The sequence below is a fragment of the Bacteroidales bacterium genome (assembly GCA_013141385.1).
Taxonomy (GTDB): domain Bacteria; phylum Bacteroidota; class Bacteroidia; order Bacteroidales; family Tenuifilaceae; genus UBA8529.
In genome coordinates this window covers 1-53,075 of the sequence record JABFRB010000017.1, presented here as the reverse complement: position 1 = coordinate 53,075, position 53,075 = coordinate 1, and the positions used below count along the sequence as shown (strand labels likewise).

Sequence of the window (53,075 nt, the reverse complement as noted above, 5' to 3'; positions counted from 1 at the left end):
GTCAGTCTGAACCCATAAAATACTTCGACAAGGCTGCTGCTGACCTATTCTCTAAAGCCGTATCTAGGGTAAGGCAGCCCATTGAGTCTTTCTTCAACTGGCTTGAGGAGAAAACTGGCATTCAAAGAGCGTCTAAAGTTCGATCGACAAACGGCTTGCTGGTTCATGTATTTGGTAGGCTAGCCGTTGCATTTATGTGCCTTTTTTTCAACCCTTAATTCGCATTGTTAATTAAAAAGGATGACAGATTTTGTCACTAAACATTTCCTAGTTAAACATTTTTGAAAAATAATCCTTTATTGTAACATATGTTACATTCTATCGCATTGCGTTACCCTATGTTTGTATCGTAAATCAGATGTCAGATTTTAAACATCAGATTTCAGACGAGTACTAATAGTTTAATAACTCAATAACTGATAACTCAACAACTAAAATATGAAAAGAGACATTATTAAAATCGATCGTGACAAGTGTACAGGATGTGGACTTTGCGTTACTGGATGCCATGAAGGTGCTTTGCAAATTGTAGATAATAAAGCGGTAATGATCAGTGAGCTAATGTGCGATGGCCTTGGTGCTTGCATTGGCGAATGCCCCGAGGGTGCAATCACAATTGAAACTCGTGAAGCTGCTGCTTATGATGAGGTTTTAACCCTTTCGAAAATGGTGGAGAATGGTAAGAATACAGTAATTGCTCACCTGAAACATTTAAAGGATCACGCTCAGAAAGAGTACATGCGTCAAGGTGTTGAATGGATGCTTGCAAATCGCGATAAAATCAATTTTAATGTAGATGAGGTAATTCAAGCAGTTCATAGCCACAATCCTAGCGCAATGAAAAGTCAACAACCACAAAAACAAATATTTACAGCTATGCCAAATCATGGACACGAACATGGTAGCCCTTGCGGTTGCCCCGGTTCAGCAGAAAGAACTTTCGAGAAGGAAGGAAAAGGTAATACAATGGTATCGGCACAATCTGAACTATCACATTGGCCAATCCAAATGCACTTGATTAACCCTCATGCTCCTCATTTTAAAGGCTCAAACCTTTTACTTGCTGCCGATTGCGTAGCATTCTCACTCGGTGGCTTCCATAGTGAATACCTAAAGGGTAAAACCCTTGCAATTGCATGCCCAAAGCTCGATTCGAATAAGGAATCATACGTTGAGAAGATTACTGCACTTATTGAAGAGGGTGGAATAGATACGCTAACCATTATGCGTATGGAGGTTCCATGCTGCGGAGGATTGGTTCAACTTGCCAAAATGGCTGCCGATAAAGCAACCCGTAAAGTACCAATTAAGGTTACCACGGTGGGAATTCAAGGTAATATTCTTGAAAGTGCTTGGGTTTAATCCACTAATAATATAATAACGCCTTTATTAACTATGAGAATATTAATGTTTTATATAAAACAAATATCAACTAAAAACTAACAATAATCAACTAAAAAAATGAGTATGTTTTGTTATCAATGTCAAGAAGCAGCCAAAGGAACAGGCTGTACTGGTTCAAAGGGTGTATGCGGTATTACCGATGATGTTATACACCTCCAAGATTTATTCGTTCATTTACTTAAAGGCCTTTCGTATTACTCTTTAGAGGCTAAAAGGAATGGTGTCAATAATGGAAATGTCGATCATTTCATAACCGAAGGATTATTTACCACCATTACCAATGCCAATTTTTCGAAAGATGTTTTTGTAGAGAAAATCAAAGAAACGATTGCCCTTCGTGAATCCTTAAAGGATAAACTTCAGAAGGCAGGTGTGAAAGTTGAGGTAAAACCTTTAGATCTCTTCGTGTGGAGTGAATTGAGTGAGGATAAAATAATTGCTAAAGCGACTACAATCGATAGTAGAATTGATGCACCAAACGAGGATATTCGTTCGCTAAGAGCACTTACACTTTATGGTTTAAAAGGACTAGCAGCATATCTTCTCCATGCAAACAATCTTGGATTCGAGGATGAATCATGTAGTAAGTTTATACAAGAAATTTTGGTAAAACTCACGGATGATAATCTTTCTGTTCAGGATAATATCAACCTAGTAATGGAAACTGGTAAGTTTGGTGTTACTGCAATGGCTTTGCTTGATAAGGCGAACACTACATCATATGGTAATCCCGAGATAACCAAGGTGAATATTGGTGTTGGTACAAAGCCAGGAATTCTTATCAGTGGTCACGACCTAAAGGATATGGAAGAACTGCTTGCTCAAACCGATGGTACTGGGGTTGATGTGTACACTCATAGCGAGATGCTACCTGCAAACTACTATCCAGCATTTAAAAAGTATAAGCATTTTGTAGGAAATTATGGAAGCAGCTGGTGGCGTCAGAAAGAGGAATTCGAAAGTTTTAATGGTCCAATTCTTTTCACAACAAACTGTATCGTACCACCAAGTTCAACTGCAACCTATAAGGATCGTGTTTTCACAACTGGCGCAGCGGGTTACCCTGGTAGCAAGCATATTCCAGAACGTATTGCTGGCAAGCAAAAAAACTTTTCGGAGATAATCGAACTGGCAAAAAAATGCAAAGCACCAATTGAAATTGAGAAAGGTGAAATTGTTGGTGGATTTGCTCATGCACAGGTTTTGGCTTTAGCCGATAAGATTGTAGAGGCCGTTAAGAGCGGTGCAATTCGTAAGTTTATTGTAATGGCTGGTTGCGATGGTCGTATGAAGGGTCGTGAGTATTATACCGGTTTTGCTCAGAAGCTACCAAAAGATACGGTGATACTTACTGCAGGTTGTGCCAAATATCGATATAATAAACTTCAACTGGGTGATATCAATGGTATTCCAAGAATATTAGATGCTGGTCAGTGCAACGACTCCTACTCATTAGCAGTAATTGCTCTTAAGTTGAAGGAGGTTTTCCAGCTAAACGATATCAACGAATTACCAATTGCCTATAATATTGCTTGGTATGAGCAAAAAGCAGTAATTGTTCTACTTGCATTGCTTTATTTGGGTGTTAAGAATATTCATCTAGGCCCAACTCTTCCTGCGTTCCTATCTCCCAATGTGGCAAAGGTGCTTGTCGATAATTTTGGTATCGTAGGTATTACCACTGTTGACGAAGATATTAAACTTTTAGTAGGGTAGTTATTTAAACCAACTCTGAAAGGGTTCAAAACCCTTTCGGAGTTAAATATTTATAAAACCATGAACACAAATGAATTTCCAAAAGGTAAACAATTCCGCTTTACCAACGAGGTTGAGTATGCAAGCGGTGGAATAGTAAGCAAGAATGTGCTAAAACGCCCAACGGGCAACATCTCTGTATTTGCTTTTGATAAAGGCGAAGGCTTAAGCGAGCACACTGCACCATTCGATGCAATGGTTCAAGTACTTGAGGGCAAGTCAAGAATTACTATCGGTGGCGAGCCACACGATCTTGAATCTGGCGAATCAATCATTATGCCTGCGAATATAACACATGCAGTTTTTGCTACTGAAAGATTCAAAATGCTTTTAACGATGATTAAAGAGCCATCAATTTAAAAATTTGACAATTAGTTAATGAGCCAAATGCTAATAACACCATAACTAATAACCCTCAATGAGTAGTTTTTACAAAACCTTACAGAAATACCATAAGTGGTTAGCATTAGTATTTACTATATTCTTCATTCTATTTGCCTTTTCAGGGATACTGATGAATCATCGAAACCTAATTAGTAGTGTCGATATTAATCGCAAATGGTTACCCAAAAATTATAAGCTACAGAACTGGAATTTAGCGTCAGCAAAAGGGGGACAACAGGTTGGGGGTGATTCAGTATTCATATACGGTGGTGCTGGTATTTGGCTAACAAATAAAACTTTTACTTCATGGAAACCTTTTATGGAAGGTTTTCCAAAAGGATCTGATAGGAGGAAAATATTCGATTTTGCTAAATCAGCAAAAGGAGATTTTTTTGCAGCAACTCGATTCGGATTATTCGAATATTCAAAGGGATCAAATCAGTGGAAGATTTGTTCATTACCTAAAGATGACCAATTTGTAACAGGACTTGAGGTTGTAGATTCTACACTTTATCTACTAACAAGGGATCATTTGTATGTTGGAAATATTGACAATAAAGAACTATCATTCTGTAAAATCGAATTAATACCTCCAATCGGGAGCAAACCCAGCATCACTGTTTTTAGATTATTTTGGATTATTCATAGCGGAGAACTACTGGGTGTTTTTGGTCGCTTACTCGTCGATTTGGTAGGCTTAACCATGATCTTTCTTTGCATCACTGGCTTAATTTTCTTTTTCTTCCCAAAAATCATTAAAAGGGTTAAGGCAAAACGGAGGTTAAGTAGGATGAAACGGGTAACCAAGTTCTCGTATAATTGGCATTTGAAAATTGGAATTTACGCTTCCCTACTATTACTCATCGTAAGTTTTACAGGGATCTTTCTAAGGCCACCTTTCCTGCTGATGGTAGTTAATGGTCATGTAAATCAGTATGTATCTAGAAATATTAATAATGTTTACTGGCACGATAAGCTTAGGGATATCAAATACGATCATGGTAGGAAACTGTTTTTAGTTGCCACCTCCGATGGAATTTATTATAGCAAAGATTGTTTCTCATCAAGTTTAATGACATTTAACTCTGAACCTCCAATAAGTGTTATGGGGATTAATGTTTTCGAGGTGATTGATAATGGCGATTATCTTATTGGAAGTTTCAGTGGGGCATTTCGTTGGAATCCTTTTACTGGGACTGTGAGCAACTATTTTACCAAAGAACCTGTTATTCCTAAAGCAGGACTTTCTTCCCCTTTCGGGAGTTCAGCCATTGCTGGGTATGCAAAAATTGAGAATCAGGAATATTTCTTTGATTATGATAAAGGGGTAATCCAATCATCGGGTAGTAATCATTTAGAAATGCCAAGGATAATTAAGGATTCATTCTCATTTCCCTTATGGAACTTAGCACAGGAGATTCATACATGCCGAATATATTCACCTTTAATTAGCATTTTCTATATACTTATAGTACCCCTAGCCGGAATCGCAATGATTTTTATTACGATAACCGGTGCAATAATGTGGTTTATCAAAAAAAGAAGTCGGAAGACAGAAGCCGAAGTAGGAAGTCAGAATTAAATAACTGAATAACCCAATAACTCTATAACCTAACAATCTATGAAAATAACAACACTTGAAACCGCAGAAAAAGTTCCTTTCAATCTTGATGGGCGGAAGATGTTCACAAACAGTAAGGTTGAGTTGGTTCATTTAACATTGAAACCAAATGAAGAGATAGCCCCTCATTCCAATCCATTCGATGTCATTTTTTTCATCCTTGAAGGTCAAGGCAAAATATTCTTTGAAGGAGAGGAGATAATAGTAGAGAAAGACACATCAATTTATATTGAGAAAGATAAGCAGAGAGGGATGAAAAATATAAGCGAAAAACCTTTTCGAGTTCTCGTAATTAAGTCGTTTTAGTATATCAAAAACTACAAGTAATATAGATGTTATAAGAATTTCGAATACATTTTATTATTATTCAAGTAAATAATTGTTTAACTAATACCAATAAATATGAACACAAGAAAACTATGGATTGCATTTATTGCAGTTATGGTGGTATGTTTTTCGGTTCTGGGTATTTTTGGATATGAGATATACCTTCAGAAACCGCCTATCCCTGAGCGGGTAGTTAGCCAAAGTGGTGAGCAGATTTTTACATCACAAGAAATCAAAGATGGACAAAGCGTTTGGCAGTCCATTGGAGGTCAGGAAGTTGGAACTGTATGGGGACATGGCTCATATGTAGCCCCCGATTGGTCTGCCGATTGGCTTCATCGCGAAGCAGTTTTTATGCTGAATGAGCTTGCAAATAAGTATGATTCATCTACCTATGATAAGGTGAACCCTGAACGACAAGCTTATCTAAAAGCAGTTCTTCAAAAAGATTTGAGAGCCAATAGATATGATGAGGCTACAAAAACTCTAGTGGTTTCAGATTTGCGTGCTTTGGCAATTAAATCGAATGCTGAGTACTACAAAAAACTTTTCACCAATGGGAAAGAGTTAGTTAAGGAAAGGTTGGCATATGCAATTCCTGAAAATACCATTAAGAATGATGAAAGTATGCAAAAGATGAATGCATTCTTCTTTTGGACTTCTTGGGCTTGCGTAACTGAACGACCGGGTAAGGATATAACTTACACAAGTAATTGGCCTGGTGATGACTTAGTTGGTAATCACCCAACTGGAAAACACCTCTTTTGGACAATGTTTAGTATTGTTATGCTTTTGCTAGGGATTGGTTTGCTAGGTTTTTACTATGCGAAAAATCAAGATAATGAAACGGGTGTAGAAAAATACCCCGAGAATGATCCTCTCATCAATTTACAAGCAACGCCCTCGATGAAAGCAACCCTGAAATACTTCTGGATTGTTGCTGGGTTAATCCTACTTCAGGTAATAACAGGTATTGTTACTGCCCATTTTGGCGTTGAGGGAAATAGTTTTTACGGATTGAATTTAGATACAATACTTCCTTATACTATTTCTCGAACATGGCATGTTCAACTCGCTATTTTCTGGATTGCCACTGCTTGGTTGGCAACAGGTCTATTTATTGCCCCTGCAGTATCTGGAGTTGAACCTAAATATCAACGGCTAGGTGTTAATGTTTTATTTGGCGCATTGTTGATAGTTGTTCTAGGCTCTATGGCTGGTGAATGGCTAGGTATTATGCAGAAATTGGGTTTGGTACAAAACTTCTACTTTGGTCACTCGGGTTACGAATATATCGATTTAGGTAAGTTTTGGCAGGTTCTCTTATTTGGGGGTTTACTTATTTGGTTATTCTTAATGATTCGTGCCTTACTTCCTGTACTAAAAGTTAAATCAGAAAATAGGAACTTGCTGATTCTCTTTACGATTTCATCAATTGCCATTGCTGCTTTTTATGGAGCCGCTTTAATGATTGGTCGTCAAACCCACTTATCGGTGGCAGAATATTGGAGATGGTGGGTTGTTCATCTTTGGGTTGAGGGATTTTTCGAGGTGTTTGCAACTACAGTTATCGCTTTTGTTTTAGTAAAACTTGGGTTATTAAACATCAAGAGGGCAACTATAGGTTCTCTATTTGCAACAATTATCTATCTATTAGGCGGTATTATTGGAACATTCCACCATCTTTACTTTGCAGGTGTGCCAATGTCTATAATTGCTTTAGGTGCTTCGTTTAGCGCATTGGAAGTTGTTCCTCTTGTGCTTATGGGATTTGAGGCTTGGCACAACTATAAGTTAACCAAAACAACTCCATGGATGCTTAAGTATAAATGGGCAATCTACAGTTTCATCGCTGTTGCGTTTTGGAACTTAGTAGGAGCAGGAGTATTTGGTTTCTTAATTAATCCTCCACTTGCTTTGTATTACATGCAAGGGTTGAATTTAACACCTGTTCACGCACATACTGCTCTATTCGGTGTTTATGGAATGTTAGGTATTGGATTGATGCTTTTCTCTTTAAGAGGTATGACAATAAATGAGGAGTGGAACGATAAAATCTTAAAGTATTCATTCTGGTGCTTCCAAATAGGTTTGATATTAATGGTTACAATAAGCATCTTACCTGTTGGCGTCAAACAAACTATTGCATCAGTTGACCATGGAATATGGTATGCACGTTCAATGGAGTTTATGCAACAACCTTCGATGATAACTTTACGTTGGTTGAGAGTTATTGGTGATACTATCTTCGCTTTAGGAAGCGTTGGGCTTGTTTACTTTGTAGTTGGCTTAAAAACAGGTTGGTCTATCAAAAAGTAATAATCTAGTTGTTAAAAAATTTAGAACCCCGTCTAGATTCTATGAATCAGTGCGGGGTTCTTTATTAGGTAGTCTAAAAGGTTATGTGCCTCAAGTGCTTTTTCAAAATTTATAAACAAATGCGTTAATACTCATACCGGCACCAACCGATGCGAAAATTAGGATATCCCTCTTATTTATTTTATGTTCAGGTAATTGACCCTTAAGAATCATATCATAAAGTGTAGGTACGGTAGCTACTGAGCTGTTTCCTAGTTCGTGAATATTCATTGGCATTATCTTATCGGGGATTTCACGAATTTGATATAGTTTATAGAAGCGCTGGATTATTGCCTCATCCATCTTCTCATTTGCCTGATGAATTAATATCTTTTTAACTTGCTCAATAGGAATTCCTGATTTATCTAAGGCTGCTTTCATAGCCAAAGGAACATTTAAAAGCGAATACTCGTATATTTTACGACCAAGCATTTTAATATATCGTATTTTGGGATCACTTTCTGGAGCATTCGATTTACCAAGATATAGGTAGTACGCCTCTTCTTTTGAGTGTGAAACCATTGCAGACGAAAGTATTCCTGCCTTCTCCTCCGATTCCACTCCCTCAATTATTGTAGCACCTGCACCATCTGAGAAAATCATCGAATCCCTATCGTATTTGTCTACTACACGTGAAAGAGCATCCGCACCAATTACAAGACACCGTTTTGCAAGCCCCGATTTAATGTAACTATCCGCTTGGATTACTCCTTGTACCCATCCAGGACAACCAAAAATAATATCATACGGTATACATGATGGACTTGCTATATCTAAATTATGTTTAACCCTTGATGCGATACTTGGTAGTGTATCAGTTTGAATCGTATCTTTTATAACATCTCCAAAGTTCTGAGCAACAATAATTTGATCAATCGTTTCACGATCTATCCCAGCATCCTCTATAGCTCTTTCTGCAGCAATAGTAGCAATATCCGATGCAGTTTGATCTTTCTTAACCCAACGACGCTCTCTAATCCCAGTAATATCTCTGAATTTCTCGACAACCTCATGCCCCCCACCTATAGATGTTTCATCTTTTTCATAGAATTTGGTCCTACTGAAATGCAAATTCAAAACTTTTACTTCGGGTATATAACAACCCGTTCCAGTTATGATTGTATTGAGGTTTTTCATGATGTAAAAGATTAATCTTAAGGTTAAAATAGAAAAAAAACGTTGCAATATAACACAAAATATATCGAAAATGCAAATTGTTAACGTTATATATTGTTAATAATCCCCCCAAAGCGAGTTCGCATAGTTCTAAAAATTGAGTTAACTTTGCCCAGCCTAAATGAATAATCATAAATCAAATATATCATGAAATTTTTTATTGACACAGCAAATCTTGATCAAATTAGAGAAGCTAATGATCTAGGAGTTCTCGATGGAGTTACAACTAACCCATCTTTAATGGCCAAAGAGAATATTAAAGGAGAAGCAAATATTAAAAAGCATTACGTAGATATTTGTAATATCGTAAAGGGAGATGTAAGCGCCGAAGTAATTGCTCTTGACTATGAGGGAATGATTCGTGAAGGAAAAGAGTTAGCAGCATTACATCCTCAGATTGTTGTTAAGGTACCAATTACAAAGGATGGAATTAAGGCCATTAAATATTTCAGCGATCATGGCATTCGTACCAACTGTACTTTAGTTTTCTCAGTTGGACAAGCTTTGCTTGCTGCAAAAGCAGGAGCAACCTATGTTTCCCCATTTATTGGTCGTTTGGACGACGTTTCTACCGATGGAGTTGAACTTATTCGCCAGATTGTTAATGTTTACAACTATTACGAGTACGAAACTAAAGTTCTTGCAGCCTCAATTCGTCATACAATGCACATTATTCAGTGCCTTGAAGCAGGTGCTGATGTATCAACCTGCCCCTTGAGTGCAATCTTAGGTTTACTCAACCACCCGCTTACCGATATTGGTTTAAAAAAATTCCTTGAGGACTATAAAAAGGTAAATGGTTAATAACCTAACGAGTTAGTAAAATCCAAAACTTGCAGTTATTACCATTTTTCAAAACGGATGCTAATAAAAATTTACCCACAGAACCCTAACCCGCGTGAAATATCCCGTGTGGTTGGGGTTTTGCGTAATGGGGGAATTATTATTTACCCCACTGATACGGTTTATGGTTTAGGATGCGATATTACTAATCAAAAGGCTGTTGAAAAGATAATCAGACTTAAAGGTTTAAAAGCCAAAGAAGCCCACTTTTCTTTCATCTGTTCTGACCTTGGGCACATTGCTGATTTTGCAAAGGTTGATAATCCTACCTTTAAGTTGATGAAAAAAAATCTCCCAGGGCCTTTTACGTTTATTCTTCCCGGATTAAACAAAGTTCCTGACTACTTTATCAGCAAGAGAAAAACTGTAGGCATTAGAATTCCCAGTAATAACATACCAATTGAGATTGTAAGAGAGTTGGGTAATCCAATTCTAACCACTTCAATTAAGGACGATGATGATGTTGTAGAGTATACAACTGATCCTGAGTTAATTCATGAACGGTATCAGAATTTGGTTGATATTGTTATTGATGGCGGCTATGGCGATAATACCCCGTCTACAGTCGTCGACTGTACATCCGATGAGCCTGAAATAGTAAGAGAAGGTAAGGGTGAATTGTCGTTCTAAAGGCAAATTTCAAAGGGCAAAATATCAACTGTAAACGAATACAAATGCCCATATTTCCACATATCACGCTAGCAATACTTGCTGGAGGCAAGGCCTCAAGAATAGGCGGTAGGAATAAAGCTCTACTTGAGATCGATGGAATTACTTTTATTCAGAGAATACACCAAACTTTAAGCCCTGTCTATAGCAATACAATTATTATATCTAATGAGATTGTCGACTTTGATATTGACAATATAGTGGTTTACCCTGATATCATCATTGGAATAGGACCTCTTGGCGGAATACACAGCGCATTAGTAAACTCAATAGATCCTGCAATCTTTGTTGTTTCTTGCGATATGCCATTTGCGGATTTAGAACTTGCAGCGGATATGACAACCGAATTTCTTAAAAGTCAGCCAGACATCCTTGTTCCATTAATTGGCACTTATGAAGAACCCCTTTTTGCTTTGTACTCAAAATCATTAGTAGGACAAATAGAATCAATGGTGAGTTCGACCAATGGGCGACCAGTAACCGATTTATTTCTAATTTCAAAAACTAATTTCTACGAAATTCCCGAAAACCCTACAACCAAAAAATGTTTTACAAACATTAACTCATTTGATGATTTTAAGGATTTGTTATTTCATTTGTGAATTTGTAAGCCTTTTTATGATTATTTCAGAATATTTGTTGATTAAATTCCTCATTAAATTTCATTTTTTTCTAAATCAATCGATTGCATTAAAAAAGTTAACAAACTGGATTGTTAAATTTTATGGATCACCTTTTTTATTTACCTTTGGAGAGAATATAAAACAGTTACATTAATCATTAAAACTTTAGCTATGGCAAAAATAAAAGTAGCTATTAACGGATTTGGTCGCATAGGACGTAACGTTTTCAAGATTGCGCTTGAGAGACCTGAACTTGTTGTAGTGGGTATTAACGACCTAACAGATACCAAAACATTAGCACACCTTTTAAAGTACGATTCAACTCAAGGACGCTTTGACGGGAAGGTTGAATTTGATGCAGAAAATCTTATCGTTAACGGAATCAAATACCGTGTACATGCTGATAAATCACCGATCAATATCAAGTGGAATGAAACCCCGGATGTTGTGATTGAGTCAACAGGAGTCTTTACCAAACGCGAAAGCGAAAAGGGCGGATACGGTGATCACTTAAAGAACGGAGCTAAGAAGGTAATTCTTACCGTGCCATCGAAGGATGAGATCGATCGTATGATTGTTCTTGGAGTTAACGATGCCGATTTAAAACCTGAGGATAGATGCATTTCCAATGCAAGTTGCACAACAAATTGTCTTGCCCCTGTTGTAAAGGTATTACAGGATACTTTTGGTGTGGAGCGTGGATTTATGACTACAATTCACTCATACACAAATGATCAGCAAATTCTTGATGCACCTCATAGCGATTTACGTCGTGCACGTTCATGCGCTGTTTCACAGATTCCAACAACAACTGGTGCCGCAAAGGCAGTAGGTAAAATTATTCCTGCCCTAAAAGGTAAAATTGATGGGCTTGCAGTTCGCGTTCCAACGCCAACAGGTTCATTGGTTGACTTTGTGGCTATACTGAAGAAAGAGGCTACTAAGGAGGAGATTAATGCTGCTATGAAAAAAGCTGCTGAAGGTTCGATGAAAGGTATATTAGAGTATACCGAGGATCCAATTGTTTCAGTAGATATAATACACAATACCCATTCTTCTATCTTTGATGCTCAAAGCACAATGGTAAATGGTAATATGGTTAAAATACTTTCGTGGTATGATAACGAATGGGGATATTCCTGTCGTGTAGTCGATTTGATAAACAAACTTTTCTAGTATAATAGAAAACCCCGGAATTTTCCGGGGTTTTTTATATCCTAACACCAAGGATCATAACATCATCAGTTTGATCGTTAACACCTTTCCAATTTTCAAATGTCTTTAACAGGACGTCCTTTTGACTAGACATACCCTCAGGTGCTATTTTTATTAAAAGTTCCTGAAAATTTCTCATCAGGTATTTTTTCTTTGTTGAACCCCCGAATTGATCTGAAAATCCATCGGAAAATAGGTATAAACAATCATTCTTTTGAAGTTGGAAGTTCTTTTGGGTGAAAGTTCGATTTTCATTAATTGATTTACCAACAAGTATCTTATCCCCTTTGAGGTGAATGAGTTCACTCCCTCTTACTATAAATGCGGGATTATATGCTCCTGAAAACTGTAACTCTAGGGTTTTAAGATTAATTTTGCATAATGCAATATCCATCCCATCCTTTGCATCATATATATTGTCTTTTCTACTTAATGCAGAGATCACCTCTCTGCGCATATCGTTTAATATTGTGCTAGTACTATCAATATCATGGCGGTTTACAATTTCGGATAACAATGCAATTCCCAGCATGCTAAGTAATGCTCCTGGTATCCCATGTCCGGTACAATCCGCAGCAGCAATTATTATATGATTACCAATCTTCTGAACAAAATAAAAATCACCACCTATTATACTTCTGGGCAAGTAAAGAATAAAACAATCGCTGAAATTCTCTTTTAAAGAGTCATCTCCGTGTAAAAGAGCGTTTTGAATATAACTAGCATATAGTATACTGTCATCGATATTATGTTTGTATTGCATTAATAAATCACGCTGAAGAAGAATCTCATCGCTTTGGACTTCGAGCTTTATATTTTGCTTAGCGATCTTTTCATTTTGTTCCTGCAATTCAACATTTAATACTTTCAAATATTCCATTTGAGTGCTAATCTCTTCGGTAAGTTGCGAAAGTTCACTATTGTTTTTCTTTAGATTACTATTCTTCTCTGAGATAAGTTTTAGTAGTTTGATATTTTTATTTTGTGATGTTCTATAAGCATCAGAAGTTATGACACGAACCGATTCAAAGAAGAACGAGAAAAAGAATATTGCGCTAAATATGGATAGAAACCTAACTATAAATTCAAAATCATAATACTCATTTTGAAAACAACTAAATGAAAAATAGATTATTGATGTTCCAATTAAAAGTAAATTATATAACGATCCAATTTTGCGACCTAATAGAAAAATGCTAAAAGGTGGGAAGACATAATACCAGTAGATTCCAGGAAAAATATAGTGACTTTTTATATTTAGCATTGTTGAGCCATTGCGGACAAGAAATAGAACTTCAAGACAGTATAAACCGAATACTAGTACATGACTAACAGCAACAATTTTTTTTCTGAGGTTTAAAAAAAATTGCATTGATACTATAATAAGTATGCAGCATATATAAACATAAGAAAGTTTGTAATCGTGTAATTTGAACATCCTAAAACTATAAAATAGCAAATAAAAGATACCAATTATAGAAAATAGGTTGATGAGAGTAACCTTTCTAACATCTTCATATATTAAACTACCTCTTAAATTTGCAGAAAGGAAACCGTATGAAATTCTTTTAAATCTGTTCATTTAAATTGAATAATCTTATTTTGTTATACATTGAGTTTAATACAAAATTCGAATTAAAAGGTTGATAATTATATAAATATTGATACAAAACTATAAAAGATAAGAAAATTTACTAAAATAAAACGATAATAAAAAAATATGATTTCGAATCTGGGCCTCCTTGTAATTGATAATGATGACAAATCGTTCAACTTTGCAGTAATTAAAAGTTTAATTCTATATTTTGCCAGTTATTTGTTTTTAAACTTAGCAAATACTAAAATTAAATAGATTCAGAGTACAAATACACTGTCTTCAAATTATTAGCAATATTTGACCTCAATCCTTTACTCGTAACGTAATGCTTCAATAGGATCTAATCGAGAGGCTTTAACTGCGGGTATGTAACCTGAAGCTAATCCAACACCAAAACAGAGACTAAGTCCTACTAAAATCCATTTCCATGGTATCAAAAAAGGACTATCAGTAAGCATTGACATTATGTTACCGATTAGTATTCCAAGAATTACACCTAAAATACCACCTAGCTGGCAAATGGCAATAGCTTCGAATAGGAATTGCTGCTTAATAGTGGAAGATTTAGCACCAATTGCTTTCCGAGTGCCAATTTCGCGGGTTCGCTCAGCAACAGCCACTAGCATAATATTCATTAAACCAACCGCCGCACCTATCAAGGTGATAATACCAATTAGAGTTGCAACGTAGGTTACATTTTCTAAGTTCTCTAAAAGAATTTGAGCCAAACTATCACTTTTTTCAATGTTAAAATCTGATTCATCAGTGGCTTTTAAATTTCTAACAATTCTAAATATTCCTTCTGCTTCGCTTACAGCATATTCAAGAAATTTTGGATCGTTAGGCTTTATGCTAATTGTATAGTCCATATTTGGCCGAGAGAAATAGGTTGCAACATTACCATATGGAAGCATTACAGAACGATCTGGTCCACCATTAAAACCCGTTCCCTTTGTTTTTAGCACACCAACTACTCTGTATTTTCCTCCACCTACACTTATAAACTTATCAAGTGGATCTTCGTTTTTATCAAATATCTTTTTTGCAACCTCAAAACCAATAATGGCAACAGCCCTTCCAGCTTCTAACTCATGTGATGAAAAATTACGTCCAGTATTTATCTCCAGACCAGCAGTTGTAAGATAATTCTCATCAATTCCGTAAATAGAAATGTTTGGATTGGTCTTTTTTGATTTTTGTTTAATTGTGCTTGTACCCGATGCGTTAACAGAAATTGAAACAATAGATGGGAATTGGAATCTATCCTTAAACTCTTGAGCTTGTCTCATGCTCAAATATGGATGGTTTAAGGTACGATAGCGTTTGCCGGCAACATGCACTCGCATTCCTCTACTTGCTATACTGAATGTATTTGCCCCCATGCTTGAAAACTCGCTACTAATGCTCCCTCTAATAGAGTCAATAGCGGTTAAAATTCCCACTAAGGCCATTATTCCAAGTGCAATAATGAATATTGTTAGTATTGAACGCAAAGTATTTGATCGAATTGCGTTTAAGGAAATTTTTATATTCTCTTTTAAAAGGGCACCGAATCTCATAGTTTTAAATTTTGAGCCTACGAGTCAAAGTTAACAGATCTTTAGCAACCTATAAGCTAAAAAGCTATAAATAGTTGATAGTAATATTCTGAAAAGATTATTTTTATACGATTTTTATTATTTGAATAAATGTTTGGTCATATAATATGGCGTAGCAGTTAACTTTTCGCAAATAACTTTTATCTTTCAAATTATAACTTTTCTAGTATTTTTGTAAAAAAAGATTGATGAATATTGAAACTCGAATAGATGCTTTTGTTACACTTGGTGAAAGAATGCTCTCTGAGTCAATTCAGAATTGTGAGTCTAAATTTGAAAAAATTATTCAAGAAGCCAGTATTCATAACCCTTGGTTTACCTCTGAAAATGTATACTTCGCAATTGATTCTATTGCCAATTTGTGGTTAAAACGTGACGCTTTAAACACATTAATAGCAAAATATCCTAGAGCCCATTTCACACCCAAAGAGAGTAAAAAGGTTGTCGTAATAATGGCCGGAAACATTCCATTTGCGGGTCTTCACGACTTAATTTGTGTATTACTTACTGGGCATCGTTTTTTAGGAAAAATTTCGTCAAAAGATGGGCATTTAATGGCAGCTGTTATAAATATGTTATGTGAGATAAATCCAGAGTTTTCAGATTTAATTGAACTCTCTGAAGTTACCCTTCATGGCTTTGATGCGGTGATTGCTACTGGTAGCGATAATTCATCGCGATATTTTGATTACTATTTTCGAAATTACCCTACAATCATTCGTAAACATAGGAATAGCATTGCTGTTATTACAGGAAAGGAAACTGATGATGAGTTAACTCATCTTAGCGATGATATTTTCCTGTATTTTGGATTGGGTTGTAGGAATGTTTCTAAATTAATGGTTCCTAAGGGTTATTCTTTTTTTTCAATGTTACAGGCTTTTAAGACATGGCAAAACCTCGATACTCATAACAAGTATATGAATAATTATGAGTTTCAGAAAACGATGAATCTAATGAACCTAATCGATCACATCGATACAGATTTTATGCTTTTGAAACAGAATGAATCCATTGGTTCAACAGTGGGAGTTGTTCATTTTCAAGAATATGAAAAAATTGAAGATGTTCTGATTTATATCGATAATCATCGTAATGAATTGCAATGTATTGTTGGAAATAGTGAATTAATTCCAGGCGCTATCTCTTTTGGAACAAGCCAAAACCCAAAATTAGATGAGTTTGCTGATGGTATTGATACTATAGAATTCTTGGGCAAACTCTAACTAATAAATTCCAGTTTTATACAGCAAATAGTAAAATATTCAAATAAGGCAATCAAATATTACCGTATATGATCTATAAGTTTAGAATGATTTCTGGCGACGAAAGAGTTTTCCTACGGGATTATGAGGTCGACTCAAATCAAACATTTTTAGACCTTCATAAAATCATTCAGGATAACCTTCAATACGATTCATCTCAATTAGCATCATTCTTCCTTGCCGATGAGAACTGGAATAAAGGGTTAGAGTTAACTTTAATCGATATGGAGAATGACGGGGGACCAGCTGCTATTCCTATGGATTCGATCAAAATCAAAGAGGTAATGAAGGAAAAGAAAGAACGATTGCTCTATGTTTATGACATCTTAACTGAAAACTCTTTTTTTATTGAATTGATGGATATTTACACACCTGATTGTAAGAAGAAATATCCTATTTGTTCAGTGTCGGTTGGTGAACCTCCTTTGCAGTCAGAATTTCAAAATATATCGACAGATCCAGTGAATGATGATAATTTTATCAATGATATCTTAAATGAGTTTGATTCGCAAGAATCTGATTATGGTTCAGAAGGATTTGATGGTGATGATTCTTAGAACTGATATATAATTTAGTTTACTTGCAGTCAAATATCTTTGCTAATTATTGGCAATTAATCAGCCTTTGAAGCTGAGATACCTAAATCAAAGAAATGCCAACAGAGTCAAAGTTTCTTATAGTTTTACTTGGCCCAACAGGAGTTGGTAAAACCGATCTCAGTGTTACGCTTTCTTACCAATTCAATGCCCCAATTCTATCGGCAGATTCACGTCAGTTTTATAAGGAGATGAGAATTGGAACAGCAGCACCCGATCAAACTATTCTTAATAATGCACCACATTATTTTGTAGGTAATAAGTCAATCCTTGATAGGTATAGTTGCGGAATATTTGAACTTGAGGTACTTGATCTTTTAGAAAACCTATATAAGAGTCATAACTCAGCCCTACTTGTTGGTGGTTCGGGTTTGTACATTGATGCTGTTTGTACGGGAATTGATGATTTCCCTTCACCAGATAGCGAATTAAGGAGAGATCTGTATGCAAGACTTCAAAGTGAGGGAATTGACAGTTTGAAAAACCAACTCAAAGAAATCGATCCAGAATATTATAATCAGGTTGATCAAAGTAATACTCAGAGAATTTTGAAGGCTCTTGAAGTATGTTTGCAGACAGGAAGAACCTATTCTTCATTCTTAACAAATACTAATAAAACTCGTCCATTTACTTTAATCAAAATTGGGCTGAATCGCCCCAGAGAGGAGCTATATCAACGTATCAACAATCGGGTTGATAATATGCTTGCAGATGGCTTGGTTGCAGAGGTTAAAAGTTTATATGATTTTAAGCATTTAAACGCCTTAAATACTGTTGGCTATAAAGAGATTTTTGACTACCTTGATGGCAAGATATCATTAGAAAATGCAATAGAACTGATAAAACGAAATTCACGACGTTACGCTAAAAGACAGGTAACATGGTGGGCTCGCGATAAAGAGATTACTTGGTTTCACCCAGAACAGGTAGATAACATAGTTGAGTTGATTAATTATCGAATTTCAAATGGATGAATCATTTATAGGGAGAAGTTCAGTAAACCATACCCTACCCGAACCAATTGCTTTTAATTGTTGGAAGCATCATATGGGATATGTAAAGGAAACTCTGATTTCAAATGACTTATATAATTTTAGTCATTTAAAAATTCATGAAATCATAGAGTATATAGGTAACACCAATGTCGATTTTTATTATGGTAGTCTAGATCCTAATAACATTTCCAATCAGATAATCAGTAGGATGACTGCTGAAATTGATTTAAACATTGATAATTTTAAAGAATGGGTAAGGTCAAAAGATAGTGACTACAAAGAAATTATTTTATCAGATGGATCGAGTTGGACAATTAGGCTTGGTCAAATCGACAATCGTTTTATTCATATTCATCCAAGCAGATATTCAAAAAAAACTGTAAGAGTTAAAAGTTCTACTTTAAAAACTACCATCGCATTTTTTTACAATTATGGTTTTTCTGCTGAAAATTTTTCGATTGAAAATATAAATTACATTAGGCATAAAATTGTAAAACTCCCACCTTATAAATCAAACTCCTCCCTTGTTGCCCTCTCCAGAGTGGTAGGCATTTTTCCCTTGGATTAATAATATCTGTAGTGTTTTTTACTAAATAAGAATCAGATAATCAATAGATTAATATAATTATTAAAGACTGTTATAAATCACCTTTATTTCATTAAACGTACGAAACAAATCTAATTATATAGCGTTTATATAAATGAAAAGCAACTTCATAGATTAGGTTTTAGGGTTAATAGTTGGTTACTATTACTGTTGCTTTCTTAGGTTAATTTTTAGGGTGTAAAAACGGGATCTTAGGATCCCGTTTTTATTACTCTTAAAAGATCATAATAGCTCATCAAATTTTAAATACTTTTGTCTTTTAAATTTTTGGTTTGATGAGATTCCCCTTTTTTTTATATTTGATTTTGTTAGGTACTATCTTTTGTGCTTGTAATAATTCAAATAATAGTTATAAAAAACAGCAAGTATTTCGTTACAACGAAAGCAAAGGCATTTCAACCCTTGATCCTGCTTTTGCCAGAAATTTACCTCTCATTTGGCCTGCTCATCAACTTTATAATGGATTGGTTCAACTCGATGATTCCTTAAAGGTAAAACCATGTATTGCTAAAAAATGGGAAGTATCAAACGATGGAAAGATTTTTACATTCTTACTAAGAGGGGATGTATACTTTCATTGTTCTGAGGTTTTTCCTAATGGCATTGGTCGAAAGGTAATTGCATCAGATTTTGTTTATAGTTTTAATCGAATACTCAATCCCGAGATTGCATCGCCGGGGGCTTGGGTTCTATCTATTTTAGAAAAGGATAGAGTGGGTACTCATAATGGTTGCATTGCACTTAACGACTCTGTATTTCAAGTATATTTAAAAAAATCTTTTCCTGCTTTTTTGGGAATGTTGACAATGCCATATTGTTACGCTATTCCTCATGAAGCTATTGAGGTGTATGGTAAGGAGTTTCGAAATCACCCTGTTGGAACGGGTCCATTTTTCTTTAAGTATTGGAAGGAGGGAGAAAAGTTAGTCTTAAGGCGAAATTCAAAGTATTTTGAAAAAGATAGTAAAGGTTTAAAACTTCCTTATTTAGAGTCTATTAGCATTTCTTTTATTGCCGATAAACAATCGGAGTTTCTCGAATTTATAAAAGGGAATATCGATTTTATTTCTGGTGTAAACCCAGCATCAAAGGATGAGTTATTAACTAGAAATGGTAATTTAAACCCTCGATATATAGGCAAGATTAAAATACTAACAGGCCCTTACCTGAATACAGAGTATTTAGGGATTCTTGTTGATAGTGCAAATCAATCGTTTAAATCTAATCCTCTACTTTTACAAAAGGTACGAAAAGCAATTGGGTATGGTATTGACCGAAGTAAGATGATGATGTATTTGCGTAGCAATATTGGATATCCTGCTTTTAATGGTTTTGTTCCTAATGGGATGCCAGATTTCAAAGATGCAACAAAAGGATTTCATTATAATCCAGAATTATCCCAAGAACTTTTAAAGGAGGTCGGGTATAGTGCTTCAAAAACGCTACCTTCATTCTCCCTTGCAACAACTGATGATTATGTGGATATCTGTGAGTTTATTCAGCATCAGCTAAACGAGTTGGGATTCGACATTAAAGTTGAAGTATACCCAGGCGCTGCTTACCGCGAAATGCTAGCTAATTCAAAACTTAAATTTTTTAGAGCATCATGGGTTGCCGATTATGCAGATCCTGAAAACTATTTGGCTCTTTTTAATAGCATTAACTTTAGTCCGTCCGGGCCAAATTACACCCACTTTAAAAATGAAATATATGATAATCTATACGCAAACTCTTTATCTGAGATATCTCAACAAAAAAGATTGAAACTATATAAAGCGATGGACTCAATTATTATTGATAATGCAATAGTTATACCTTTATATTATGATAAGGTTATACGTTTTGTTCAAAATGATGTTGAAGGCATGAAATGTAATCCAATGAATCTACTTATTCTTAAAAATGTTAGAAAGCAAATAGAACAGTAATATGATAGTAGTTGCAGATAGTGGTTTGACTAAAACTGATTGGCGGATTGTGCTTCCCAATAAATCGATTATATCTTTTGAAACAAAGGGATTAAGTCCTTTTTTTAGCAGTAGTGAAGATTATTGTAATGCCTTAAGATCTGTATTTCCTTCATATTTGAACCCCTCAGAGGTTTCAAAAATATTTTTCTATGGATCTGGTTGTGCTGGGAATGAGAAAGGTGCCTTAGCTCAACAGTCACTTCAAACATTTTTTGTAAAAGCAGAAACGAATGCTTATTCTGATATACTTGCTGCCGCAAGGGCATTATTTGGTGATGGGAGAGGAGTAATTGCAATTTTAGGAACTGGATCAAATATAGCCTATTATGATGGAACGAAGGTTACTCATTACACTCCATCGCTCGGTTTTATTCTTGGTGATGAGGGTAGTGGTGCTTATATTGGTAGACAGCTTATTCAAGCATATTTTTATGGACTTTTACCTTCAGAATTATCAGAATCTTTGCATAATCGATATAACCTGAATTTAAGTGATATTCTTGATCGGATATATTGTCAGCAAAAGCCATCAACTTACCTTGCTTCATTTGTTCCTTTTGTAAAAGAGAATATTAGCAATGAATATATACATCAAATGGTTTATAATGTGTTTGAAAAACTTTACGAATTTCACCTAAAGCGGATACCCGAATTAAATACTTACGGACTTGGAGTAGTTGGCTCAGTTGGTTTTGTATTCAGCGATTTTTTGAATAAAATTGCTCAGGATAAAGGCTTTAAGGTGAACAGGATTATTCAATATCCTATTGAATCTTTAGTTAACTATCACATTCAAAAAGAAAATTAAAGATTACTAAAGTTAAAATTAGTTTTTCGAGTTAGATGTTCTGATAATTTACTGCATTCTAGCGATTTAGTTTTTTCTCCAAGTTGTAATAAAATTCTTGAAAGGTTCTTCATTAGTTTAACTTCTAATATTCTGTAACCAGCTATATTGCTCAATTCCGTAGAATTTCTGTAACAATCATAAGCTTTTGTCATTTCATTGCTATTTAAATAGTATGAAGCCTTTAGAAGTTGACCAAGAATTTGTAATGAGTAGTTGTACATAGGGTTGAGTAGGGATAGAATCAAATCGATTTCAATAAAATCTTTCAAATCTAATTTTGTACCTAATGTTAACTTACTATATAATCGATAAATTCTTAGCTCTTTACTTAAAGGAATTATTTTTTTAGATTCAGCAATTTCATCGGCTTTTGTTAGTTTCGCTAAAATACTGTGTTGGTTTGTTATAATAAGTGCGTTGTAAAAAGGCATTTCGAAGGTACCATATTCGTAATTACTATTTTTCTGAAGTTCATTTAAATACTCCAAAGCTTGATCTAGTATAAGTTTAGGATCTTCATTTCTTATAAGAATATGGTACATACATTTGCAGGCGAACCACATACCTATGATGGTCGGGTTAAGATTATTACCTTGTGGAAATTCTTCCACTTGCCTATAGAATCTTTCAATTCTTCCATCATCTAATGCAAAAAAACCAGCGTAAACATTATAAATATTTGAATAAAAAGTTTCCACAGGATCTGAACTGTTTTTTGAATAATGACTTAGATTGAAAGAAAATGATCCAGTAATATTATTTATATCTGGATAGTCTTCAAATAAATATTTTCGGGCAATTTTATTTTTTGTATATATTGGTATTAGAATTTTGCGTAAATATTCATCTTTTCTAAGGGTTATAGATATATTAGGTAATGCTAAAACTGCACTTAGAATGTTTATGTCCAATTCAAAAAAACTCTTTAAAGGTTCAACTATCCGATCCTTATATGCAAATTGATAAAGTCGTATAATCAGATTTGGTAGAATTTCGTGGGTAGCATATTTTTTTGCTATTTTTTTAAATAACGAGATAGAAATAGAATTCTCTTTTTCGAGATAGCTCTTTGTTAGTAAAATCTCAAAAAGATTTCTATTTGAAATTTTTATTATTTTGCTATAACCACCATATTTATTTTCAATATCCTCTTCAATAATAATTCCAAAAGATATCAAATCCTCATATGCTCTAAAATAGTTTCCTGCAAGTTTTAAATGTATTGGATAAATCTCTTTTAAAACGTTTTTCTTTACCTCATCAGGCATTAGTCCATAATCAGAGAGTTCTAGAATTTTGTTTAGTATATCAATTTTTTCTTCTGAATATTGGGCATTGTAAACTTGCTTATTAAGGAATTCTCTATAAATTTCAATCTGATCACTCAACAAATACTCATTCTCGGGGTGAAATACATCAATGAAAAGTTGTAGGAAAAAAGGGTATGATAAAGTTTCTTTTAGTTCCAATGAGAACTCTTCAACTAGTGTCCTTTTTGAAAATTTTGAATTAATAGTATTATCAAGAATTTTTTGAATCTCATCGGATGTAAGCAAAGGCATATTTGCCTCTTCCGCTGAAAAGGAGATGGGTTGAATGCAAAACCATTTTTCATTATTTTCGATAAATGGTTTAAACTTAGTCCATGTATAGTGTCTGGCAGAAATAATAATCTTAAGCCAACCTGCCGTTGAGAATTTAAGTGAGAAATCAGCTAATGAAGAATAAACTTTTTCCATTTTTGCACCATGAAGATTTGATTCGTCAAGTGCATCTATTATAAGGATAAATTTTCCTGGCGGGTTTACGCCACTACCCAGTATACCTCTTAAAAAATTATAATCGGGTGAAAGACCTAGTTGATGCAATAGCCAGTCTTCAAAATAGGCCTCAGAATTTGCAAATGAATAAAGGGAAATAGCCTGTAAAAAAAGGATGATGTTTGTTGAAAAATTTTTCTTTGTTGAATTTTTTTCATACCAATTTGCAAGTAATGTTGATTTACCAAATCCACCTGGCCCAATTAAAGCAGTTGAATTATACTCGCTTTTGATGAAAAAATTCATCCTTTCATCTGCAAATTGTCTGTGAATGGTTTTATTAAAACTTATACCACTCTTACGTTTTATATGGTCAAGTGTATTAATGCTTATTTTTTTCGATTTTTCTAAAACCCTATCCCAAGTATCAATCATATTGTTATGACCGGTACTCGATATCCTGTTGTTATCGATAAAATGCTCCCAATCTCTTAAACCAATGTAACGTGAAAGTATATCAAGCGTGACACGTGATGGATTAGAATTCGTAAGAAGAAGACCGAATATTCTTCTAAGAGTTGCTGGGCTTAAATACTCCCTAGTTGTTTCTAATATGTTGTTAGAAAGTAATTTACAATCTTTTTGACAAATTATTTTCTTGCCAAATGCCTTTTCTACGGAATTTCTAAGTTTTTCAACCATTTAGACTGATCAAAAGTTAAATATTAGCATAATCATCTGGTAATATTGTTGTTTGCAAATGTAGTAAGGATTATTATTTTTTAATAGACCTGAAAAAGAAAATTGACTACTTTGACCACTTGCTATAGATATTCGACAAAATACATTTGTGAAAAATATTCTAAATGCTGGTTAGAGATTTAACCGAATCGGAAAAAAAAGAACATTCAGAGCTTATTCAAGCTGGAAGAGCACAGATTATAGAGGAAATTAAAAACATAATCTCCAAAAAGTTTTGTTATAATAATTCGCTTTATTCAATTGGAAATTGTCGTTCAAAGATTGCCCTTATTACGTTTAATGCTCGAAAAGAATATCTGAATAACACTAATCAAACATTAGACTTTAGTTCTTATCAGGTCGAGCATCAAAATATAGATGATATATTTTTAGAAACCGATGGTGAAAAATATATAGAATCAAGACTTTCTGAAGAAATGCGTGTTTTTAATTATATCAAACCATTTCAAATAATTCGTTTTGATGGTGACTCGATTAACAAAGATTTGAAAAGGTTGAAAGATGAAAAGTTAGAACTTGATCTAGTCCCTTTTTTATCACCTAATTTTTCAGGGGATGATTTCATGTGTAATTACAAACTATGTAAACCATTAATTGAGCGTGTTTTAAATGATGTATTTGCATACCCTCGGCAGTATGCCATTTTTATTGGTGGGTGTTTTAATAAAATCTTAGCAGAATATACTGAAAAATCTGAAAATACATCATTCGTCTTAACTAGTCGAAATAAGCCTAATCAAAAATTTATTGCCCAATTTACTCGTATTACTCTTAATTTTAAGAATAAAAGGATTATTGCAGGTATTGCTGAATCGTTTTTTGATGAAAATCTCGATGAAATAATGATTGAAAAATATGGTAGAGAAACGGTTTCAATTATAAATCGAGGACTTCTTTTAGCAAATCCACAATGGAAATCATAGTTGAATTTTATTTAAAATTATTTGAAATGGTCATAGACAAAAATTTTTACAACAACCGAAAATAGTCGAGTATTATTAAACAAAAATGAACGAATGAAAAGGATAAGAATCTACCTAAGGGATTATTTTGAACCCATTGTAAAGATTGATTATGGTGTTTTCATCATTTTTTTCTTAATAACGATGCTGTTCTTACTAACAATCATAAAAAATATTTGACCTAATAATATAACCATAACCTAAAACCATACAAAATGCTTAGTCAAGTTTGGAAATCGTGTCATGGATCTGTTTGTAGTTTGAATTTTCAAAACGAACGGGGTATAAGTATTGATACTCTTTCAGGGTTCAAAGTGAATGAATCATTGGTTACTACGGATTTTGCTTTTTACATTCCAAAAGCAAAGAAAGTTGAAATTTCATTTGTAGGTGATGATGCAAATAGTGTAGTAGCATCAATGAAAATTCCTTATAAAGAGTTTATTAACGATCTTCGTATAGGGGTGTTTGACGACCATACTGGGTACTCAATTTTCAATCTCGATTTTCCGGATTTTAAAATAATTCCAAGTTTAAAGTTAAGCGAACGCAGGAAATTTCCAATAGGACAGCAAGTTGCCTTGCTTGCTTTTAGTTTGGGTTATTCGAATTTATCGTTACGGTCAGGAATTATCTCTTCCTTTTTTACAAACCATGATGGACTTCGTTTTTTTCAGTATGATGGAATATCATGCCTTGGAAATAGTGGGGGCCCAATAATTGATCCAGAAACCATGCAGGTTATGGGAATCGTTTCTCGGAGAAACACACCTGTATCGCGTTCATATAAGCAACTTGTTGACATAATTACCGCAAATATTGATGAACTAAGCAAAATTCAAGGAGTTGTTAAATATGGAGATATTGATCCTATTCAAGTATTAATTGCAAATCAAAGTCAGATCAAGCAACTTGCCAATAATATATATCGTTACTCAGCTTTTGGCACAACTCCGGTGGTGATGCTTGATAAAATTCTTTCGTACTTTAACCAAAATACAGTTATAGAATCTTGCAATGAGAGGATAAAGCAGGAATATGATTTAAATTTAAGTTAGGAATGGTTTTGATTCTTATGAACCTCGCTCAAAAAGCGAGGTTTTTTTATTGCTACGGTAAACATCCTATGTTCAATAATTGTTACTTAAATTTACCATGATGTAAAAATATTGAAACTAATGTTGGCGGAGGAGTAAAGATGGAACTAAACGAAACTCTTTTATTCTTGAAAAGAATAGAGCTTTTTAGGGATTTAAATGAGAATGAACTTAAAGAATTATCCAAAAGTGTAAAGGAAAAGAAGTATGTTCCTAATGATCTCCTTTTTCGTGAAAATGGGCCAAGAGAAGATATTTTTATAATCTACATTGGCGAGGTAGAACTTTTTAAGAGTAATACTTATGGGGTTGAAACAAGGCTAACTCTTTTTGGAAAGGGAGATTTTCTGGGCGAAGGTTCATGGGCAAATGATTCCCCTCATTCTACAACAGCAAGGGCATTACAGCCAACAACTGTTTTAGCAATTAATAGGGATTTTTTTAATAAAAGTGCCGATACTACCCTGAAAATTTTCTCAAATATTGCTAGGGTTATATCACGCAGAATGCGTAGTGTAAATAGCAGGATGGTTAACCCAGCAGCACAATATGAATCGGGAAGAACAAGAAGAGAACACGATCTACTAGGCGAAAGGGATGTTCCATTTGAGTACTACTATGGAATTCAAACTCTTAGAGCTATTGAAAATTTCAATATCTCTGGGGTTACATTAAATTTATTTCCTACGCTTATTGATGCACTATCAATGGTTAAAGAGGCTGCTGCAGAAGCAAATTACGATCTTGGATTAATTGATGAGAAGATTAAGGGTGCTTTAGTGCTTGCATGTCAGGAGATTAGAAATGGGAAGTATCATAATCACTTTGTTGTAGATATGATACAGGGTGGTGCTGGAACCTCTACAAACATGAATGCAAATGAGGTTATCGCAAATCGAGTTATTGAACTATTAGGACATGAAAAAGGTGAATATGATTATTGCCATCCTAATAATCATGTAAATCTATCCCAGTCAACAAATGATGCATATCCTACATCAGTAAAAATAGCGTTAATAAACTCAAATAAGAAGTTAGTTTTAGTGCTCGAAACGTTAGTTGAATCATTTAGGAATAAAGCAAAGGAGTTTTCTCATGTCATTAAAATGGGACGTACACAATTACAGGACGCTGTACCTATGACCTTAGGGCAAGAATTCGAAGCGTATGCTGTAACTTTGAAGGAGGAGGTTGAGCGCTTAAACCAGAATGTTAGGTTATTCCTAGAGGTTAACATGGGAGCAACTGCAATTGGAACGGGAATTAACTCAGAACCTGGTTATACCGATTTGGTCATTAAACACCTAAGAAGAATAACAAGTTTAGATATTGTTTTAGCATCTAACTTAGTAGAAGCAACACAGGATACAGGTGCATTTATTATGTACTCTTCGGCGGTTAAACGTTTAGCTGTAAAGTTATCGAAGATTTGTAATGATTTACGGTTACTCTCATCCGGACCAAGAACAGGTATCAATGAAATAAACTTGCCACCAATGCAGCCGGGATCATCAATTATGCCGGGAAAGGTAAACCCTGTAATACCCGAGGTGGTTAATCAAGTTGCTTTTAAGGTAATTGGAAACGATTTAACAGTAACAATAGCAGTCAACTGGAACTTAATGTTTTTGAGCCAGTTATTGTTCAAAGTATATTCGAATCCATTGAAATGCTTAAGAATGGGATGAACACTTTAAAGTATCGTTGTATTGATGGGATAACTGCAAATGAAGAACGTTGCCGTATGATGGTATACAATAGTATTGGGCTCGTAACAGCGTTAAACCCTTTCTTAGGATACGAAACTTCAACCCGTTTGGCAAAAGAAGCTTTATTGAATAATAGAAGTGTATATGAGTTAGTACTTGAGAAAAAACTTCTAACAAAAGAGCAGTTAGATCAAATATTGGAACCGGAGAATATGATCAAACCTAGAAAAATGAAGTTGGATTAGATAAATAGCAATAGAAGGTATTAGTATTAACTGAAATGATACATGTATTTGCCGAATGCTACATTCATTGAAATAAAATTATAATATTGTATAGAAATATTCTATTATTTATTAAAGGAATAGAGCTTATAAAATATTTAGCATTTTGTTTTAAAAAACATATATTTGAGTTATAAATTCCTTAAAATCAAAAAGCATGAAAAAAACTGTATGCAAGAAAAATTTTGAAAGCATCAGGGATGCTAAAAAATTTGGAAAAAAAGAATTAAAGAAAATTCAAGGCGGGCTTGCCCGAACTCTGACCTTATGCGACGGACAATATGACGGAGGAGGAGATCCAACCTCCATCGATCCTGTTTAATGTCAAAGAATCATTTTAAGAGGCGTGTTTATTCTTTAGAGCACGCCTCTTAAAATTTAAAAAGGGATCTTGTTTCTAAAATGATATTGATAATATCAAAAGAAAAAGCAGAACTTTCCACAGAGGAAGTAATTGATTGGATTGTTTTTTTTGGAAAATTTTTTATTCGAATTAATGGTGATGAATTTTCCCAAAAAGGCAATGTTGAAATCTCTCTGGATAATTCAGAACTATTGATTAAATATAAGGATATCGAAATTCCTTTTGGCAAAATAAGTTTTGTTTGGTTTAGAAGATGGTTGGATAGAGATTTTTACGATCTGTATAACAATAGTGAAATAGATTATTCTATTATGGATCAGTTAATCTTTTATCAATCAAGTAACATAATATCTCTAAGAGAATTATTATTTAAGTATTTGAATAAGAAAAAATGGTTATCTCATCCTTCAAAAATAGCATTAAACAAAATTCATGTATTAGTTGAAGCAAGCAAAGTGGGACTTAATATACCAGAAACTAAAATATGTTCCACAAGGAAGGACCTGATCAAATTTTTTAATACTCATAAAAAAATTATTTCTAAAGACCTTAATGACCCATTATTCTTTTTTGATGAGCGAAATTATTATACCTCTATTACAAATGTTATATCTAAGAGGAAGATATTAGGTCTTCCGGATGAATTTCCCCCTTCATTTTTTCAAAAATTAGTTGAAAAAAGGTATGAAATTAGAATTTTTTATTTGAATAAAAAATGCTATTCCATGGCAATATTTTCTCAGAGTGATAAACGAACGAAAATTGATTTTCGCAACTACAACGAGGATAAACCAAATAGATTTGTTCCGTATAAACTACCCAGAGATATTGAGAAAAAGATAATTCTATTGATGCAAAACCTTCATTTGACAACTGGTTCCATAGACATGATTAAAAATAAAGTTGGGAATTATATTTTTTTAGAAATCAACCCAGCAGGGCAGTTTGGAATGGTTTCTGAGCCATGTAACTATTATTTGGAAAAGGAAATAGCTAAACATTTAATTTCTCAGGATAATGGATAAGAATGTTAAGAGATTATTGGTGAAAGAATTACCTGTTAATGCTCATTCACTATTAAAGAGAATAAAACTACAAAATAGTAGCCCTAATAGATTTGTCAAGAGCGATTTCTATCAAACAAATTATTCAGTTTGTAAGTATCCACAAAAACCGATTTCTAAAATATTTTGAAGGATAGAAAATGGATATTTTTAAATTATTTGCTTGCTGCATACCTGTTAAAGGTTTTACCAATTATATAATTTGTGATCTACAAAGAGCAGAGTTCATTAATATTCCGGAAGTTTTATATGAAATACTAACTGTTTATAAAAACAAAGGAATTTCAGAGATTAAGCGCAATTACGACAAAGAAAACCATCGGTTTATAGATGAGTACTTTGAATTTTTAGAAAATAACGAATGCGGATTTTGGTGCGATATATCTGAAATTAAAAATTTCCCTGATTTAAACCTAAAATTTGAATGTCCTGAATTGATAAATAATGCAATAGTAGATATTGATAAGAACTCAAAGCACGACTATGGCAAGATATTCAATGAATTAGATGAATTAAAATGTAAGTTTATTGAGATACGATCATTTGATATTTTACGTATTTGTGATTTATGTGAAATTCTTCATCATACTAACAATAAGATATTTAGAAATATTGATATCATTATAAAGTATTATAAGAATATTGAGAATGATATAAACGAAAACAAATTATTTTCTGAATTTACAAATATTGGTGTAGTTTCAATTCATTCAAGTCCCAAGAATGAAAAATCATTTAATGATAAAATTGTTTATTCAAAAAAAGTAATCAAAACATGTAACGATTGTGGAGAAATAGATATTGATAAGTTTACTCTAAATATTGATACATTTACTGAAGCACAGCACTTTAATACATGCTTAAATAAAAAGGTATCTATCGATTCCAATGGAAACATAAAGAACTGTCCAGCATTCAATTATAGTTATGGAAATGTAAATAACGGTGATAGTATTGGGAAAATAATAAAAACACAAGAATTTTCTAAGTATTGGTCAATCACAAAAGATCACATACATATATGTAAGGATTGTGAGTATAGATACATATGTAGTGATTGCAGAGCATTTGTGGATGATATATTTGATAAACCTAGAAAATGTAATTATAATCCTTACGCTGGCAAGTGGGAATAATTTAACTCAGCAAGATTTTATTTATCGTCAAATTCTTTGAGAATTTTTTGCACCTCTTCTTCAGTATTCTTTAGTTTTAATTTGCAGAAGTTCAGAAGTTCTGCTACACGTTTGACATTAGCTGATAGTTCGTCAATATCAAGTTCTTGATTCTCAATTTTACTAATAATTGACTCAATTTCAGCTATAGCCTCACTATAAGTAAGTTGTTTCTTCGACATACAAATTAGTTTTTGATTGGATGATTTGGTAAAGTAATAATGAAAGATGTTCCAACGTTCAACTCACTTTCAACCCTTATACTTCCTTTATTTTTTTCAATAAATTCTTTGCAAATAATTAATCCTAACCCAGTTCCAGATTCTTGATTAGTTCCTTTTGTTGAAATATTTTTATCTACCTGAAATAGTCTTGTTTGATTCTCGCGACTTATGCCAACACCTGTGTCGGTAACGTAAATTTCAATCACCTCATTTTTACTATTAGCCCAGATTGTTACCTCCCCGTTTTTTGTGGTAAATTTTACTGCATTCGATAGGAGATTTCTTATTACTGTTGTAATTGTTTCCTTATCGGCAAAAGCTACATCCGTATTGTTTAATCGCGATTTTATAGTGATGTTTTTTTCCTTTGCAGATAATGAAATTACCTCAAGGCACAAATCGGCAACTTCCTTTATGTTAATGGTTTCAGGGATTAATTTTATTTTACCAGATTGACTCCTTGACCAGTTAAGTAGACTATCGATAAGCGTTAGAACTTTGTTCGAGGATTTATTGATATGTAGGCTGTATTCCTTTATTTCATCTGGATTTAAACTACCTGCTTTTTGATTTAGTATTTCGGTTAAACCAACAAGGGCATTAAAGGGACTTTTCAAATCGTGGGCGATAATTGAAAATAGTTTATCTTTTGTTTGAACATTTAGTTTTAAGGCTTCCTCTGATTGATATAGTCTGTCGTTGGTTTCGCGAATTGTAATAATCTTTTCTTCAAGTACTTTATTGTGTTTTTTCTTTTGCCAATACCCAAGGTAGGATAAACTTGCGAGGCTTAATATTAGAATACCAAATGCTATAAGAATATATTGCGACACCCTTTTCTTCTCAAGTTCAAGTTCTTTTAAAAGCGCCTCTTGCCTAAGGTATTGAACTTCTCCCTCCATCGATTTTATCTCTTCTTTCTTTTTGTCGAGTTCCAGATCGAGCTGGGCTTCAAGATTCTTCTCATTCTTTCGGGCGTTGTCTATACTATCACGAATTTTGATATGTTTTGAAAAGTAATCTAGTGCTAATTTATAGTTGTTAGTTGCTTTATAGAATTCATGCTTAGCCAAGTAACCATATTCGATCAAAACCATATTGCCAATTTCTTTACCAATGGCAATTGATCTATCAATATTTTTTTCAGCAACATCAAGTGTTCCCAACTTAATTTGAATTTCACCAATTTTTCTTAGACATAGCCCTTTACCATCAAAATTGGCAGACTCATCATAAATCTTAATTGCATTCTCGAAGTATTTAATTGCTACTTGAAAATTACCAGATTGACGTTCAAGATTTCCTAGGTCATTATAGGTGTCTGCAATGGCCTTACCATTATTGATTTTTTGGGAGATACTAAGTGCGAGATTAAGGTTGTCCTTGGCTCGATCTATTTGCCCAACTTGCATTTGAACCTGCGCTATATTCCTAATTGTTCTGGCAGTACTTGCAACATCACCTGTCTTTTTTCTCATTGAGAGGGCTTCTTGAAAAATCTTTAAAGCAATATCATATTGTTTTTGGTCGATATATAGATTTCCTAGGTTGACTAGAACATATGCAGCTTCTGATGGGTTTTTCCCTTCGGAAATTAATCTTCTTGCTTGCTCTAAATAAATGGTTGCATTTTTTGTTAGGCCTAACTTTCTGTAGGTTATCCCAATGTTTGTTAATGATTTAGCAATATCCTGATCTTTCCCGATTTTTTGCCTAATTTTAAGTGACATCAAGTATCTTCTAAGCGCTTCGGCAATATTTCCTCTTTGATTATAGAGATTCCCCATCTCATTGAGCGTTGAGGCGATTGCGAGTTGATCCTGAAGTCTTTCCCTGATTTTAAGAGCCTCATCAAGCGATTCTGAAGCTTCATCAAACATTGATTTTTGCGAATAGACTCTTGCTAAGTTCTCAAGCGTATTTGCAGAGGAAATGATAAAACCACTTTTGTTTTTAATGTCTAAACTTTGTTTGTAATATAGGATGGCCTCATTGTATCGGTTAAAGCGAAAATGGAGACTACCTAAAAGATTTAGAACTTCTGAAGTTTCTTCGTTGTTCTTAATCTCATCCGATAGTTTTAATGCTAAGTTCAACTGGCTAATGGCTTTATCAAAATTACTTAGCTCTCGATAAACTAAACCCAAGTTTTTTAGCGATGCAATTAACCCGATGGTATCTTTAGCATCCTCTCTAATTATATATGATTTATAGTAACATTCAAGTGCTTCTTGAAAATGACTAAAATACCAATAAGTACTACCTAGGCTATTCCAAGAATCGGCAATAAGATTTTTCTTTATAACTTTTGTAGCAATTTCCAATGCTCTTCTTTTGCTGATAATTGATTTATCAAAATCACCAGTTGATTTATCAAAATCGCCAATTAACAGCTCAATTCTTACCTCATCCTCAGTTATATTTTTCTCTTTCGCTAGTTTTTTAGCTTCAGAAATTACCCTAAGGAATTGACTTGCTTCACCTGCTTCACTTTCTATCCTGCTTGATAATAGTAAGCAGTTAATCCATTGTTTTGGGAGGTTTTTCTTTTTTGATAGTACAAGTGCGGAGTCAATATATTTTTTCGCATCATTAAATGAGGTAATATTTATGCACGATTCAGCGTATGTAAGGTATGAGTCAATTAGTAATAATTGATTTTTAATAGACTTTGAGATTGAAATTGCCTCTCTAGAAATTGTTTGTGTTTTTAGAGGATCTTCAGTAATAAATAAGTTTGCCTGTTTAAGAAGGCTGTCAACTCTTATTTGGCTTTGCGGATGAACCTTTCCTGCAAAACAAATATTAATGAAAAAAGATAATATAAGAACTTTCTGAAAATTCATTAAAGGTTTTTTAGAATTTAACAAGAATCAATGATAAATTAAATGCTAATTAATTCAAAGACTCTTTGATGCTAATTGATTGCTGTTTCTTTTGGTAATGTAAAGTAGAATGTACTTCCTTTACCTTTATTGCTGTTGGCCCAAATTCTTCCACCGTTTCTTTCAATGAATTCTTTGCAAAGTAGTAATCCTAGACCAGTTCCCTCTTCGTTTGCTGTTCCTTTATTTGAGATTGAGCTGTTTAGCTGAAAAAGTTTTTCTAAATCATCTACATCGATGCCAACACCAGTATCAGCAATTGATACTTCGATTTCATTTATAGTTTCAACAGCCCTAATTTCGACCTTACCGTTTGAATTTGTGAATTTAATGGCATTGTTAATCAAGTTTCTGATTACTGTTGATATAATATTTTTATCTGCGAAAGCAGAGATAGTGCTATCGACTGTAACTTTAATGGCGATTTTTTTCTTATCAGCATAGAATTGAAGGTAAGTAATCTCCTGTTTGATAACTGGCAATAAATTAAAAATTTCTGGATTATAAGTAATTGAACCTGTTTGAGTTCTTGACCATTGAAGTAAATTATCTAGTAATTTGAAAAGGCTTTGAGATGATTCGTAAATTACGTTGATATATTCTTTAATCTCGGTCTTTGTATAGGTATCATAATTTCGTTCGAGCAGTTGGCTGAATCCAAGCAGTGCGTTGAAAGGATTTTTTAGATCATGAGCAATTATTGAGAAAAACTTGTCCTTTGTGGCATTAAGTTCTATAAGATTTTGCTCAGATTCTATTAATTTTTTGTTGATTTGTTCAAGTTCTCTATTCTTTACTGAAAGGAGTAAGTTATTTTTTCGTTTGATTCTTAGGCTGAAAATTATCACTGATATAAGAAGTAGAATAGAAAATATTACTAAATATTTCTGAAAACTTTTATGACGTTCAACCTCAAGGACGCCAATCTCTCTATCTTTTTTAAGTAGTTGAATCTCTTTTTCTTTAGCTACTGTTTCAAATCGGGTTTGCATTTCAAGAATACTACTTGTTTGCTGACGTGTGTAAAGGCTATCATTATAGGCTAGTTGTAAACTTTTATATTCAAACGCTTTATTGAACATTCCTTTCATAGAATAGATCTGGGAAAGTATTTGGTAGCATTCCTGAATATATGCTAGGTCAGTAAGTTTCCCTGCAAAAGGAAGGGCTTTGTTCACATACTCATTAGCCTTTTGTAAGTTGCCTGCTTGTAGGTAGGCAGCAGCAATATTGTTGAAAGTATTTATATAACCAGTTTTGTCAAAGAGTTTAACGCTGTATTCTTGCGATTCGAAATAGTATTTAAGTCCTTTTTCTATTTCTCCCATTTCAACGTAAATCATTCCGATATTGTTCATTGCGGTGGATATAGCATCATCATCGTTTTGCTGTTTTGCGTAAACAAGCGATTTGGAATAAAATTCGATAGCTTTTTGATTATTTTTATTGGTACTATACATGACTCCTAGATTATTAAGAGCCACAGATAGCCCCACTAAATCATTTCCCTTCAAATATAAGTTATAAGCTTTTTCATAGTATTCTTCAGCAAGATCATTATTCTTTAAAACCATATGCACATAACCTATAAAGTTGTAAGCCTTTGCTTTATCCAGTTCTATATTATTGGCAATAAATATGTTTGCGGATTTTATTGCATATTCTAAGGCTTTATTTAAATCATTTATATCATAGTATACATTCGCAATTTTGAAAAGAAGAGTGCCTTCATTATTAAAATCTCCAATTTCTTTTGCAACTTCATAAGCCTCTTTATAAGAATCTATTGCATCACTAAATCTTTTAATATTTCTGTATGCTTTACCAACTAAAATTTGGATGTCAATTATATTAGATTTGTTATTGGCTTTTTTACAATACTCTTTCGATTTTAAAAAGTATTCAAGTGCATGGGCATAGTCAAACTTATCGGCATAAGCGTTGCCTAAACTTTTGAAGGCTTCGTAAAAACTATTATCACTCTTATCAATATTTGCTGATTCAAGAGATAAGTTGGCATAATAGAAAACAGTGTCGTTGTTCTTTCCTTGGTAAAAACTTGATATTTGTTTGTAGATGACTACTTTACTCTCTTCTGAAGCGCTCTTGGTAAGTTTTAGAAGGCTATCAATCTTGTTTCTCGAAATAGCCTGTTGAGCCACAGATATATTTATCAAACCTGAACCGAGAATGAAAAGGATATATAATTTAATTTTAATCAAGGTTTCTTTTTTTTGAAACGGCAAAATATAAAAAACATCTATTAAAAGCAAAAACTTAAGAAAGAGTTGAAAGGATTTTAATGCTTAAATTACGTTACTATTCAACTCCCCTTTATTTAGTTTGGTTGTTATTGTTTCACCTTTTTTCACCAGTTTTGAATCTTTAAGGATTTTTCCATTATGAAGGGTGATTGAATACCCTCGCTTGAGGATATTTGATGGATCGGATGATGTGTTTGTCTTGTGAATTATTTCCAGTAAATTATTTTGATTTACCAAGTATCGTAGTGAATAATTATTTAAAAAACTCTTAAACTGGTTGATGTTGTTATATGATTTTGCTATTTTCATTAACGATAAAAGTTCAAACGTTTTAGCCGCTTTAGTTGTTTTTGAGCGCTCGTTTAATATGAGTTGATTTAATGAATATGAATATTTTCGATATAATCGTTCTATATTAATCTCGCCTTTTGATATTTCTTGAAATATCCGAGGTGTTATTGAGGATAATCTTCTTTCGAATTGAAGCTTTTCAGTGGTTAAATTTTCCTCAATAATAAATTCTAATCTATCCTTTAAATCATGCAAAATAGATTCTGCTTCAATGAATTTGCTAACTATAAAATCAGCAACCGCAGTTGGCGTTTTAAGTTTGGTGTGGGCAACTAAGTCAACAACTGATATATCTTTTTCGTGCCCAATGCCAGTGATTATAGGCAGTGGGAATTGTGCAACATGAGCAGCAAGCCAATAGCTATCGAAACAGGCAAGATCAGCCTGTGAACCCCCACCTCTAATAATAACTACTACATCAAAATTGTAGTATTGTTCATTTATCTTATTCAGTGCATTAATAATTGACTCTTCTGCTGAACTCCCTTGCATTATAGCAGTAAATAAGGTATGTTCAATTTTATACCCGTAATTATTTGTATGAAGTTGGTTTATAAAATCTTGTAAACCAGCGGCTGATGAGGATGAAATAACAGCAACTCTTTTAGGCGGTACTTGTAGTTCAAGCCCTTTATTCATATCAAATACGCCTTCTACAACAAGTTTCTCAATTGCCTCACGGCGTTTTTGCTCTATATCACCAATGGTGTAATTAGGTTCAATATCCGTTATATTTAACGAATATCCAAAAACTTCATGAAAAACAACTTCCGCTAAAACTAGTATTTTAATGCCTGAAGAGATTGATCTCCCTGTTGTTGTTTCAAAATAGGGTTTAAGCATTCTATAGGTATAAGCCCATATGGTTGCGCGTGCTTTGGCTTTAGGGTAATCCTGGAGTTCATCTTTTTGAATTAGTTCAAGATAACAATGCCCTGAACTATTCTCCTTTACCTCGCTCACCTCGGCTACAATCCAATAGTTTGTTTGAAAGGATTGGGATAGGGTTTCCTTTACTTTCTGGTTTAGTTCAAATAAGGTTATTTTATCAGAGGCGAGCATAGCTGTTTATAATTAATATCCTCCAGACTGCCTTAAAAAATCTTCAATTGTTGGTTCTGGTATTGTTCCTGCTTTTGAGATAACTTGTTGTAGTAATTCGCTTTCCTTTTCAATTAGTTTATCATTATTCTCAGCACTTCCATTGATATACTTAATTTCTCCTGTTAATTTCCCATTTGGATCATAGATTTTCCATATACCATTTTTTAAGCCATTTTTATAACTTCCTTCAACCCTAATTTTCCCATCGAAGTAATATACTTTTACAGCACCTTGCTGAATTCCTGAAATAAATTTTACATAGGTTTTGTAAGAACCATCCTTATAGTATTGAATTAAATCACCATGTATTTTTCCGTTTTTCCAACTAATGGTTTCATACGCAGTTCCATCTTCGTAGTAACTCTTAAAAAGACCATCTTTTAAGCCTTTTTTAAAGGATTCCTCAAAAACCAATCTATGAGCTGGACTATAATATTTCCAAATACTATCTTTCTGATTATTGAAGAACAACCCTTCTGCTGCAAGACTCCCGTTTGTGTAGAATAGTTTTGCTTTTGATGATGTGCCATCGTTATTATATAACAATATTGCTTTAATAGTACCAACTTCATGGTAGCGCTTAAAAGTACCACGTGGTTTGTCATCCTTAAAGAAACCTTGATAGGCAATTTTTCCATTTGGAAAAACTTTTTTCCAGAATCCTTGCTTAAGGTTGTTTTTATCTTTCTGATTAAATAATGTATCATTCTGATAAAAATTGCTGGATTGAGAAGTAGGAGCAATTGAAAGAAAGAAAAGAATGATAACTAGTCTGATGAAGTTCATACTTTTTTTGTTCAAAGTTAACCTATTGCTAACAAAAAGAAAAGCCCCCAAAGGAGGGGGCTTTAAAAGATTCAAAAGTATGTTATTTAACTTCCTCAAAATCAACATCAGTAACCTCTTTATTCTTTTCTCCATTATTTGAAGATGATGAATCTGATGGTGGTGTTTGACCACCTTCTTGGCTAGGACCCTGAGTGTTTTTGTAAAGTTCTTCTGAGGCAGTTTGCCAAACTTTGGTTAACTCTTCAGAGGCTGTTTCAATAGCTGGTATATCCTGACTCTTGTGGGCTTCTTTAAGTTTTGTTAAGGCCTGCTCTATTGGAGTTTTTTTATCAGCTGGTATTTTATCACCGAATTCTTTCAGTTGCTTTTCAGTTTGGAATATCAAGCTGTCAGCGGCATTGAGTTTATCGATTCTCTCTTTTTCCTTTTTATCTGATTCCTCGTTAGCTTTGGCTTCATCTCTCATGCGTTTTATTTCGCTATCGGTAAGTCCTGATGATGCTTCAATCCTAATACGTTGCTCTTTTCCTGTTCCTTTATCTTTTGCCGAAACATGAAGTATCCCATTAGCATCAATGTCAAAGGTTACTTCAATTTGAGGAACTCCACGTGGTGCAGGTGGTAATCCATCTAGGTTGAAACGACCAATCGTTTTATTATCTTTTGCTAATGGTCGTTCACCTTGTAAAACATGTATTTCTACAGTAGGTTGATTGTCCGCAGCTGTTGTAAAAGTTTCCGATTTTCGTGTAGGAATTGTTGTATTTGCATCAATCAAGCGAGTGAATACACTTCCCATGGTTTCAATACCAAGTGATAGTGGTGTAACATCTAGCAAAAGAACATCTTTTACCTCACCAGTTAAAACACCACCTTGAATTGCTGCTCCAACTGCAACTACCTCATCAGGGTTTACACTCCTATTAGGAACTCTACCAAAGAATTTCTCAACTAACTGCTGAATTGCAGGAATTCTTGTTGAACCACCAACGAGAATAACTTCATTAATCTCTGATGTTTGCAAACCTGCATCACTAAGGGCTTTGCGGCAAGGTTCAACTGTTCGTTGAATTAATTGATCGCATAGTTTTTCAAAGTTTGCTCTTGTTAAAGTTCTTACTAAGTGTTTAGGAATGCCATTAACGGGCATGATATAGGGTAGATTAATTTCAGTAGAAGTTGTGCTCGAGAGTTCAATTTTAGCTTTCTCAGCAGCTTCTTTTAATCTTTGTAACGCCATAGGGTCTTTTCGCAAATCAAGACCTTCATCCTTTTTAAACTCTTCTGCCAACCAGTCAACTAGGACATGGTCAAAGTCGTCACCTCCAAGGTGAGTGTCCCCATTGGTCGATTTAACCTCAAAAACACCTTCACCTAGTTCAAGTATTGAAATATCGAATGTTCCACCACCTAAGTCAAAAACAGCTATCTTAAGATCTGTAGACTTTTTGTCAAGGCCGTATGCCAAAGCTGCGGCAGTAGGTTCGTTAATAATACGTCTTACTTTTAAACCTGCAATTTCTCCAGCCTCTTTTGTAGCCTGACGTTGTGAATCACTAAAATATGCTGGAACAGTAATTACTGCTTCAGTAACTTCTTGACCAAGATAGTCTTCCGCTGTTTTCTTCATCTTTTGAAGAACCATAGCTGAAATCTCCTGAGGGGTGTACTTACGATCGTCAATAACTACTCTAGGGGTGTTGTTGTCTCCTTTTACTACTTGGTAGGGTACTCGTTGTACCTCAAGGGTAACCTTATCAAAGGTTTCTCCCATAAAACGTTTTATAGAAAAAATAGTTTTTTTAGGATTTGTAATCGCTTGTCTTTTGGCTGGATCGCCGACTTTACGTTCGCCATTTTCAACAAATCCGACTACAGAAGGAGTTGTTCTTTTCCCCTCGCTATTCGCAATTACGACAGGTTCGTTACCCTCCATTACAGAAACACATGAATTGGTTGTTCCTAAATCTATTCCAATTATTTTGCCCATTTCTATTGAGTTTTTTGTTAATTCTAAATTATGTTTGCATGTAACTTCAATCATTATGCCAACCTTATATATTGCCTAATTCTAAGTAATTGTGGCATAATTTCTACTATTAAAAAGATGTAATTGTCAGTTTATTTAATATCCGTCAGGCTTATAATTATTATAAATTATTAAAAATCATTGTTTTATATGTATTGCTGCCAATTCGTCATATTGTTGATTTTGCAAAAAAAATATAAAGACTTTGATCATTTGAGAGTAAATTAAATTATTGCCTTAAATTTGAAGTTTTTAATGTGAAATCTTTATAAATATTAAAATATGTCAATCGAAGGTAAAGCTCGAATTGTTACAACTCACGTGTTGGGTGAAATGAAACATAGAGGGGAAAAAATATCAATGCTAACGGCTTATGATTTTTCAATGGCAAGAATACTTGATGCTGCTGGTATTGATGTGATTCTAGTTGGGGACTCCGCATCCAATGTAATGGCAGGTTATGAATCGACACTACCGATTACCCTTGATCAGATGATATATCACGCATCTTCTGTAGTGCGTGCAATTAAAAGAGCATTGATAGTTGTTGATATGCCGTTTGGATCATATCAGGGTAATTCGAAATTAGCCTTAAACTCAGCAATACGTATAATGAAGGAGAGCGGTGCTGATGCTGTAAAACTTGAAGGAGGAAGGGAAATAGTTGAATCTGTATCTCGTATACTTTCCGCAGGTATTCCTGTTATGGGACATCTTGGTCTTACGCCGCAATCAATTCATAAATTTGGAACTTATGTTGTTCGTGCAAAGGATGAGGATGAGGCGGATAAACTGGTTGAAGATGCTCAAATCCTTCAGGAAACAGGCTGCTTCTCAATCGTTCTTGAAAAAATACCTGCAAAATTAGGTGCTAAAGTTGCTCGTGATTTAAAAATTCCAGTAATAGGTATTGGTGCTGGCAATGGTGTAGATGGTCAAGTACTTGTAACTCATGATATGCTTGGAATTACTCAAGAATTTTCTCCAAGATTTTTAAGGCGCTACCATAACCTTTATGCAGAGATGCTAGGTGCTTTTCAGTCATATATAAATGATGTTAAGAATTCCGATTTTCCTAATGAAAAAGAACAATATTAGCCTTAATAATTCTTATGAATTTTACACCTGACCGTATCCTTTATGAGGATAACCATATTATTGCCGTAAATAAGACTAATCATGATATTGTTCAAAGTGATAAAACTGGCGATGAACCACTAATTGAGCAGATAAAGTCGGTTATTAAACTTCGCGACAAAAAACCGGGGAATGTTTACCTTGAGGTGATTCATCGAATTGACAGACCTGTTAGTGGGGCGGTGCTTTTTGCGAAAACTAGTAAGGTTTTACCTAGAATGAATAAGCTTTTTCATGATGGACAGGTAAAAAAAATCTATTGGGCAGTTGTAAAAAGTATTCCTCCCAAAGAGAGTGATACTTTAACCCACTATTTATTAAGAAACACCAAGCAAAATAAGTCCTACGTATTTGATACGGTTAAACCCGAATCGAAGGAGGCTAAGCTTATTTATAAAGTGCTAGGAAAAACAAGCAATTACTTTCTACTTGAAATAGAACTTTTAACGGGTAGACATCACCAAATAAGAAGCCAACTTGCAAAGATTGGATGCCCAATTAAGGGCGATCTAAAGTACGGCTTTCCTCGATCAAACCCTGATGGGGGTATTCATCTTCATTCAAGGTTGGTAAGTTTTATCCATCCAGTTAGCGGGGAATTTATTGAAATTGTTGCACAAACCCCAGAGGATGTTCTTTGGAAAGAATTTTTGGCCTTGTAGCAATTATTTGTTGAGGTTGTTAGATACCTTTCTAATATAAAAAACAACCTCTAAAGGCTTAATTTATAACCGGTCAACAATTTAATAAACAGGAGTTTTGTTCTAAAAAACTTTACTTAACAGCATCGTTAACGTTGGAAAAATTAAATGGAAGTAGAAAAGAAACATCTTCAACTTCGTAAATCTTTTGACTACCCACCATTATTACCTTTATTGGTTTTTTCCCAATATTTCTTGATTCAATCATCACCTGACGACAAGCACCGCAAGGCGGAATGGGATCGATAGTTAGTTGATTATTAAAACTAGCGGTTATTGCGATTGTTTTTATAGGAATACCAGGGTATTTTGCCCCAGCATAGAAAATTGCAACTCTTTCAGCACAAAGCCCTGATGGATACGCACCGTTTTCTTGGTTACTCCCTTGAATTATTTCTCCATTTTCCAATAAAAGGGCTGCTCCAACTTTAAACTTAGAGTAAGGGGAATAACTTGTTTTTTGAGCATCTATAGCCAAGTCGACTAATCGAATATCTTCTGGGTTAAGTTCGCCTTTATTAGAATATTCAATAAATTTAAATCCTGATTCTTTGACTGCTTTCATCGGTCAGTTTCTTTTAATAAGCAAATAATCACCACCAAATGTATTAAATACTTGGAATATTCCAGCTGATTTTCCGCATGTTCTATGAATTAAGAAAAATAATACAATTTGACCAACATTTTAATACTTTTGCAAAGTAAAATATAAATTATGAAGTTGATTAACCTATTGATTCTCCTATTAGTTTTTCCAGTTTTGACTATTGCTCAAAAGAAGTTAACACGTGAAGAATATATCGATAATTATAAGAATATTGCCATTTATCAAATGAAAACGAAAGGAGTGCCTGCTAGTATTATTCTAGCTCAAGGACTATTGGAAAGCGATAATGGGAATAGCAAATTGGCAATAAAAGCGAATAATCATTTTGGGATTAAATGCCATAATACATGGTCTGGTTCTACTATTTATATGGATGACGATATGCGTAATGAGTGTTTTAGAAAATATAGTAATCCAGAAACATCATACAAAGATCATTCAGATTTTTTGAGGGGTGCACGCAGGTACTCTCTTTTATTTGATCTCGATCCAACCGATTATAAGGGATGGGCTTATGGACTCAAGAAGGCAGGCTATGCCACAAACCCACATTATGCAGAAATGCTTATAAAGATTATAGAAGATAATAGTTTATATATATATGATAAGGGTATTTCCGTTGAAGTTGAATCACCAACTAAGGGTATGGGGGATTTGGTTGATATCGACCACTTTGTAATTGACATGAATAAGCACCGAAAAATATTCACTCGTAATAGGATAAAGTATATCATAGTAAGGAAGGGTGATGATTACGCAAGTTTAACTAAAGAACTTGAATTGCTGCCATGGCAGTTAGCTAAATACAATGAATTAAATAGGGATTCTGCATTAAAGGAGGGACAGGAGATTTACATTCAACCAAAACGATGCAGAGCCGAAATAAACCACTCAGTGCATGTTGTTGAAAAGGGCGAAACCATGTATTCAATCTCTCAATTGTATGGGATTAAGCAAAAAAGTTTATACCGTAAGAATAGGATGAAAATAGGAGAGCAGCTTGAGGTAGGACAAGTAATTCAATTAAGGAAACGTAAGCCTAAGGATAAGTAAATCGCAAATAAAGCTTAAGTCAGGAATATTTCGAATTCAAATCATTTTAATTGGTGCAACATTTCTAAGCCCGTTCAGAAATTCATTGGTTTTCATAGGGCGTTTGCCAGCCAGTTGCATTTCGATTATACTAACAAAGCCATTATTACAGGCAACATTAAGTGCGTTTTTCCCTTCGATTAAAATTAATCCGCTTGTATGTTGGTGATTTTTTTCGATTTGAATTGATTTCAATATTTTAGTTTGAACCGCAGTCCCATCTTCAAATATTAACTCTGTCCAAGCGCCTGGGTAAGGACTTAAGCCCCTGATAAAATTATGAACATCAGATACTGTTTTCGTCCAATCGATACGACAAGTTTCTCTGAAAATCTTTGGTGCAGATTTGACCTGCTCGCTATCCTGAAGATATAGTTGTTGAGCAATTGGTTTAACCTTTTTTTCAGTAATGGCTTGAACCGTTTTTAGAACCAGTTCAGCTCCGATAACCATTAGTTTATCGTGAATATCCCCGGCAGTATCATTCGTATCAATATTTACCTCTTCCCTGTAAATAATATTTCCAGTATCAATCTCTTTATCAATAATAAAAGTGGTAACGCCAGTTTTCTTCTCACCATAGATAATTGCCCAATTTATTGGAGCAGCCCCTCTATATTGGGGTAAAAGAGAGGCGTGTAGGTTAAATGTTCCCAGTTTAGGTACCGACCAAATTGATTTTGGTAACATTCTGAATGCAACAACTACGGCTATATCGGGACTTAATGAGTTAAATTCACTAGTAAAGTCAGGATTCTTTAGTTTTTCGGGTTGTAGTATTTTTAAACCTTTCTCTTGCGCATAGATTTTTACCGGAGAGGATTGAACTTTTTGACCTCTGCCAGCGGGTTTATCCGGCACTGTAACAACACAAACAATATTATAACCAGCATCAACTAGAGTTTTTAATGGCGCAACCGCAAAATCGGGTGTACCCATATATACTATCCTGATATCTTTGGTCATTATCAAGTTAAATGATATTAATGCTTACCATTATTTGGTTTGAGTAGTAGTATGTGACCCATTTTATCTCGTTTTGTTCTAAGATAAAATTCGTTATGTGGGTTAGAGTCTATTTCGAGAGAAATATTTTCTGTTACCTTTAAACCATATCCCTCCAGCCCTTTTCGTTTAACAGGATTATTTGAGATGAGTTTCATTTTATGAATACCAATCTCACGAAGGATACTTGCTCCAATTCCGTAATCTCGCTCATCGGGTTCGAAACCAAGTTCAATGTTGGCCTCTACAGTATCTAAACCTTCTTCTTGTAGTTTATAAGAGTGAATTTTATTGAATAAACCAATTCCCCTTCCTTCTTGATTCATGTATACAAGAACACCCTTACCTTCTTTTTCAATCATACTCATCGCATGGTGGAGTTGAGTACCGCAATCGCATCGATATGAACCAAAGATATCCCCAGTAACGCACGATGAATGCACTCTTACTAATACGGGTTCATCTAAATCCCATGTTCCTTTTATAAGAGCAACATGTTCCAACCCATTCGATTTTTGTCTAAAAGCGATTAGATCAAAATCACCGTAGGCGGTTGGAAGTTTAATCTTTGATCCTACTTCAATAATGCTGTCAAATTGTAAACGGTATGCAATTAAATCCTTTATTGATACTATCTTTAAATTAAACTGTTTGGCTATTTGAATAAGTTCTGGTAATCGAGCCATCGAGCCATCATCATTCATGATTTCGACTAAGGCTCCTCCAGGGTTTAATCCTGCCAAGCGAGTGAGATCCACAACCGCTTCGGTATGACCAGCTCTTCTGAGTACCCCTTTTTCTCTTGCCTTTAATGGGAATATATGCCCAGGTCTACCCAAATCTTCTGGTTTTGTTGTTGGATCAACCAGAGCTTTTATGGTTTTTGCCCTATCAGATGCAGATATTCCTGTTGTACAACCTTGTCCAATTAAATCAACTGAGACAGTAAAAGGAGTTTGGTGAAGTGCTGTATTATTACCAACCATTAATCCTAGGTCGAGTTCAACGCAACGATTTTCGGGAATTGGAGCACAAATTAGTCCTCGGCCATATCTGGCCATAAAATTAACTATCTCAGGAGTAATAAGTTCTGCGGCTACAATAAAGTCCCCCTCGTTTTCCCGATCTTCATCATCAACAACAATAATAACTTTACCTGCCTTAAGTTCTTCAAGTGCTTCAGATATTGTGTTAAGCTTGAATTCGGTGTTGCTTTGTTGTTTGATGCTCATCTATATTTTTGTTTTTAATTGATGCAAAAATAGCATATTGAACTGAAAACTATACATAACATTTGTCAGGTTTGTCTTAAGGATTTATCCCATTTTACATTTTGTTTCCCATTAACATAGCGAATAAACCCTTGCACAATTGAAATGTTCATCATGAAAAGGTAAAAAGGAAGAAACACCCATTTTGTTGATATTTGTTTATCTTTAAATAGCCAACCCGAAAAAATCATTAATAATACGAATATCTGAATTATGAGAATTGCTTGATATATAGTGGATTGACTGTATAAAAGGAGAATTAACACGTTTAATATGGGCAGCAACAGGAGGGAAATAGGTAGTACAAACCATCTTAAGATTTTGTGTGAAAAAAATTGGAACGAGAAAAGAGGATGCTTAAGTGGGTTTAATAACTCCATACTTCTAAAAAGTGCTTGAAAACTTCCTGCTGCAATTCGAATTTTTCTCTTTTTTTCCTCATTAATATTTGCAGAGGCTTTTTCGCAAGCATAGGCATCAGGTACATACTTTACCAAATATCCTTTTTTAATTACATGGGTTGAAATAATAAAATCATCGAGTATGGTATCTTTTTTAACCTCTTCAAATAATTCAGTTCGAATTGCATAAAGTTCCCCAGTTGCGCTAAGTGTAGAACCACAGGTTGATTCTATTTGCTTGATAAAAGATTCGTATTTCCAGTAAATTCCTTCACCTGTGGCAGCAGCGTTCTCAATGGGGTTCATTAGGATTCTTTTTTCTCCAGCAACACAACCAACCTTAGGATTGGAGAAGGGTTTAACTATATTATTGATAGCTTCTGCTGAAAGCATGGCATTTGCATCCGAAAAAATAACGATAGGTGTTTTAACGTACTGCATTGCAAAATTTATTGCAGCAACTTTCCCTTGTCGTTCGATTTGATTTAAAAGGGTAACATTCGGGTATTCTGCTACCAGATCCTTAGTTTTATCAAATGAACAGTCATTAACCCAAACCTGTGTTATTTTATCATGAGGGTAGTCCTGTTGAAAGGTATTCTTAACTTTTTCGTCAACGTTTTTCTCTTCATTGTATGCGGCAATAATTATTGTTACCTCAGGAAATTTAGATGCTGAGTTCTCCTTATTGCTGCCTCTATTTGAAGGGAAAAATTTCTTGATAAAAGATATAAACAGTATGATTATTGTATAACCAATATAGCTATAGATGAGTAATCCAATGAATAACCAAAAAATAAACTTGACCACCTTTAAATAAGTTTTTTGTAAAAAGCTTCCAACTTTTCTGCTAATGCAGAGGTATCAAAATTATCGGTTGCAAAAATACGAGCTTTTTTTGCAATACTATTCTTTAATGCCGGAATACGAATCAATTCGATAATTGCTTCTGCAAAATCCTTAGGTTCATCGGCAATAATAACTTGTTCTCTATTCGTTGCAGATATTCCCTCGAGTCCAATGGAAGTGGTAACAATTACATTCCCTAGCATCATTCCTTCAACAATTTTCACCCTCATTCCACTTCCTGATAGGATTGGAACTGCTAGAAGGGAGTATCTACTAAGGTATTCGGTTGCACTTTCCACTTCGCCATGAAAGATTACACTTTTTTCCTTTTTTAATCTTTCAACAATTGATTTTGAGGTATTCCTACCTGCAATATGGAAAGATACGCTGGGACATTCATTAAGTATTCTTGGCCAAACATTGTTTAAGAACCAATATAAACCTTCTTGGTTTGGAATCCAATCTAACGAGCCTATGAAACAAATATCACTATTAGCTAAACCAGTAGAATTAATTAATTCAGGTTTAGTATAGCCCATTGGTATAGAAATGGTAGGTTTGCTAAAGTCATTTGCTTTAAACCATTGCTCATCGCGTTGAGAAATGGCAACCAAAGCATTTACTTGAGCCGATATTGAGATTTCCATTCTAAGAATTCGCTTCGAAAGCAAAGAGAAATACTTAGTCTTTATCCAATTTTTTTCGTTTTTTGATATTCTCTCCCAAATTTCGTGTTCGATATTGTGAGATCTATAAACAATAGGTGCTTTTGTTAGCTTTTGTACTTCTAAAAGGTAGGTTACAAGATAAAGCCCTTCAAGTTGAATAATATCAAATTTATTGCTATTAATAATATCTTTAAGTGCTATGCTGTAATTTTTATTACTGAAACGCTCAATATTATATGGTAAACTAGAAAAAAACAGATTCAGAATGCCCTTAAAAGGGTTAATCCTTGTGTTAATATGTATTAGTTTGATATTGATTAAGTCTTTTATTTCCTTTGGAATCCATTCGGGCTCACATTGATGTTTAGGTGTAGAAATTGCAAGAATAGTAACTTTATTACCGACTTTAGCAAGCCCTTTTGCCATGTTGAGTGTAGCTAGGGAACTTCCATCTTTGGCTGGGAAAGGAGGCTTGTTGGCTAAAATCAGGATGTTCATCTATTTATTTAGGGAGGGTTGGCTTTAAACCGATAATTTTCCTATGGATTTTCTTATAAAGAAGTAGGATTTTTTTAAAGGATTCTGTATAGAAATCAGGATTCATAATTACAGAATCAGTGGTTGCTTTATATGAGAGAAAAGCACCAAGTGGTAGCAAAATAAAAGATGATAGCCACATCCCGGCAGCAGGTTGCCAAATAAGTTCTCGTGCAAATTTCTCACCAGAGATTGTTATAATGTAGTAAAGCACAAAAAAGAAAACGGATATTACAACAGGCATACCCAGCCCCCCCTTCCTAATTATGGCTCCAAGGGGTGCTCCAATAAAGAAGAATACGAAACATGCAAATGATAACGAAAATTTTCTATTCCATTCAATTTTATGCCTTGCAATGTACTTTCCTTTAGAGTAAAACTCATCACTAGTAGAAGAAATAAAACTTTTTGTTGATCGTGCACTTGAAATTGCAACATCAATTATTCTTTGCTTCTCTAAATTTGATAATATGTTGAAGAGAGAATCATCAGGGAAGAGAAACATCTTCTTGTGTAAACTATCTTTACTATTTGTGTTTTTATTCCTTTGGAATACAGAGTAATGTAAATTATGCTGAAATGATTTTTCTCTTGACCTATATTGTTTGCTTAACGAATCTTTTACAATATCAAGTTGATGAAGATTCATAGTTTGTGCGCTACTTTTAAAAAGCTCTTCGTCAGTTTTTTGCAATCCTTTTCCTTGTAACTCGAATACAATAACTTGTTCTTGAAATTTTTGGCTAGTTGATGGAAACGATCGATTCCCTGATTTACTTGTAGCGCTTTCGATCCTTTCCTCATAAGTATTGCCGCTATAAAGTGTTGCTACTAATCGTTTTTCGTCATTAGAAACTTTTATATAGCCTGAATCTGCTGAGGTGATAACCAAATTACCCTCATTTTTACTATGATCATAAATCATTATTCGACGCATTAAACTCGTCTTTTGGTTTTTCTCCGCAATTTTTATGCTATAGACGTCATTAATTGTGGTGAAAATCCCTTCTTTTATTGCTAATTCGGGCTTTTGTTGTTTTACAGAATATAAAAGTGTAGATATCTTAAGATTTGTATAGGGGAGTACGTTATTTGAAAAGAAAAAAGCGCTTATACTAATTAGTATTGTAATAAAGATGAGCGGACTTAATATTCTTGGTAATGAAATGCCTGCCGATTTCATAGCAAGAAGTTCATTATTTTCCCCCAAATTTCCCATAGTCATCAATGAGGCAAGGAGTGTAGATAGGGGTAAAGCCATGGGAACTAGGTTTGATGAAGCGTAAAGCAATAGTTCCGCAATAACCTTCCATTCTAGCCCTTTACCCACTAAATCGTCAATATACTTCCAAAGGAATTGCATTAAAAGTATAAACATGACGATGAAAAAAGTCATCACCAATGGGCCAATGTATGATTTAATGATAAAGCGATATAAGGTCTTCACTGTGAATTAAGGATTATTTTAGAAATCCAATGACAAAAATAAGCGATTTTTCTAAAATATTTGTTTTTCAGGAGTGTGAATAGAGCACTAAATACCCAAAATCCTTTTTAGATTTCCAATCTGAGAATTCCAAAGAGAAATTGATTCATTAATATCTTCATTTTCATCGAGTTGTTCAATAACCTGAAGTGAAACTTCTCCAGTAAGGTCGTGCACTATAATTCGAAAATTAAAAAAACTCTTTGGACTTGCTCCCTCTCTTAGCCAACGGAATTTGATATTTTTATTCTCCTTTTTTTCAAGAAGTTCAGCTTTAAGCTCCGTGTTGTCCCAAATAAATGTATAAGTTTTACCTGAAACATTAACATTATCAGCAAACCATTCAGATAAACCCGAAGGGGTTGAGAGTCTATTAAAAAGTAAATGAGGAGGGGTGTTTAAAGCAAACTCTAGTTCAATTCTGTTTAAAGTTTTTACATCTTCCATGATTTTTTCTATTATTCTTTATTAAAACAGTTTAAGTATAATTTTATTACTTTTTTTACTTTTTTTGCAAGATATGAAAAAATGGATACTAATCTTTTTTATTGCTAATGTTTTTATGAACACTTGTTTTTTAATTTGGCACATATTGATATTCAGAAGAATATTCAGGAGATAGAAAACTTATATCTTCAAATTGTTTTCATTAAGTAAAAAATTGGTGGATAAAAATAATTTTATACTTTTGCACCTCAATTCCGATGGCGAGGTAGCTCAGCTGGTTAGAGCGCATGATTCATAATCATGAGGTCGGCGGATCATTCCCGCCTCTCGCTACAAGAAAATTAGGGGTTTTAGTAATTTTACTAAGCCCCTTTTTATTTTTACCATATTTTTCATTGTTTGATTTTTAAGAGGTCAAATAGAAAAGTTGTGGATTTAGTTTTCAAGCGTAAATTATAGTTAGCCTATAAAAAAGGGAATATCTCGAACACCTCTCTGCATAGATCTAAAAGCCTTTATTTTTGAGTTAAACGATTCGGTAGGCGTATTAACTTTGAATACATGTAAGAAATCAGGGTAGTCATCATAAAAAATGGGATGTCTATACCTAGAAATGAATAAACATCATAGATGTAATTTAAAGACTTCGATATTCAGGTTAGGTGTGTTTTTTTATGCGAATGAGATCATTATCTATCAATTATTACCTCATATTGGTTAATTCTACTTTGGTAGATCGGTTTGATATAATCTTAATGTATCCTTAGCTCTTTGTTTGTGGCGTATAGATATTTGCTCTATTCTGTATGTGGATATATCGTAACGGATATTCTCTCGTGTTTTTTTGCAAGTAAAATTCTAACATCATTGTACGAGAGCAATGGCAAATCTTGTGCGTTTTTCATTCGTTCACGCTGCACATACTGCATGGCAACACAGGTTAATACCATATGATTGTTAAATCCCTTGTACGTCCTGACTTGATAGTCAGACATTCTCAGATCATGGCTATTGCCTCTAAAGCACCTTTTAATCCAGAATCTTTGTGCTTGTATGAATGCAAACATTTCGGGACTTTGTTCGTCTACCCCGATGTTGATCAGGGAGTACTGCGCCTTATCTTTTCTGTGCATTGGTTTACGAATAACGAGGGTTTGCTCTATGGCTTCTAAATCTCCTCCTTGTACGTCCCATACCCATACCCTTGCCACGTGGAGTAGGGTTATTGACTATCTGTCCTTATCCTGACCTCTTCGTAATATGAACCCCCGAAGTGATTTCTGGTATTCAGCCACAGATACGCTCTGAACATCAGGTTTCGACAAGGTCGCTTTCCGCCCTCTTTTCCCTGCTTGTGGTTCGAGTACTCTTATAACCGGTTTCTGCAAATATACCTGCTGATTGCTATGTACATCAAGCACGTACTTTTTACCCAAGGCATTAACTCCTTTGCTAAAAGTAAACCTGTTACCGTACGAACCATCTTTGTTGGCAAAATCAAAATGATCGCCGTTTTCTATTTGCTCCTTGACCATCTCTAGGCTCAGTTCAGGCTTGGGTTAAGAAAAAATCATGTCCTCAGGTATCCCCGTTTTGATGCATCGCTCCTCATCGTCTGTCCATTCTTTTGGTAAAAAAAACTAACGTTGGTTATACTTGCATGCTTATCTGCGCATAGGCCTAAGTACACCCCAACTTGGCAGTTATCGACCCTCCCTATTGTGCCTGCGTATTGTCGAGCAATCCCAGCCGACTTAATGCCTTTTTTCAGGTGGACTTTATCATCTACTGTGCAACCCACCAAACCTAATGTACTTGCATACAGATCTGAAAAGAGTCAATATTTACTATTCAATTTTGTGTAAAAACTTGATCAATTCAAGGAAAGGACATAAACCTTACAATTAGTATTTTGATTAGAAATATCCTTTAATTTTTGTAAATTTAAGGATATGTGAGTATAATTTGTCAAGTATAATAATCTGGATATCTAAAGATCTTGAGAAATACTTTTTCGTTTTAACTTTAGTCAAACTAAAACAGGGGATGGTACTTGACTACAATAAAAGTAATGTTTATTATGAAATAAAACGATTTAATGTATAAGTGTTAATATTTAATTGATAATAAATAGAATGAAATAAAAAAATACATATTAAAAGAATATATAAAATATGAAAATAGTAAACGTATAATAT

The 53,075-nt window shown here is 34.1% G+C and carries 45 protein-coding genes, 1 tRNA gene and 2 pseudogenes; 27 read left to right on the top strand and 21 right to left on the bottom strand.

From position 1 onward, the window contains the following. From HOO91_10195 to HOO91_10165, 7 genes are all read left to right on the top strand, one after another. Window positions 1–218, top strand: a 218-nt coding sequence (locus tag HOO91_10195; protein ID NOU17913.1) for a transposase, incomplete at its 5' end; no start/stop codon positions are given. 220 nt (window positions 219–438) lie between these two features. Beyond that, window positions 439–1,362 (top strand): 4Fe-4S dicluster domain-containing protein, encoded by a 924-nt coding sequence (locus HOO91_10190; GenBank protein NOU17912.1) that lies wholly within the window; start codon window positions 439–441, stop codon window positions 1,360–1,362. 99 nt (window positions 1,363–1,461) lie between these two features. Beyond that, entirely contained in the window at window positions 1,462–3,120 is a 1,659-nt protein-coding gene (gene hcp, locus HOO91_10185) for a hydroxylamine reductase (GenBank protein NOU17911.1), read from the top strand. Window positions 3,121–3,180: 60 nt separating this feature from the next. Then, the gene (locus HOO91_10180) at window positions 3,181–3,519 is read left to right on the top strand and encodes a cupin domain-containing protein (GenBank protein NOU17910.1); all 339 of its coding nucleotides are present in this window, start codon (window positions 3,181–3,183) and stop codon (window positions 3,517–3,519) included. 58 nt (window positions 3,520–3,577) lie between these two features. Then, entirely contained in the window at window positions 3,578–5,125 is a 1,548-nt protein-coding gene (locus HOO91_10175; GenBank protein NOU17909.1) for a PepSY domain-containing protein, read from the top strand. Window positions 5,126–5,164: 39 nt separating this feature from the next. Next, window positions 5,165–5,470 (top strand): cupin domain-containing protein, encoded by a 306-nt coding sequence (locus HOO91_10170; GenBank protein NOU17908.1) that lies wholly within the window; start codon window positions 5,165–5,167, stop codon window positions 5,468–5,470. A 96-nt stretch (window positions 5,471–5,566) separates the two neighbouring features. Beyond that, entirely contained in the window at window positions 5,567–7,810 is a 2,244-nt protein-coding gene (locus HOO91_10165) for a nitric-oxide reductase large subunit (GenBank protein NOU17907.1), read from the top strand. A gap of 102 nt (window positions 7,811–7,912) precedes the next feature. On the opposite strand, the gene HOO91_10160 is transcribed toward HOO91_10165, so the two are convergent. Next, window positions 7,913–8,986, bottom strand: coding sequence for a ketoacyl-ACP synthase III (locus HOO91_10160; protein NOU17906.1), 1,074 nt, complete (start codon window positions 8,984–8,986; stop codon window positions 7,913–7,915). A 186-nt stretch (window positions 8,987–9,172) separates the two neighbouring features. On the opposite strand from HOO91_10160, the gene fsa reads away from it, so the two are divergent. From fsa to gap, 4 genes are all read left to right on the top strand, one after another. Next, complete coding sequence (gene fsa / locus HOO91_10155) at window positions 9,173–9,829, top strand: fructose-6-phosphate aldolase (GenBank protein NOU17905.1); 657 nt, start codon at window positions 9,173–9,175, stop codon at window positions 9,827–9,829. A gap of 57 nt (window positions 9,830–9,886) precedes the next feature. Next, entirely contained in the window at window positions 9,887–10,498 is a 612-nt protein-coding gene (locus tag HOO91_10150) for a threonylcarbamoyl-AMP synthase (GenBank protein ID NOU17904.1), read from the top strand. Window positions 10,499–10,542: 44 nt separating this feature from the next. Continuing rightward, on the top strand, window positions 10,543–11,139 hold the full coding sequence (locus HOO91_10145; GenBank protein ID NOU17903.1) for a molybdenum cofactor guanylyltransferase: 597 nt from the start codon (window positions 10,543–10,545) through the stop codon (window positions 11,137–11,139). A gap of 192 nt (window positions 11,140–11,331) precedes the next feature. Then, complete coding sequence (gap, locus tag HOO91_10140) at window positions 11,332–12,336, top strand: type I glyceraldehyde-3-phosphate dehydrogenase (protein ID NOU17902.1); 1,005 nt, start codon at window positions 11,332–11,334, stop codon at window positions 12,334–12,336. Window positions 12,337–12,370: 34 nt separating this feature from the next. On the opposite strand, the gene HOO91_10135 is transcribed toward gap, so the two are convergent. Next, window positions 12,371–13,957, bottom strand: a complete 1,587-nt coding sequence (locus tag HOO91_10135) for a SpoIIE family protein phosphatase (protein NOU17901.1) — start codon at window positions 13,955–13,957, stop codon at window positions 12,371–12,373. A 326-nt stretch (window positions 13,958–14,283) separates the two neighbouring features. Continuing rightward, window positions 14,284–15,531 (bottom strand): FtsX-like permease family protein, encoded by a 1,248-nt coding sequence (locus HOO91_10130; protein ID NOU17900.1) that lies wholly within the window; start codon window positions 15,529–15,531, stop codon window positions 14,284–14,286. 227 nt (window positions 15,532–15,758) lie between these two features. Between HOO91_10130 and HOO91_10125 the strand changes: the two genes are divergently transcribed. The 6 genes from HOO91_10125 (at window position 15,759) to HOO91_10100 (ending at window position 21,811) form a co-directional block, all read left to right on the top strand. Then, window positions 15,759–16,796, top strand: coding sequence for an acyl-CoA reductase (locus HOO91_10125; protein NOU17899.1), 1,038 nt, complete (start codon window positions 15,759–15,761; stop codon window positions 16,794–16,796). A gap of 68 nt (window positions 16,797–16,864) precedes the next feature. Then, window positions 16,865–17,392 (top strand): hypothetical protein, encoded by a 528-nt coding sequence (locus tag HOO91_10120; GenBank protein NOU17898.1) that lies wholly within the window; start codon window positions 16,865–16,867, stop codon window positions 17,390–17,392. Window positions 17,393–17,487: 95 nt separating this feature from the next. Further along, entirely contained in the window at window positions 17,488–18,405 is a 918-nt protein-coding gene (gene miaA, locus HOO91_10115) for a tRNA (adenosine(37)-N6)-dimethylallyltransferase MiaA (GenBank protein NOU17897.1), read from the top strand. Then, complete coding sequence (locus HOO91_10110; protein ID NOU17896.1) at window positions 18,398–18,994, top strand: hypothetical protein; 597 nt, start codon at window positions 18,398–18,400, stop codon at window positions 18,992–18,994. The genes miaA and HOO91_10110 overlap by 8 nt, the downstream gene beginning before the upstream one ends. Window positions 18,995–19,308: 314 nt before the next feature. Beyond that, window positions 19,309–20,961 (top strand): ABC transporter substrate-binding protein, encoded by a 1,653-nt coding sequence (locus HOO91_10105; protein NOU17895.1) that lies wholly within the window; start codon window positions 19,309–19,311, stop codon window positions 20,959–20,961. 1 nt (window position 20,962) lies between these two features. Next, window positions 20,963–21,811: a hypothetical protein gene (locus HOO91_10100; GenBank protein ID NOU17894.1), complete on the top strand. Its 849-nt coding sequence runs from the start codon at window positions 20,963–20,965 to the stop codon at window positions 21,809–21,811. Here the strand turns inward: HOO91_10100 and HOO91_10095 are convergent. Next, window positions 21,808–24,315, bottom strand: a complete 2,508-nt coding sequence (locus tag HOO91_10095) for a hypothetical protein (GenBank protein ID NOU17893.1) — start codon at window positions 24,313–24,315, stop codon at window positions 21,808–21,810. The two genes, HOO91_10100 and HOO91_10095, sit on opposite strands and share 4 nt — an antisense overlap. 164 nt (window positions 24,316–24,479) lie before the next feature. Here HOO91_10095 and HOO91_10090 point away from each other — a divergent pair, with 164 nt between their 5' ends. The 6 genes and pseudogenes from HOO91_10090 (at window position 24,480) to gwsS (ending at window position 30,991) form a co-directional block, all read left to right on the top strand. Beyond that, complete coding sequence (locus HOO91_10090) at window positions 24,480–25,298, top strand: hypothetical protein (GenBank protein ID NOU17892.1); 819 nt, start codon at window positions 24,480–24,482, stop codon at window positions 25,296–25,298. A gap of 254 nt (window positions 25,299–25,552) precedes the next feature. Then, window positions 25,553–26,395, top strand: a complete 843-nt coding sequence (locus HOO91_10085) for a trypsin-like peptidase domain-containing protein (GenBank protein NOU17891.1) — start codon at window positions 25,553–25,555, stop codon at window positions 26,393–26,395. 140 nt (window positions 26,396–26,535) lie between these two features. Next, a pseudogene (gene aspA / locus HOO91_10080) lies at window positions 26,536–28,388 on the top strand (aspartate ammonia-lyase). A gap of 196 nt (window positions 28,389–28,584) precedes the next feature. Then, window positions 28,585–28,749 carry a hypothetical protein gene (locus HOO91_10075; GenBank protein NOU17890.1) on the top strand — a complete coding sequence of 55 codons (165 nt, stop codon included), beginning with the start codon at window positions 28,585–28,587 and terminating at the stop codon, window positions 28,747–28,749. 80 nt (window positions 28,750–28,829) lie between these two features. Continuing rightward, window positions 28,830–29,816, top strand: coding sequence for a grasp-with-spasm system ATP-grasp peptide maturase (gwsG, locus tag HOO91_10070; protein ID NOU17889.1), 987 nt, complete (start codon window positions 28,830–28,832; stop codon window positions 29,814–29,816). A gap of 179 nt (window positions 29,817–29,995) precedes the next feature. Next, window positions 29,996–30,991, top strand: a complete 996-nt coding sequence (gene gwsS / locus HOO91_10065; protein ID NOU17888.1) for a grasp-with-spasm system SPASM domain peptide maturase — start codon at window positions 29,996–29,998, stop codon at window positions 30,989–30,991. Window positions 30,992–31,008: 17 nt separating this feature from the next. On the opposite strand, the gene xseB is transcribed toward gwsS, so the two are convergent. The 6 genes from xseB to dnaK form a co-directional block, all read right to left on the bottom strand. Next, window positions 31,009–31,212 carry an exodeoxyribonuclease VII small subunit gene (gene xseB, locus HOO91_10060; protein NOU17887.1) on the bottom strand — a complete coding sequence of 68 codons (204 nt, stop codon included), beginning with the start codon at window positions 31,210–31,212 and terminating at the stop codon, window positions 31,009–31,011. Between the two features lie 5 nt (window positions 31,213–31,217). Continuing rightward, window positions 31,218–34,100: a tetratricopeptide repeat protein gene (locus HOO91_10055; GenBank protein NOU17886.1), complete on the bottom strand. Its 2,883-nt coding sequence runs from the start codon at window positions 34,098–34,100 to the stop codon at window positions 31,218–31,220. A gap of 71 nt (window positions 34,101–34,171) precedes the next feature. Then, window positions 34,172–36,361 carry a tetratricopeptide repeat-containing sensor histidine kinase gene (locus HOO91_10050; GenBank protein ID NOU17885.1) on the bottom strand — a complete coding sequence of 730 codons (2,190 nt, stop codon included), beginning with the start codon at window positions 36,359–36,361 and terminating at the stop codon, window positions 34,172–34,174. 84 nt (window positions 36,362–36,445) lie between these two features. After that, window positions 36,446–37,816: an exodeoxyribonuclease VII large subunit gene (locus tag HOO91_10045; protein NOU17884.1), complete on the bottom strand. Its 1,371-nt coding sequence runs from the start codon at window positions 37,814–37,816 to the stop codon at window positions 36,446–36,448. A gap of 12 nt (window positions 37,817–37,828) precedes the next feature. Further along, window positions 37,829–38,644, bottom strand: a complete 816-nt coding sequence (locus HOO91_10040) for a toxin-antitoxin system YwqK family antitoxin (protein ID NOU17883.1) — start codon at window positions 38,642–38,644, stop codon at window positions 37,829–37,831. A gap of 82 nt (window positions 38,645–38,726) precedes the next feature. Continuing rightward, a complete protein-coding gene (gene dnaK, locus HOO91_10035; GenBank protein NOU17882.1) occupies window positions 38,727–40,637 on the bottom strand; it encodes a molecular chaperone DnaK in 1,911 nt (636 codons plus the stop codon). A gap of 321 nt (window positions 40,638–40,958) precedes the next feature. Between dnaK and panB the strand changes: the two genes are divergently transcribed. Next, window positions 40,959–41,774, top strand: a complete 816-nt coding sequence (gene panB, locus HOO91_10030) for a 3-methyl-2-oxobutanoate hydroxymethyltransferase (GenBank protein ID NOU17881.1) — start codon at window positions 40,959–40,961, stop codon at window positions 41,772–41,774. Window positions 41,775–41,788: 14 nt separating this feature from the next. Beyond that, entirely contained in the window at window positions 41,789–42,475 is a 687-nt protein-coding gene (locus tag HOO91_10025; protein NOU17880.1) for an RNA pseudouridine synthase, read from the top strand. 112 nt (window positions 42,476–42,587) lie between these two features. Here the strand turns inward: HOO91_10025 and cdd are convergent, their stop codons facing one another. After that, the gene (cdd, locus tag HOO91_10020) at window positions 42,588–43,079 is read right to left on the bottom strand and encodes a cytidine deaminase (protein NOU17879.1); all 492 of its coding nucleotides are present in this window, start codon (window positions 43,077–43,079) and stop codon (window positions 42,588–42,590) included. Window positions 43,080–43,208: 129 nt separating this feature from the next. Here cdd and HOO91_10015 point away from each other — a divergent pair. Then, a pseudogene (locus tag HOO91_10015) lies at window positions 43,209–44,174 on the top strand (LysM peptidoglycan-binding domain-containing protein). Between the two features lie 36 nt (window positions 44,175–44,210). Here the strand turns inward: HOO91_10015 and HOO91_10010 are convergent. From HOO91_10010 to HOO91_09985, 6 genes are all read right to left on the bottom strand, one after another. Further along, a complete protein-coding gene (locus HOO91_10010; GenBank protein NOU17878.1) occupies window positions 44,211–45,182 on the bottom strand; it encodes a methionyl-tRNA formyltransferase in 972 nt (323 codons plus the stop codon). Between the two features lie 14 nt (window positions 45,183–45,196). Continuing rightward, on the bottom strand, window positions 45,197–46,450 hold the full coding sequence (locus HOO91_10005; protein NOU17877.1) for a bifunctional 3,4-dihydroxy-2-butanone-4-phosphate synthase/GTP cyclohydrolase II: 1,254 nt from the start codon (window positions 46,448–46,450) through the stop codon (window positions 45,197–45,199). A 65-nt stretch (window positions 46,451–46,515) separates the two neighbouring features. Then, on the bottom strand, window positions 46,516–47,700 hold the full coding sequence (locus tag HOO91_10000; GenBank protein NOU17876.1) for a glycosyltransferase family 2 protein: 1,185 nt from the start codon (window positions 47,698–47,700) through the stop codon (window positions 46,516–46,518). A gap of 2 nt (window positions 47,701–47,702) precedes the next feature. Then, on the bottom strand, window positions 47,703–48,905 hold the full coding sequence (locus HOO91_09995; protein NOU17875.1) for a glycosyltransferase family 4 protein: 1,203 nt from the start codon (window positions 48,903–48,905) through the stop codon (window positions 47,703–47,705). Between the two features lie 4 nt (window positions 48,906–48,909). Next, window positions 48,910–50,391, bottom strand: a complete 1,482-nt coding sequence (locus tag HOO91_09990) for a YjgP/YjgQ family permease (GenBank protein ID NOU17874.1) — start codon at window positions 50,389–50,391, stop codon at window positions 48,910–48,912. 87 nt (window positions 50,392–50,478) lie between these two features. Continuing rightward, complete coding sequence (locus HOO91_09985) at window positions 50,479–50,877, bottom strand: SRPBCC domain-containing protein (GenBank protein ID NOU17873.1); 399 nt, start codon at window positions 50,875–50,877, stop codon at window positions 50,479–50,481. Between the two features lie 259 nt (window positions 50,878–51,136). Here HOO91_09985 and HOO91_09980 point away from each other — a divergent pair. Further along, a tRNA-Met gene (locus HOO91_09980) sits at window positions 51,137–51,210 on the top strand. Window positions 51,211–51,336: 126 nt separating this feature from the next. On the opposite strand, the gene HOO91_09975 is transcribed toward HOO91_09980, so the two are convergent. The 4 genes from HOO91_09975 to HOO91_09960 form a co-directional block, all read right to left on the bottom strand. Continuing rightward, window positions 51,337–51,492 (bottom strand): hypothetical protein, encoded by a 156-nt coding sequence (locus HOO91_09975; GenBank protein ID NOU17872.1) that lies wholly within the window; start codon window positions 51,490–51,492, stop codon window positions 51,337–51,339. 182 nt (window positions 51,493–51,674) lie between these two features. Further along, window positions 51,675–51,944: a hypothetical protein gene (locus tag HOO91_09970; protein ID NOU17871.1), complete on the bottom strand. Its 270-nt coding sequence runs from the start codon at window positions 51,942–51,944 to the stop codon at window positions 51,675–51,677. A gap of 162 nt (window positions 51,945–52,106) precedes the next feature. Further along, a complete protein-coding gene (locus HOO91_09965) occupies window positions 52,107–52,412 on the bottom strand; it encodes a hypothetical protein (GenBank protein ID NOU17870.1) in 306 nt (101 codons plus the stop codon). 35 nt (window positions 52,413–52,447) lie between these two features. Continuing rightward, on the bottom strand, window positions 52,448–52,678 hold the full coding sequence (locus HOO91_09960; protein ID NOU17869.1) for a hypothetical protein: 231 nt from the start codon (window positions 52,676–52,678) through the stop codon (window positions 52,448–52,450). Window positions 52,679–53,075 lie beyond the last annotated feature (397 nt).

Bases quoted from the DNA above. Each gene is read 5' to 3' on its own strand.
- HOO91_10190 (NOU17912.1), top strand. From the start codon at position 439: ATGAAAAGAGACATTATTAAAATCGATCGTGACAAGTGTACAGGATGT.
- hcp (NOU17911.1), top strand. From the start codon at position 1,462: ATGAGTATGTTTTGTTATCAATGTCAAGAAGCAGCCAAAGGAACAGGC.
- HOO91_10180 (NOU17910.1), top strand. From the start codon at position 3,181: ATGAACACAAATGAATTTCCAAAAGGTAAACAATTCCGCTTTACCAAC.
- HOO91_10175 (NOU17909.1), top strand. From the start codon at position 3,578: ATGAGTAGTTTTTACAAAACCTTACAGAAATACCATAAGTGGTTAGCA.
- HOO91_10170 (NOU17908.1), top strand. From the start codon at position 5,165: ATGAAAATAACAACACTTGAAACCGCAGAAAAAGTTCCTTTCAATCTT.
- HOO91_10165 (NOU17907.1), top strand. From the start codon at position 5,567: ATGAACACAAGAAAACTATGGATTGCATTTATTGCAGTTATGGTGGTA.
- HOO91_10160 (NOU17906.1), bottom strand. From the start codon at position 8,986: ATGAAAAACCTCAATACAATCATAACTGGAACGGGTTGTTATATACCC.
- fsa (NOU17905.1), top strand. From the start codon at position 9,173: ATGAAATTTTTTATTGACACAGCAAATCTTGATCAAATTAGAGAAGCT.
- HOO91_10150 (NOU17904.1), top strand. From the start codon at position 9,887: ATGCTAATAAAAATTTACCCACAGAACCCTAACCCGCGTGAAATATCC.
- HOO91_10145 (NOU17903.1), top strand. From the start codon at position 10,543: ATGCCCATATTTCCACATATCACGCTAGCAATACTTGCTGGAGGCAAG.
- gap (NOU17902.1), top strand. From the start codon at position 11,332: ATGGCAAAAATAAAAGTAGCTATTAACGGATTTGGTCGCATAGGACGT.
- HOO91_10135 (NOU17901.1), bottom strand. From the start codon at position 13,957: ATGAACAGATTTAAAAGAATTTCATACGGTTTCCTTTCTGCAAATTTA.
- HOO91_10130 (NOU17900.1), bottom strand. From the start codon at position 15,531: ATGAGATTCGGTGCCCTTTTAAAAGAGAATATAAAAATTTCCTTAAAC.
- HOO91_10125 (NOU17899.1), top strand. From the start codon at position 15,759: ATGAATATTGAAACTCGAATAGATGCTTTTGTTACACTTGGTGAAAGA.
- HOO91_10120 (NOU17898.1), top strand. From the start codon at position 16,865: ATGATCTATAAGTTTAGAATGATTTCTGGCGACGAAAGAGTTTTCCTA.
- miaA (NOU17897.1), top strand. From the start codon at position 17,488: ATGCCAACAGAGTCAAAGTTTCTTATAGTTTTACTTGGCCCAACAGGA.
- HOO91_10110 (NOU17896.1), top strand. From the start codon at position 18,398: ATGGATGAATCATTTATAGGGAGAAGTTCAGTAAACCATACCCTACCC.
- HOO91_10105 (NOU17895.1), top strand. From the start codon at position 19,309: ATGAGATTCCCCTTTTTTTTATATTTGATTTTGTTAGGTACTATCTTT.
- HOO91_10100 (NOU17894.1), top strand. From the start codon at position 20,963: ATGATAGTAGTTGCAGATAGTGGTTTGACTAAAACTGATTGGCGGATT.
- HOO91_10095 (NOU17893.1), bottom strand. From the start codon at position 24,315: ATGGTTGAAAAACTTAGAAATTCCGTAGAAAAGGCATTTGGCAAGAAA.
- HOO91_10090 (NOU17892.1), top strand. From the start codon at position 24,480: ATGCTGGTTAGAGATTTAACCGAATCGGAAAAAAAAGAACATTCAGAG.
- HOO91_10085 (NOU17891.1), top strand. From the start codon at position 25,553: ATGCTTAGTCAAGTTTGGAAATCGTGTCATGGATCTGTTTGTAGTTTG.
- HOO91_10075 (NOU17890.1), top strand. From the start codon at position 28,585: ATGAAAAAAACTGTATGCAAGAAAAATTTTGAAAGCATCAGGGATGCT.
- gwsG (NOU17889.1), top strand. From the start codon at position 28,830: ATGATATTGATAATATCAAAAGAAAAAGCAGAACTTTCCACAGAGGAA.
- gwsS (NOU17888.1), top strand. From the start codon at position 29,996: ATGGATATTTTTAAATTATTTGCTTGCTGCATACCTGTTAAAGGTTTT.
- xseB (NOU17887.1), bottom strand. From the start codon at position 31,212: ATGTCGAAGAAACAACTTACTTATAGTGAGGCTATAGCTGAAATTGAG.
- HOO91_10055 (NOU17886.1), bottom strand. From the start codon at position 34,100: ATGAATTTTCAGAAAGTTCTTATATTATCTTTTTTCATTAATATTTGT.
- HOO91_10045 (NOU17884.1), bottom strand. From the start codon at position 37,816: ATGCTCGCCTCTGATAAAATAACCTTATTTGAACTAAACCAGAAAGTA.
- HOO91_10040 (NOU17883.1), bottom strand. From the start codon at position 38,644: ATGAACTTCATCAGACTAGTTATCATTCTTTTCTTTCTTTCAATTGCT.
- dnaK (NOU17882.1), bottom strand. From the start codon at position 40,637: ATGGGCAAAATAATTGGAATAGATTTAGGAACAACCAATTCATGTGTT.
- panB (NOU17881.1), top strand. From the start codon at position 40,959: ATGTCAATCGAAGGTAAAGCTCGAATTGTTACAACTCACGTGTTGGGT.
- HOO91_10025 (NOU17880.1), top strand. From the start codon at position 41,789: ATGAATTTTACACCTGACCGTATCCTTTATGAGGATAACCATATTATT.
- cdd (NOU17879.1), bottom strand. From the start codon at position 43,079: ATGAAAGCAGTCAAAGAATCAGGATTTAAATTTATTGAATATTCTAAT.
- HOO91_10005 (NOU17877.1), bottom strand. From the start codon at position 46,450: ATGAGCATCAAACAACAAAGCAACACCGAATTCAAGCTTAACACAATA.
- HOO91_09995 (NOU17875.1), bottom strand. From the start codon at position 48,905: ATGAACATCCTGATTTTAGCCAACAAGCCTCCTTTCCCAGCCAAAGAT.
- HOO91_09985 (NOU17873.1), bottom strand. From the start codon at position 50,877: ATGGAAGATGTAAAAACTTTAAACAGAATTGAACTAGAGTTTGCTTTA.
- HOO91_09970 (NOU17871.1), bottom strand. From the start codon at position 51,944: ATGTTTGCATTCATACAAGCACAAAGATTCTGGATTAAAAGGTGCTTT.
- HOO91_09965 (NOU17870.1), bottom strand. From the start codon at position 52,412: ATGGTCAAGGAGCAAATAGAAAACGGCGATCATTTTGATTTTGCCAAC.